This window comes from Cyanobium sp. Aljojuca 7D2 (assembly GCF_024346415.1).
GTDB lineage: Bacteria > Cyanobacteriota > Cyanobacteriia > PCC-6307 > Cyanobiaceae > Cyanobium_A.
Genome location: NZ_JAGQCX010000011.1, coordinates 1 through 53,683 on the forward strand (window position 1 = coordinate 1; position 53,683 = coordinate 53,683).

The 53,683-nt window shown below is 65.7% G+C and carries 63 protein-coding genes, 1 tRNA gene and 1 pseudogene (1 of these 65 cut by a window edge); 18 read left to right on the top strand and 47 right to left on the bottom strand.

The window, feature by feature from the left end; all coding sequences use genetic code 11:
- Positions 1-83: 83 nt before the first annotated feature.
- From KBY57_RS11370 to KBY57_RS11490, 25 genes and pseudogenes are all read right to left on the bottom strand, one after another.
- On the bottom strand, positions 84-386 hold the full coding sequence (locus KBY57_RS11370; RefSeq protein ID WP_254995997.1) for an SDR family NAD(P)-dependent oxidoreductase: 303 nt from the start codon (positions 384-386) through the stop codon (positions 84-86).
- Between the two features lie 5 nt (positions 387-391).
- A complete protein-coding gene (locus tag KBY57_RS11375) occupies positions 392-1,258 on the bottom strand; it encodes an NAD-dependent epimerase/dehydratase family protein (RefSeq protein ID WP_254995998.1) in 867 nt (288 codons plus the stop codon).
- A complete protein-coding gene (gene rfbH / locus KBY57_RS11380) occupies positions 1,258-2,745 on the bottom strand; it encodes a lipopolysaccharide biosynthesis protein RfbH (RefSeq protein ID WP_254995999.1) in 1,488 nt (495 codons plus the stop codon). The genes KBY57_RS11375 and rfbH overlap by 1 nt, the downstream gene beginning before the upstream one ends.
- Positions 2,742-2,906 carry a hypothetical protein gene (locus tag KBY57_RS11385; protein ID WP_254996000.1) on the bottom strand — a complete coding sequence of 55 codons (165 nt, stop codon included), beginning with the start codon at positions 2,904-2,906 and terminating at the stop codon, positions 2,742-2,744. Before KBY57_RS11385 ends, rfbH begins: the two co-directional genes overlap by 4 nt.
- 5 nt (positions 2,907-2,911) lie before the next feature.
- A complete protein-coding gene (rfbG, locus tag KBY57_RS11390) occupies positions 2,912-3,988 on the bottom strand; it encodes a CDP-glucose 4,6-dehydratase (protein ID WP_254996001.1) in 1,077 nt (358 codons plus the stop codon).
- A gap of 36 nt (positions 3,989-4,024) precedes the next feature.
- Positions 4,025-5,098 carry a glycosyltransferase family 2 protein gene (locus KBY57_RS11395; RefSeq protein ID WP_254996002.1) on the bottom strand — a complete coding sequence of 358 codons (1,074 nt, stop codon included), beginning with the start codon at positions 5,096-5,098 and terminating at the stop codon, positions 4,025-4,027.
- A gap of 35 nt (positions 5,099-5,133) precedes the next feature.
- On the bottom strand, positions 5,134-5,904 hold the full coding sequence (gene rfbF / locus KBY57_RS11400; protein ID WP_254996003.1) for a glucose-1-phosphate cytidylyltransferase: 771 nt from the start codon (positions 5,902-5,904) through the stop codon (positions 5,134-5,136).
- Positions 5,901-7,739 (bottom strand): ABC transporter ATP-binding protein, encoded by a 1,839-nt coding sequence (locus KBY57_RS11405; protein WP_254996004.1) that lies wholly within the window; start codon positions 7,737-7,739, stop codon positions 5,901-5,903. The genes rfbF and KBY57_RS11405 overlap by 4 nt, the downstream gene beginning before the upstream one ends.
- Before the next feature lie 390 nt (positions 7,740-8,129).
- A pseudogene (locus KBY57_RS11410) lies at positions 8,130-9,375 on the bottom strand (nucleotide sugar dehydrogenase).
- A complete protein-coding gene (locus KBY57_RS11415) occupies positions 9,372-10,343 on the bottom strand; it encodes a UDP-glucuronic acid decarboxylase family protein (protein ID WP_254996005.1) in 972 nt (323 codons plus the stop codon). The pseudogene KBY57_RS11410 and the gene KBY57_RS11415 overlap by 4 nt, the downstream one beginning before the upstream one ends.
- Positions 10,343-11,392, bottom strand: a complete 1,050-nt coding sequence (gene galE / locus KBY57_RS11420) for a UDP-glucose 4-epimerase GalE (protein WP_254996077.1) — start codon at positions 11,390-11,392, stop codon at positions 10,343-10,345. Before galE ends, KBY57_RS11415 begins: the two co-directional genes overlap by 1 nt.
- A gap of 286 nt (positions 11,393-11,678) precedes the next feature.
- Positions 11,679-12,143, bottom strand: a complete 465-nt coding sequence (locus KBY57_RS11425; protein ID WP_254996006.1) for a hypothetical protein — start codon at positions 12,141-12,143, stop codon at positions 11,679-11,681.
- A 115-nt stretch (positions 12,144-12,258) separates the two neighbouring features.
- Entirely contained in the window at positions 12,259-12,603 is a 345-nt protein-coding gene (locus tag KBY57_RS11430) for a hypothetical protein (protein WP_254996007.1), read from the bottom strand.
- Positions 12,604-12,886: 283 nt separating this feature from the next.
- Positions 12,887-14,119: a hypothetical protein gene (locus KBY57_RS11435; protein ID WP_254996008.1), complete on the bottom strand. Its 1,233-nt coding sequence runs from the start codon at positions 14,117-14,119 to the stop codon at positions 12,887-12,889.
- Entirely contained in the window at positions 14,116-15,015 is a 900-nt protein-coding gene (locus KBY57_RS11440; RefSeq protein WP_254996009.1) for a hypothetical protein, read from the bottom strand. Before KBY57_RS11440 ends, KBY57_RS11435 begins: the two co-directional genes overlap by 4 nt.
- A 10-nt stretch (positions 15,016-15,025) precedes the next feature.
- Positions 15,026-15,451 carry a hypothetical protein gene (locus KBY57_RS11445; protein ID WP_254996010.1) on the bottom strand — a complete coding sequence of 142 codons (426 nt, stop codon included), beginning with the start codon at positions 15,449-15,451 and terminating at the stop codon, positions 15,026-15,028.
- Between the two features lie 18 nt (positions 15,452-15,469).
- Entirely contained in the window at positions 15,470-16,588 is a 1,119-nt protein-coding gene (locus KBY57_RS14215; RefSeq protein WP_261356819.1) for a hypothetical protein, read from the bottom strand.
- Positions 16,589-16,786: 198 nt separating this feature from the next.
- Positions 16,787-17,173 (bottom strand): hypothetical protein, encoded by a 387-nt coding sequence (locus KBY57_RS11455; protein WP_254996011.1) that lies wholly within the window; start codon positions 17,171-17,173, stop codon positions 16,787-16,789.
- A gap of 112 nt (positions 17,174-17,285) precedes the next feature.
- Complete coding sequence (locus tag KBY57_RS11460) at positions 17,286-17,984, bottom strand: hypothetical protein (RefSeq protein WP_254996012.1); 699 nt, start codon at positions 17,982-17,984, stop codon at positions 17,286-17,288.
- Between the two features lie 7 nt (positions 17,985-17,991).
- Positions 17,992-18,768 (bottom strand): hypothetical protein, encoded by a 777-nt coding sequence (locus KBY57_RS11465; protein WP_254996013.1) that lies wholly within the window; start codon positions 18,766-18,768, stop codon positions 17,992-17,994.
- An 18-nt stretch (positions 18,769-18,786) separates the two neighbouring features.
- Positions 18,787-19,188 carry a hypothetical protein gene (locus KBY57_RS11470; protein WP_254996014.1) on the bottom strand — a complete coding sequence of 134 codons (402 nt, stop codon included), beginning with the start codon at positions 19,186-19,188 and terminating at the stop codon, positions 18,787-18,789.
- A 2-nt stretch (positions 19,189-19,190) separates the two neighbouring features.
- Positions 19,191-19,628, bottom strand: a complete 438-nt coding sequence (locus KBY57_RS11475) for a hypothetical protein (RefSeq protein WP_254996015.1) — start codon at positions 19,626-19,628, stop codon at positions 19,191-19,193.
- A gap of 35 nt (positions 19,629-19,663) precedes the next feature.
- Positions 19,664-20,581 (bottom strand): major capsid protein, encoded by a 918-nt coding sequence (locus tag KBY57_RS11480; protein ID WP_254996016.1) that lies wholly within the window; start codon positions 20,579-20,581, stop codon positions 19,664-19,666.
- An 80-nt stretch (positions 20,582-20,661) separates the two neighbouring features.
- The gene (locus KBY57_RS11485) at positions 20,662-21,066 is read right to left on the bottom strand and encodes a type II toxin-antitoxin system VapC family toxin (protein ID WP_254996017.1); all 405 of its coding nucleotides are present in this window, start codon (positions 21,064-21,066) and stop codon (positions 20,662-20,664) included.
- A 3-nt stretch (positions 21,067-21,069) separates the two neighbouring features.
- Positions 21,070-21,306, bottom strand: a complete 237-nt coding sequence (locus KBY57_RS11490; protein WP_254996018.1) for a hypothetical protein — start codon at positions 21,304-21,306, stop codon at positions 21,070-21,072.
- A gap of 727 nt (positions 21,307-22,033) precedes the next feature.
- Here KBY57_RS11490 and KBY57_RS11495 point away from each other — a divergent pair.
- A complete protein-coding gene (locus KBY57_RS11495; RefSeq protein ID WP_254996019.1) occupies positions 22,034-22,267 on the top strand; it encodes a hypothetical protein in 234 nt (77 codons plus the stop codon).
- A gap of 128 nt (positions 22,268-22,395) precedes the next feature.
- The gene (locus tag KBY57_RS11500) at positions 22,396-22,770 is read left to right on the top strand and encodes a DoxX family protein (RefSeq protein WP_254996020.1); all 375 of its coding nucleotides are present in this window, start codon (positions 22,396-22,398) and stop codon (positions 22,768-22,770) included.
- Positions 22,771-23,032: 262 nt separating this feature from the next.
- On the opposite strand, the gene KBY57_RS11505 is transcribed toward KBY57_RS11500, so the two are convergent.
- Both KBY57_RS11505 and KBY57_RS11510 read right to left on the bottom strand, forming a co-directional pair.
- Positions 23,033-23,419: a hypothetical protein gene (locus tag KBY57_RS11505; protein ID WP_254996021.1), complete on the bottom strand. Its 387-nt coding sequence runs from the start codon at positions 23,417-23,419 to the stop codon at positions 23,033-23,035.
- Between the two features lie 16 nt (positions 23,420-23,435).
- A complete protein-coding gene (locus KBY57_RS11510; protein WP_254996022.1) occupies positions 23,436-24,305 on the bottom strand; it encodes a hypothetical protein in 870 nt (289 codons plus the stop codon).
- Between the two features lie 142 nt (positions 24,306-24,447).
- Here KBY57_RS11510 and KBY57_RS11515 point away from each other — a divergent pair, with 142 nt between their 5' ends.
- On the top strand, positions 24,448-24,579 hold the full coding sequence (locus tag KBY57_RS11515) for a hypothetical protein (protein ID WP_254996023.1): 132 nt from the start codon (positions 24,448-24,450) through the stop codon (positions 24,577-24,579).
- A gap of 19 nt (positions 24,580-24,598) precedes the next feature.
- On the opposite strand, the gene KBY57_RS14310 is transcribed toward KBY57_RS11515, so the two are convergent.
- The 3 genes from KBY57_RS14310 to KBY57_RS11530 are packed head-to-tail and all read right to left on the bottom strand — an operon-like array spanning position 24,599 to position 27,603.
- Positions 24,599-25,522, bottom strand: coding sequence for a helix-turn-helix domain-containing protein (locus tag KBY57_RS14310; protein WP_254996024.1), 924 nt, complete (start codon positions 25,520-25,522; stop codon positions 24,599-24,601).
- Between the two features lie 3 nt (positions 25,523-25,525).
- Entirely contained in the window at positions 25,526-26,044 is a 519-nt protein-coding gene (locus KBY57_RS11525) for a hypothetical protein (RefSeq protein WP_254996025.1), read from the bottom strand.
- Positions 26,041-27,603: a DUF4055 domain-containing protein gene (locus tag KBY57_RS11530; RefSeq protein WP_254996026.1), complete on the bottom strand. Its 1,563-nt coding sequence runs from the start codon at positions 27,601-27,603 to the stop codon at positions 26,041-26,043. The genes KBY57_RS11525 and KBY57_RS11530 overlap by 4 nt, the downstream gene beginning before the upstream one ends.
- Before the next feature lie 235 nt (positions 27,604-27,838).
- On the opposite strand from KBY57_RS11530, the gene KBY57_RS11535 reads away from it, so the two are divergent.
- The 3 genes from KBY57_RS11535 (at position 27,839) to KBY57_RS11545 (ending at position 30,661) form a co-directional block, all read left to right on the top strand.
- Positions 27,839-28,687 (top strand): S1C family serine protease, encoded by an 849-nt coding sequence (locus KBY57_RS11535; protein ID WP_254996027.1) that lies wholly within the window; start codon positions 27,839-27,841, stop codon positions 28,685-28,687.
- A 174-nt stretch (positions 28,688-28,861) separates the two neighbouring features.
- Positions 28,862-29,809, top strand: coding sequence for an FRG domain-containing protein (locus KBY57_RS11540; RefSeq protein ID WP_254996028.1), 948 nt, complete (start codon positions 28,862-28,864; stop codon positions 29,807-29,809).
- A gap of 96 nt (positions 29,810-29,905) precedes the next feature.
- Positions 29,906-30,661 carry a UPF0489 family protein gene (locus tag KBY57_RS11545; RefSeq protein ID WP_254996029.1) on the top strand — a complete coding sequence of 252 codons (756 nt, stop codon included), beginning with the start codon at positions 29,906-29,908 and terminating at the stop codon, positions 30,659-30,661.
- A gap of 73 nt (positions 30,662-30,734) precedes the next feature.
- Here the strand turns inward: KBY57_RS11545 and KBY57_RS11550 are convergent, their stop codons facing one another.
- The 8 genes from KBY57_RS11550 to KBY57_RS11585 form a co-directional block, all read right to left on the bottom strand.
- Complete coding sequence (locus KBY57_RS11550) at positions 30,735-31,358, bottom strand: sigma-70 family RNA polymerase sigma factor (RefSeq protein WP_254996030.1); 624 nt, start codon at positions 31,356-31,358, stop codon at positions 30,735-30,737.
- Between the two features lie 3 nt (positions 31,359-31,361).
- Positions 31,362-34,106 (bottom strand): LAGLIDADG family homing endonuclease, encoded by a 2,745-nt coding sequence (locus KBY57_RS11555; protein ID WP_254996031.1) that lies wholly within the window; start codon positions 34,104-34,106, stop codon positions 31,362-31,364.
- Positions 34,106-34,645, bottom strand: a complete 540-nt coding sequence (locus KBY57_RS11560; protein ID WP_254996032.1) for a hypothetical protein — start codon at positions 34,643-34,645, stop codon at positions 34,106-34,108. The genes KBY57_RS11555 and KBY57_RS11560 overlap by 1 nt, the downstream gene beginning before the upstream one ends.
- Positions 34,642-35,001, bottom strand: coding sequence for a hypothetical protein (locus KBY57_RS11565; protein ID WP_254996033.1), 360 nt, complete (start codon positions 34,999-35,001; stop codon positions 34,642-34,644). The genes KBY57_RS11560 and KBY57_RS11565 overlap by 4 nt, the downstream gene beginning before the upstream one ends.
- Before the next feature lie 3 nt (positions 35,002-35,004).
- A complete protein-coding gene (locus KBY57_RS11570) occupies positions 35,005-35,352 on the bottom strand; it encodes a hypothetical protein (RefSeq protein ID WP_254996034.1) in 348 nt (115 codons plus the stop codon).
- Positions 35,353-35,447: 95 nt separating this feature from the next.
- Positions 35,448-36,101, bottom strand: a complete 654-nt coding sequence (locus tag KBY57_RS11575) for a hypothetical protein (RefSeq protein ID WP_254996035.1) — start codon at positions 36,099-36,101, stop codon at positions 35,448-35,450.
- Between the two features lie 460 nt (positions 36,102-36,561).
- The gene (locus tag KBY57_RS11580; RefSeq protein ID WP_254996036.1) at positions 36,562-39,078 is read right to left on the bottom strand and encodes an AAA family ATPase; all 2,517 of its coding nucleotides are present in this window, start codon (positions 39,076-39,078) and stop codon (positions 36,562-36,564) included.
- Positions 39,065-39,241, bottom strand: a complete 177-nt coding sequence (locus KBY57_RS11585) for a hypothetical protein (protein WP_254996037.1) — start codon at positions 39,239-39,241, stop codon at positions 39,065-39,067. Before KBY57_RS11585 ends, KBY57_RS11580 begins: the two co-directional genes overlap by 14 nt.
- 88 nt (positions 39,242-39,329) lie before the next feature.
- Between KBY57_RS11585 and KBY57_RS11590 the strand changes: the two genes are divergently transcribed.
- From KBY57_RS11590 to KBY57_RS11630, 9 genes are all read left to right on the top strand, one after another.
- Entirely contained in the window at positions 39,330-39,680 is a 351-nt protein-coding gene (locus KBY57_RS11590) for a DUF2786 domain-containing protein (RefSeq protein ID WP_254996038.1), read from the top strand.
- Positions 39,681-39,712: 32 nt separating this feature from the next.
- Positions 39,713-40,180 carry a hypothetical protein gene (locus KBY57_RS11595; RefSeq protein WP_254996039.1) on the top strand — a complete coding sequence of 156 codons (468 nt, stop codon included), beginning with the start codon at positions 39,713-39,715 and terminating at the stop codon, positions 40,178-40,180.
- Between the two features lie 74 nt (positions 40,181-40,254).
- Positions 40,255-40,938: a helix-turn-helix domain-containing protein gene (locus KBY57_RS11600; protein WP_254996040.1), complete on the top strand. Its 684-nt coding sequence runs from the start codon at positions 40,255-40,257 to the stop codon at positions 40,936-40,938.
- 117 nt (positions 40,939-41,055) lie between these two features.
- On the top strand, positions 41,056-41,826 hold the full coding sequence (locus KBY57_RS11605) for a hypothetical protein (RefSeq protein ID WP_254996041.1): 771 nt from the start codon (positions 41,056-41,058) through the stop codon (positions 41,824-41,826).
- Complete coding sequence (locus KBY57_RS11610) at positions 41,823-42,062, top strand: hypothetical protein (protein ID WP_254996042.1); 240 nt, start codon at positions 41,823-41,825, stop codon at positions 42,060-42,062. The genes KBY57_RS11605 and KBY57_RS11610 overlap by 4 nt, the downstream gene beginning before the upstream one ends.
- Complete coding sequence (locus KBY57_RS11615) at positions 42,052-42,705, top strand: hypothetical protein (protein ID WP_254996043.1); 654 nt, start codon at positions 42,052-42,054, stop codon at positions 42,703-42,705. The genes KBY57_RS11610 and KBY57_RS11615 overlap by 11 nt, the downstream gene beginning before the upstream one ends.
- The gene (locus KBY57_RS11620; RefSeq protein ID WP_254996044.1) at positions 42,705-42,989 is read left to right on the top strand and encodes a hypothetical protein; all 285 of its coding nucleotides are present in this window, start codon (positions 42,705-42,707) and stop codon (positions 42,987-42,989) included. The genes KBY57_RS11615 and KBY57_RS11620 overlap by 1 nt, the downstream gene beginning before the upstream one ends.
- A complete protein-coding gene (locus KBY57_RS11625; protein ID WP_254996045.1) occupies positions 42,986-43,750 on the top strand; it encodes a Bro-N domain-containing protein in 765 nt (254 codons plus the stop codon). Before KBY57_RS11620 ends, KBY57_RS11625 begins: the two co-directional genes overlap by 4 nt.
- A 50-nt stretch (positions 43,751-43,800) precedes the next feature.
- Positions 43,801-44,007 (top strand): helix-turn-helix transcriptional regulator, encoded by a 207-nt coding sequence (locus tag KBY57_RS11630; RefSeq protein ID WP_254996046.1) that lies wholly within the window; start codon positions 43,801-43,803, stop codon positions 44,005-44,007.
- Here the strand turns inward: KBY57_RS11630 and KBY57_RS11635 are convergent.
- The 9 genes from KBY57_RS11635 to hisF form a co-directional block, all read right to left on the bottom strand.
- Positions 43,980-45,260 carry a tyrosine-type recombinase/integrase gene (locus tag KBY57_RS11635; RefSeq protein WP_254996047.1) on the bottom strand — a complete coding sequence of 427 codons (1,281 nt, stop codon included), beginning with the start codon at positions 45,258-45,260 and terminating at the stop codon, positions 43,980-43,982. The two genes, KBY57_RS11630 and KBY57_RS11635, sit on opposite strands and share 28 nt — an antisense overlap.
- 223 nt (positions 45,261-45,483) lie before the next feature.
- Positions 45,484-45,568 (bottom strand) — tRNA-Ser (locus KBY57_RS11640).
- Between the two features lie 35 nt (positions 45,569-45,603).
- A complete protein-coding gene (locus tag KBY57_RS11645; protein ID WP_254996048.1) occupies positions 45,604-47,577 on the bottom strand; it encodes a ComEC/Rec2 family competence protein in 1,974 nt (657 codons plus the stop codon).
- Between the two features lie 58 nt (positions 47,578-47,635).
- On the bottom strand, positions 47,636-47,830 hold the full coding sequence (locus KBY57_RS11650; RefSeq protein ID WP_254996049.1) for a hypothetical protein: 195 nt from the start codon (positions 47,828-47,830) through the stop codon (positions 47,636-47,638).
- Positions 47,827-48,753, bottom strand: coding sequence for a glycine--tRNA ligase subunit alpha (glyQ, locus tag KBY57_RS11655; RefSeq protein WP_254996050.1), 927 nt, complete (start codon positions 48,751-48,753; stop codon positions 47,827-47,829). The genes KBY57_RS11650 and glyQ overlap by 4 nt, the downstream gene beginning before the upstream one ends.
- A gap of 94 nt (positions 48,754-48,847) precedes the next feature.
- Entirely contained in the window at positions 48,848-49,615 is a 768-nt protein-coding gene (locus KBY57_RS11660) for an EAL domain-containing protein (protein WP_254996051.1), read from the bottom strand.
- A gap of 58 nt (positions 49,616-49,673) precedes the next feature.
- Positions 49,674-50,378: a bifunctional demethylmenaquinone methyltransferase/2-methoxy-6-polyprenyl-1,4-benzoquinol methylase UbiE gene (gene ubiE, locus KBY57_RS11665; RefSeq protein WP_254996052.1), complete on the bottom strand. Its 705-nt coding sequence runs from the start codon at positions 50,376-50,378 to the stop codon at positions 49,674-49,676.
- Positions 50,365-50,673: a hypothetical protein gene (locus KBY57_RS11670; RefSeq protein WP_254996053.1), complete on the bottom strand. Its 309-nt coding sequence runs from the start codon at positions 50,671-50,673 to the stop codon at positions 50,365-50,367. The genes ubiE and KBY57_RS11670 overlap by 14 nt, the downstream gene beginning before the upstream one ends.
- Before the next feature lie 127 nt (positions 50,674-50,800).
- Positions 50,801-51,589, bottom strand: coding sequence for an imidazole glycerol phosphate synthase subunit HisF (gene hisF / locus KBY57_RS11675; protein WP_254996054.1), 789 nt, complete (start codon positions 51,587-51,589; stop codon positions 50,801-50,803).
- A 68-nt stretch (positions 51,590-51,657) separates the two neighbouring features.
- On the opposite strand from hisF, the gene KBY57_RS11680 reads away from it, so the two are divergent.
- The 3 genes in view from KBY57_RS11680 to KBY57_RS11690 are tightly spaced (at most 25 nt apart) and all read left to right on the top strand, a layout consistent with a single transcriptional unit that may run on beyond the window.
- The gene (locus tag KBY57_RS11680) at positions 51,658-51,873 is read left to right on the top strand and encodes a DUF2862 domain-containing protein (RefSeq protein ID WP_254996055.1); all 216 of its coding nucleotides are present in this window, start codon (positions 51,658-51,660) and stop codon (positions 51,871-51,873) included.
- 25 nt (positions 51,874-51,898) lie between these two features.
- Positions 51,899-52,879, top strand: a complete 981-nt coding sequence (gene chlG / locus KBY57_RS11685; RefSeq protein WP_254996056.1) for a chlorophyll synthase ChlG — start codon at positions 51,899-51,901, stop codon at positions 52,877-52,879.
- A 1-nt stretch (position 52,880) separates the two neighbouring features.
- Positions 52,881-53,683 carry the start of a transglycosylase domain-containing protein gene (locus KBY57_RS11690; RefSeq protein WP_254996078.1) on the top strand. 1,276 nt of this gene lie beyond the right edge of the window, so only the first 803 of its 2,079 coding nucleotides appear in the window; it begins with the start codon at positions 52,881-52,883; its stop codon lies off the right edge, out of view.

Below are 53,683 nucleotides of genomic sequence, written 5' to 3' on the forward strand. Positions count from 1 at the left end.
GCGCTGCAACGGTTTTCAATCGATCCGTGCTGGTCTGATGGCTGTGGCACACGACATCAGCCGAATGCTCGACTGGGTTGGCATCAGCCTTGCGGAAACGGGATGAATGGACTTTCAGTCAGCCCTGCCTGCCCACCCACATGGCAGATGTAGTCGAATGGGGCATGGCGACGGAACACAGCCAGCACCGCCTCAGCATCTGCAAGGTCGGCTTGAATGAAGTGGAATCGCCCTTTAGCGGCCTGCGATTCAAGCCAGGCCAGGTTCGCCGCAGATCCCTTCCGGAAAAGCGCATCAACAACGACCACCTGTGCGCCTTCCTTCAAGTAGGAAGCAGCAAGGTTGGATCCGAGAAAACCACAGCCACCAGTGATCAGAACTTTCATCGGATTCAGCAATGGGTAGAGGCTGGAATCTGCAGACCGCGCAGATCGGGCACGTAGCGCTCAATCTGATCAGCACGATCCGGCAGGCTGCCGGGAAGCAATCTACCGATAGCACCCAGCCGGTCCCATTCGGCCTGTGCGAATGCAAGAAGGCTGGTTGCCTGACCGGAGCCGACATTCACCACCAGCGGCACGCCGGCAGCAACATCGGGACGGATGCAAGCTGCCAGCAGGTGGTTGGCTACCACCTCGACAGAAACAAAATCGCTCACCTGCCGGCCTGAGGTCATTAGAAAATCCTTTCCTGAAAGGGCTGCGCTGCGGAGGGAAGGCCAGAAGTTGCCCTCAAACTGCCCCTCGCCGTAGGCGGTGAAGATACGGCCATAGAACAACTCCGAACCGCTAGCAATGGCGAAAGCTTGAAGCAGCTGAAATCCAGCCGCCTTACTAGCTCCGTAAGGGCTTAGGGGCTCTAGGGGAGCGTCGGGAGGAATAGGGTCATAGCGACGGGCAGCATTGCCGTACTCGTGGCTGCTGCCGGCTACAACGTACCTTCGTACTCCCGCCTCAGTCCCCAGCTCCATTAGCCGCAGGCTCCCTTCGGCGTTGGCTCGCACAAGCTCTCTCCAACTAGCCGGCTTTGGGTTCACCCCCGCAGAAGCCAGATGCACCAACGCGTCAACGCCATGGAACTGCGAGACCTGCAAATTGGCAAGATCTCCCTCGCACCAGTGGGGCTCGCTTGGTAAGGGGATGACTGGATGCGAGTGATGTGACCTGCGCAGCGCCACTACCTCGTGACCAGCCGCTAAGGATGCCGCCAATACATAGGACCCGATGAAGCCAGTGCCACCGGTGATAAACAGGCGCATCAGAGCTTACAGAACTTCTGAATCACCCCAATCTCCGCCTGAAGCATCGGCCCAGTGAGCCCTGGGTACGTGCCCAGAAACAGGGTGTTGTTCATGCTCACATCGGAATCGGCCAGATCACCCACCAGCCGCATGGATTCTGGTCGGTCGTGGCGCAGCTGCACAAAGGCCGGCTGGCGCACCAGGTTGCCTCCAAACAGCATGCGGTTGCCGATGCCATGGGCATCGAGCTCACGGGCCAGATCTGTGCGGCTGAAGGGTGCCCCTGCCTTCACCGCCAACTTGAAGCCAAACCAGCTGCACTCGCTGCGGCAGCCCGTGCCATCCCAGCTGAAGCCTGTCTCTGGATCCCAGCCTGTGGCATGGGTTGGCAGGGCAAACTCCAGCACATCCTCGTGGGCCGCCAGCCCCCGGCGCAGGGTCTCCCAATTCTGCTTGCGGGCTTCGATGAACTCAGGCAGGCGCTGGAGCTGCACCCGGCCGATGGCCGCTTGGGGATCGAGGGGCTTGAGGTTGAAGCCCAGATGGCTGTAGGTGTACTTGTGGTCGTAGCCCTCGGGCAGCTCGCCAAGTTGCCAGCCAAAGCGCTTGTTGCAGGTGTTGTCGATGCCGCTGGGGCACCAGCAGTCGCGGCCCCAGTCGCGGAAGCTTTCGGCGATCACCTTCAGCTTCTGGTCGCGCACAATATTCACCGCGCCGCCCTCGCCCATAGTCAGGTGATGGGGCGGGTAAAAGCTCTGGGTGCTGATGTCCCCCCAGGTGCCGGTCCAGCGGATCACGCGATCGGGGCCTTCATCAAGGCCGGGGCTGTTCTCTGTGAAACCCAGGCTCTCGGCTAGCTCGCGGGGCATCGAGTAGCTGCACCCCAAAGCATCGCAGTTGTCTTCCACCAGCCACAGCTTGTATTTGCGGCAGAAGGCCAGGGTGGTGGCCAGATCGAAGGGATTGCCCAGGGCGTGGGCCATCATCACGGCCTTGGTTTTGCCCGGGCTGTAGGCCGCCTCCAGCTGGTCGCAGCGGGCATTGCCGGTGATCGGGTTGGCGTCGATGAACACCGGCACCGCCCCCACCTGCACGATCGGCGCCACGGTGGTGGGGAAGCCCGCCGCCACCGTGATCACCTCATCGCCCGGCTGGATGCGCCGCTCGGCCGGCAGCTTGGGGGAGGTGAGCGCAGAGATGGCGATAAGATTGGCGCTGGAGCCCGAGTTCACCAACAGGCTGTGGCGCACGCCGAGGAAGGCAGCGAGCTCCTTCTGAAACGCCTCGCCCTCTGAGCCGAGGGTGAGCCAGAAGTCGAGCGTGCTGCTCACCGCTGCTTCCACCTCGTCTTCTGTGAACACGCGGCCGGCGTAGGGGATGGTGGTGCCCTGCCGCCAGGGCTGCCGAGCGGGATCAGCAGCTGGGCGGAAGTTGGCGTGCACCTGGCGGGCGTATTCGCGAGTGAGGCGCAGGATTTCCTGCTTCAGGGCAACTGGATCGTTCATGAACAGTGCTTGTCTATCGCGAAGAAATCAAAGATGGTTTCGGCATCCACATCCTCATCGCCACGGATGAATGACGGCATCTGCAGGTTGAGCCATTCGAGACGCTCGGAGAGTTCTTCGTCTTCAAATGTAGGGGTGTAAGGTTGCTGATCAGAGTTCATAAGTCTCAAGGGGTGTAGGCCTCCAGATCCGCCAGGCAGCACTCCAGGGCACTGGCCCCTTCGTGCACGGCGCGGTACCAGCCCACGGTTCGATCAATGGTGGTGGCGTAGTCCCAGCGGGGCTGCCAGCCGAGCCAGTGATGGGCCTTATCGATCTGCAGGTGCAGCAGGCCGGCCTCGTGGGGTGCACTCGAATCGCTCTGGTCGATCCATTGCCCCGGCCAGTGGCTGAGGATCGTGTCGATCAGCTCACGAACTGGGCGGTTGCTTTCCAGCTGCGGGCCAAAATTGAAGGCTTCGCAGGGCGGGGCGGGATCCGTAAGCAGCGCTTCCGCCAGGCGCAGGTAGCCGCCCAAAGGTTCGAGCACGTGCTGCCAGGGGCGCGTGGCCATTGGGTTGCGTACCGCGATCGGCTCGCCCTGGGCCAGGGCCCGCATCGCATCCGGCACGATGCGATCGGCAGCCCAATCGCCGCCGCCGATCACATTGCCGGCGCGGGCGGTGGCGATTCGCAGATGGGGCGTCTGGTGTGGGGCGCTGCCGCAGAAGCTCGAGCGCCAGCTTGCGATAGCGATCTCCGCTGCGGCCTTGCTGGCGCTGTAGGGGTCGTGGCCACCGAGCCGGTCGGGTTCGCGGTAGCCATAGGCCCACTCCTGGTTTTCGTACACCTTGTCGGTGGTGACCATCACCACCGCACAGGGATGCTGCAGAGGCTTCAAAGCCTCCAGCAGGTTGAGGGAGCCCTGCACGTTGGTGGCCCAGGTGCCGAGGGGGTCGGTGTAGCTGCGGCGCACGAGGGGCTGGGCGGCCAGGTGCAGCACCAGCTCGGGCTGGCACTGCTGCACGCACTGGCAAAGGGCCTCGCGATCGGCAAGATCGCCGATGTGATGGTGCCAGCACGCACCTGGCGGCTTCTGGGTGCTGAGCTGGCGAAAGAGATTGGGTTCTGGCTCGGGATGCAGGGCGTAGCCCCACACTTGGGCGCCGAGCTGCTGGAGCCATAGCAACAGCCAGCTGCCCTTGAAGCCGGTGTGGCCGGTAAGAAGTACGCGGCGGCGGTGCCAAAAACTTGTTTGATTCATTCGGCTGATAAAATCGACGGCAAAAGTTTTGCCCGCTTAATTTCGGCGCTCATGCGATTCCCGTAGTCCATCGTAAACGTATTTAAAGATACTCTTCACCCCGGGAATCATTGCCAGCCCTCCAAGGAGTCGCACCACCCATTGGTCTGTCCAATAGGGCGATGAGTAGGAACGAAGAAAAGCAATAGGATCCTTGCCCCGCACGCGATAATCATCGCGATAGGCGATGAGCTTGAAGCATGAAGCAATGCGCAACTTCAGCAAACCTTTTCTGCCCTTGCGTAGCAGCCACCAAGCCCTTCGGCGGCAAACTTCAGCATGGACAAGTCTTTCGAAATTGGTATATTCAGTAAGCCTTGCAACGCACATATTGACAGTGTAGTAACTACGGTCGCCCCTGTCCGTGGCGGCTACAACATGAAAGTTGAGGTCTGCAGTTTTCCGATGGGCCGATTCGTGCAGGAGTGCCAAAACGAAGGTGTAAAGATCGGTGGCTTGGTAAATCGAGTCGTGATAGTTCTGGTTCCAGAATCGAGGCCTGATAAAAAGCGTGCTAATAAACGCAAGAGCATGAATATTCCCTTTCGCTGTGATGTCAAGGCCATTGTCGTAGATGGAAACTGGTTCAGCAGCCCTGGTGGCAGCATCTGGGCGGCTTACGCCAACCAGACGACCATCTGCATTGAGCTTGGCAGTCAGCCCCCTGGCAAACACAACCTCGTGAGGCAATGCTTGCAGCGTTTTAATCAGTCTCGGCAGGCAATGGAGAAGGATGTGGTCGTCGTCGCCGAATACCCAGACCCACTCGGCGGAAGAGGTTGCAATGCATTTCGCGATATTCCTTATCAATCCTATGTTCTCTTCGTTCTGTTGAGCTGTTAGCAGCCCGCGATCTACAAAGTGGCCAATAACGGATGATGTTGTATCTGTGGAACAGTTGTCAATTACCCGAAGCGAGATAAACTCGCTTTGGGAGTGTACAGACGCGCTTAACTCCCTCAGAGTAGAATGCAGTATCGAAGCGCGGTTGTACGTGGGGACAACGATCTCAAGAAAACGACTGGATGTCATAACGTGTGGATCGAGAGACTTGATATCAAAAGACGACAATCAAATAAACACGTATCTCTGGCTAATCCATCGAGTCACCATACCTTCCAGGGTGCCTTTTGATTGCTCCATAGATCCTCCAAAAGCTGCCGATCGCGCAACGTGTCCATTGGCTGCCAGAAGCCGCAGTGGTGATAAGCCGTGAGCTGCCCATCAGCAGCGAGGCCCTTGAGGGGTTCCTGCTCCCAGATCGTTTCGTCATCAGCGATCCGATCAATCACCTCCGGCTCCAGCACAAAAAAACCGCCGTTGATCCAGCCGCCATCGCCCTGGGGCTTCTCCTGGAAACCACTCACCCCATGGGCATCACTAAACTGCAAGGCGCCGTAGCGACCCGGTGGCTGCACCGCGGTCACGGTTGCCAACCGACCCTGGGCCCGGTGGTGGGCAACCAGGGCGGTGACGTCAACATCCGCCACACCGTCACCATAGGTGAAGCAGAAGCTGTCATCCCCCACATAGTCACGAACCCGCCGCAGGCGCCCTCCGGTGAGGGTGCTATCGCCAGTATCCACCAACGTGACCTCCCACGGCTCAGCTTTTTTGTGGTGCACTTCCATAGAGTTTAGCTTCATGTGAAAGGTCACATCACTCATGTGCAGGAAATAGTTGGCAAAATACTCCTTGATCACATAGCCCTTGTAGCCGCAGCAGATCACGAATTCATTAATGCCATGGGCGCTGTAGATCTTGAGAATATGCCAAAGGATCGGCTTGCCGCCGATCTCCACCATTGGCTTGGGCTTGAGGTGGGTTTCCTCGCTGATGCGGGTGCCGAGGCCACCGGCCAGGATCACGGCTTTCATGCTTGTAGCGGTTTCGGTTGGTTCACAAAGGCTCGGAAACTTGCACTGCTGGCGGTCAGCTCGTGATAAGAGCCAATTGCGCGGATCCGTCCCTGCTCCAGCAGCACGATCCGATCGCAACGCTCAACCGTGCTCAGCCGGTGGGCGATCAGGATCACCGTGATCGCCCGATCCAGCGCCTCCACCGCCGCCATCACCTCCGCTTCCGTGCGGTTGTCGAGGGCGCTGGTGGCCTCATCCAGCACCAGCAGCTCCGCCTGCTTGTAGAGCGCCCGGGCAATGCCGATCCGCTGCCGCTGGCCGCCGCTCAGGCGCACCCCCCGCTCACCCACTACCGTGTCATACCCCAGCGGGCTGCTCTCGATCAGCTCAGCAATCCGCGCCTGTTCAGCTGCGCGGCGCACCCGCTGGGGATCAATCCGCTCGGCTGGCACCCCGAAGGCGATGTTGGCCACAAAGCTGGCATCGCTCAGATAAATCTGCTGGGGCACTTGGGCCACCCGCCGCTGCCAGGCCTCCACCAGCCCAGGCCGGCCGTGCAGGTCTTCTCCATGCACCAGCACCCGACCGCCACTGGGCTGCAGCAACCCCAGCAGCAGATCGCTGCAGGTGCTCTTGCCGCTGCCGGTGCTGCCCACAAAGGCGATCCGTTCACCCGGCTGGATCGCCAGCTCCAGGCCCTGCAGCACCCAGGGGCCCTCTTCGCTGTAACGGAAGCTGATCTGCTCCAACTCAACCAGAGGCATGGACGCTGCTGCAGGGCGGCGAGGGATCGGATCTGCTGCCGTCGCAGCAGCGGTTGCCAAGTCTCCAGGCTGCAGAAACGGCTCAATATTGAGCAGCGAGGCCTGGTTCGCCTGCAGGCTGCTCAGGGCACCAAAGCATTGCTGCAGCGGCTGCAGCAGCCGATAGGCCCCCAGGGCCAGGGTGCCGAGCAGCGGCAGCTGGCGCTCAATTCCCTGGCCGCTCAGCGCCAAGACCAGCGACAGCCCCACGATCAGCAGCACCGCAAAGCCTTCGATCAGGTAACGGGGCACCTGGGCCTTGGTGTTGATCGCCGCGATCGCCAACCGGTAGTTCGTATTCCGGCTGGCATAGGCCTGCTCGAAAAAGGGTTGGCTCCGCTCGAGCACCACATCGCGGATGCCGCCCAGCGCCTCCTGGGCCGCCTGCAGGCTGCTCTGGTAATTGGCGGTGAGGCGCTGGCCATCGGCCCGCAGGTTGCCCCGCGTGAAGCGGAACACCAAAAGGTAGAACCCCGCCAGCAGAGCCCCTACCACCGCCATCACGGCCGGGGCAAGCGCAATCAGTGAGCCGCCCAGCAGCACCACGATCGCCAGGTTCACCACCACCAGCAGCAGCGCCTGGATGCTTGCGCTCACCTGATCCACATCCTTGGTGAGATAGCCCAGCACCGTGCTGCTGTTCTGGCTCAGGTGCCAGGCGAACGGCCGCCGTAGCACCGCCGCAAACACCTGTTGCCCCAGATCAGCCGTGATCAGCGCCGTCAGCCGCAGCTGGGTTCGGATCGTGATCACCCGCAGCAACGAGCTTGCCACCACCACCGCCATGAACGCAAGCCCCAGGCTGAGCAGCAGGTGCGGCTCCGGCAGGTTGCGCAGCGGTGCAGCAAGCGGGCCCAAAGCCTTGAGGCCCTCCTGGGGATTGGCCAGCAGGCGCAGGAAGGGGAGCAGGGCCCCCAGGTTGGCCACCTCCCCAGCGGCAGCCAGCAGGCTGAGAAGCTGCAGGCCCAGCAGCTGGCGACGGCGGCGGGGGCTCAGGGCGTTCCAGAGCGGCCGTAGTCGGAGCAGTTTGGATCGAAAGGAAGCAACCAAACCGGTGATGGTCAGAGGATCAAATGAACAGCATCAGTGCGTCGCGTCGCAATAGCGCTGATACGAATGGGCGAAGCGCTCCATCCCCAGCTCCAGCGGCGTGGATGGCCGGAAGCCCACCCAGGCCTCCAGGGGCCATACACCCTGAAGAAGCGCGGCCCCGTGGCCGGAAGCCCTCCAGCCACGCACCATGCCGATGAGGTTGCTCAGAACGTACTCCGATGGGTTTCGAACGCGCGGCCCCCCGCCTTGGGCGGCAGCATGCACCACGAGGCTTGTTCGCGCATGAGTGAACAGGTCGCCCATAGCGACGCCATCCGCGATCTCGAGCTGATGCGCGGCGGTGGGATCCCAGCAAAGGAGACACCAGATCTGGTGCCCATGAGGCCGTCAGCTGCGGAGCGTTGCCGATCCCTCGCCCACGGTCCACACCTGCAGCCCCGCCGCCCGTGCTGCCGCCGCATCGGCCTTGGCCCGCGCATCAAACAGCCAGGCCGGCTGCCGCATCACCGCGACAACCTCAGGCCAGTTGATCGCCGCAAACGCCTGCCACTCGGTGAGCAGCAGCAGGGCATCGGCGCCACTGGCCGCCTGCTGCACATCCGCCACCGGCTGCCAGCGGCCATCCCCGGCCGGCTGGCCCAGGTCGAGCGCCATCTGCGGTTCGCTCACCTTCGGGTCAAGGATCTGCAGGATCGCCCCCTCCTCCAGCAGATCCCGGCAGATGCGGATCGCCGGCGATTCGCGCGTGTCATTCGTATCGGCCTTGAAGGCAAAGCCCAGCACGCCGATCCGCTTGCCGCTCACCGTGCCGAACAACCGCTGCACCACCAGCCGGGCAATGCGGTGCTGCTGCCAGCTGTTGAGCGTCACCACCTGCTCCCAGTAGGCCGCCACCTCCTCCAGTCCGTAGTGGCGGCAGAGATACACCAGATTCAGGATGTCCTTCTGGAAGCAGCTGCCGCCGAAACCCGGCCCCGCCTGCAGAAACTTCGGCCCAATGCGGCTGTCCGACCCGATCGCCTTGGCCACCTCGCGCACATCCGCCCCGGTGGCCTCGCAGAATGCCGCAATGCCGTTGATCGAGCTGATCCGCTGGGCCAAAAACGCATTGGCGGTGAGCTTGCTCAGCTCGCTGCTCCACAGATTCGTGGTGAGGATGCGCTCGGCCGGCACCCACTGGCCGTAGATCGCCGCCAGGGCCCGAATCGCCTCTTGATCCTCTCCGCCGATCAACACCCGGTCGGGGGCCTCCAGATCAGCGATCGCCGTGCCCTCCGCCAGGAATTCGGGATTGGAGAGCACCGAGAACGTGCGGGCCGGCTGATCGCCGCCTGAGCCAGCGCAATCCACCGACCCCAGGATCTGCTGGATCACCTCGGCGGTGCGCACAGGCAGGGTGCTCTTCTCCACCACGATCGTGTGCCCGCGGTTGGTGGGCACGCCCCACCACCGCATCCAGCCCCGGCTCATACACCGGCAGCTGGGCCAGATCGGGATCATTCCAGGCCGCCATCCGCTGGGCATTCAGGTCCACCACCGTCACCTGCACGTCCGGGCAGCGGTCGGCGATCACCGCCATCGTGGGCCCGCCCACGTAGCCGGCACCGATGCAGCAGATGGAGGTGGCCTTCATGCCGGCACCTCCTGGGGCTCCTGGGTGGAGCCGATCAGCTCGCGGAACCAGGCGATGGTGGACTCAAGACCCTGCTCCAGAGGCACCGTGGGCTCCCAGCCCAGCTCACGCCTGGCCAGATCGATCACCGGCTGGCGTTGCAGGGGATCATCCGCCGGCAGGGGTCTGCACACCAGCTCCAGATCGGGGTTGATGCGCGCGCGCACCAGCTCCGCCAGCTGGCGGATCGTGAACTCTCCGGGGTTGCCGATGTTGATCGGACCGGTGTGCTGCCCGTTCATCAGCCGGATCATGCCCTCGATCAGGTCATCCACGTAGCAGAAGGAGCGGGTCTGGCTGCCGTCGCCATAGAGCGTGAGCGGCTCACCGCGCAGGGCCTGCACGATGAAATTGCTCACCACGCGGCCGTCATCGGGCAGCATGCGCGGCCCGTAGGTGTTGAAGATGCGCATCACCCGGATCTCGGTGCCGTGCATGCGCTGATAGTCGAAACAGAGGGTTTCGGCGACGCGCTTGCCCTCGTCGTAGCAGCTGCGGATGCCGATCGTGTTCACGCAGCCGCGGTAGCTCTCGGGCTGGGGATGCACCTCCGGATCGCCATACACCTCGCTCGTGCTGGCCAGCAGCAGCCGCGCCCCCATCCGCCGCGCCAGACCGAGCATGTTGTACGTGCCCAGAAAGCTGGTTTTGGCGGTCTTGATCGAGTTGTGCTGGTAGTGCACCGGCGAAGCGGGGCAGGCCAGGTGCCAGATCCGGTCCACCTCCAGGCGGATCGGGTCGGTCACGTCGTGGCGGATCAGCTCAAAGCGCGGATGGCCGATCCACTGGGCAATGTTGGCCTTGCGGCCGGTGAAGTAGTTGTCGAGGCAGATCACCTCCTCGCCGGCCGCCATCAGCCGGTCCACCAGGTGCGAACCCAGGAAGCCGGCGCCGCCGGTGACCAGATTGCGGGTGATGGAGTTGGGCATCAGTGGGGAATCAGGGTTTGGTGCCAGGCCCAGGCGTGGCTGAGGATCGTGCTGAGTTCGGGGTAGCGCGGCTGCCAGCCCAACTCGCGGCGGGCGCGCTCCGCTGAAGCCACCAGCACCGGTGGGTCGCCGGGGCGACGCGGGGCCACGTGGGCCAGCAGACCCCGGCGGGTGATGGCCTTGGCGGTGTCGATCACCTGCTGCACCGAGTAGCCGGTGCCGTTGCCCAGGTTGAACACATGGCTGCCGCCTTCGGCCAGCAGCTTGCGCAGGCCGAGCACGTGGGCGTCGGCCAGGTCGCTCACGTGGATGTAGTCGCGGATGCAGGTGCCATCGGCGGTGGGATAGTCATCCCCGAAGATCTGCAGGTACGGGCTGCGGCCGCTCAGGGCGTCGAGCACCAGCGGGATCAGGTGGGTTTCGGGCGTGTGGTCTTCGCCAAGGTCGCCGACTGGATCTGCGCCGGCGGCATTGAAGTAGCGGAAGATCACGCTGGGCAGCCCGTAGGCGGCGCCGAAGTCGGCGATCAGCTGCTCCACCATCCACTTGCTGCGCCCGTAAGGGTTGATTGGCCGCTGCGGGCAGGTTTCGGCGATCGGGATCTGCTCCGGATCCGGGATGCCATAGGTGGCGCAGGTGCTGGAGAACACCAGCGGCAAGGGCTGTCCGCCGCGGCGCCGGCCCTCGGCCAGCAGCGCCTCCAGCAGGATCAGCGAATCCCCCAGGTTGTTGCGGTAATACCTGGCCGGATCGGCCACGCTCTCGCCCACATAGGCGTAGGCGGCGAAGTGCAGCACCGCCTCGATCGCCTCACCAGGTCGTCCAGGCGCGCCGCCGGTGGCCGGGTGCTCACCGCTGAGCAGCTGATCGAGCAGGGCCCGATCGCCCAGCTGCCCCACCACCAGCGGCACCTGCAGCACCTGCTCCACCACAGGGCGATGGCCGTACACAAGGTTGTCGAGCACCACCACCCGCAGGCCCTGGCGCTGCAGCGCCCGCACGGTGTGGCTGCCGATGTAGCCGGCACCGCCGGTCACAAGGATGGTCATGGCTGTGCTCCCTCGCCCACGCGCCGTCGGGCAGCGGTCGGCGATCTCCGCCATCGTGGGGCCGCCCACGTAGCCCGCGCCGTAGCCGAAGGCTTCTCGCGAAGCGAGTTGCAGCAGATGGAGCGCACCTGGGTGGGTGTTGGTGGCAGTCCGGAGCGTGTTGAGGAGGCGTGCATCAGCGAGGCGGGCGTCGCGGCGGCGGGCTGCGATCCGCACCCCAGCCAGCACAGATGGTGCACAGGACACCTGATGTCCAGGAAGTCCGCGGCAGCAGCTGCAGCGCTGATCAGCCCTCCTTGGGCCGGAACCCCTCTTGGTTCTGTGTGACCGGGATCAGCACCGCGGCAGTCCCCAGTTGCTGGCGCACGCTGGCCGGCAATTCCATCCCCTGGCAGTCTCCATCGCCCCGATCCACCACATGCCAGGTGCGGTGCGTGGCGCACAGCGGACAGAACAGCGTCTCCAGCCATTGATCGGCCAACACCTGGACGCCAAAACCGGCAGCCCACTCCTCGGCCTGCGGTCGCCCTGGCGGTGCTGCAAACAACCCGCCAGCGGCATTGCGCACCAGGTGACGTTTCACCGAGCAGCTGATCAGCCGCTGCTCGCTGTGCACCGGGCAGTGGATCCGGCGCAGCCGCTTGCGGCCGCGGTGTGTGCGCTGCCGGCGCGGCCTCGTGGCGGCCTCGCTCTCGTGGTGGTCTTGGTTGTGCTGATCCTGGCTGTGCTGAGCCTGGTCGTGCTGATCCATGGCAAATCAGGCAGGGCGTTGCTCAAGTCAGAGCTGGCTGCCTCAGGCGTGGGGCCCTAGCAGCGGCCACGGCTGATCGAGGTCCGGTCTGGGCGGAGGGGCAGCGCCGAGCGGCTCAGGGCTGGATCTGCCTCAGCTGCCGTTGCACGTCCTCCAGCTGAGCCTTCACACCATCGGGGAGGGGGTGGATACTGAGGGCGCCGCTGTCGGCGCGGCGCACCTGCCAGAACAACGTCGCCCTGCACTCCGCACAGAAAAACTGCTCGATCCAGGCGTCCTCCACGGCCATCAGTTGATGCCGCCGCAGCCAGACACCAAAACGCTCCCGTTCCACAGGCCCGGCCCGCAGGCTGCCATCGGCGGCAGCAGCCAGGTAACGCTTGGGGGAACAACTCAACAACAGCGCCTCCGGATGCAGTGGACAGCGCAGATCCCGTCGTGGCCTCCGGCGTCGCGTCATCGCTTCAGCCAGCACTCAAGCCTCAGTTGGGCACACCATGCCCGCGGAAGGCGCCGGGGCGGTTGGGGAGCTACGCATCCTGTGCGTAGGCACACCACACCTGCGGTGGCGCTGCACTGGCTGGACCGGGAGGTCAACCTGCCGAGAGCGGCCTGACGGAGACGGAACGTCAATCTCATCTAGGCGGGGCATCTGTGGCCCTGGCCTCATTTAATACCGAGTTCACTGATCCGGCAACGGTGCACCAGGGTTTATGCGGAAGATGCATGGAGTGGGCCCGGCTTCAGGTGCGGCGCGGCCACAGCAGCCCAGTTGCGGGTCGCGTCGGTCCACCTCCCGTTTCCCCATCGCCTCCGCTGCCACCTCCCCCACCACCGGAGCCGGAAAACAGCGGTCCCTGCTGCGGGTGCTGACGGGCGCCCACCGCGCTCATCGGCGGGAAGTGGCGGATGAAGTCCGCCGAACCGGTGATCAGCTGCATCCCACCCGGGGGCAGGCTGCTGATGAAGTGCAGCTCGTTGCATTCCCGCCAGTGGCTCAGGGCCAAGGGTGAGCTCCAGGGGCTGGCCTGGTTGTGGCTGGTGCCGTCTGGCAGCCACAGCCACACGTCCCGGTCGCTGGAGCGCTGGCCCAGCTGCAGCATCACCCCGTCCGGTCGGGTGACCTTGCCGAAATGGGTGCTGGCACCGCGGATGCTGGTGGAGCCGATGAACAGCGGCGCCGGCAGCTGGATCAGCGGCGGTGGGGCATCAAACAGGCCCTGGTTCTGAAGGGTGAATTCGTAGTGGCCTAGGGCAATGCCGCTGCGCAGCTGGTGGCCGTTGGCGTAGATGCTGGCGCCGATCGCCGAGGGGAGGCCGCCAAAACTGTTGCCCGAATAACCGTGCAGCACCACCTGCCCGTAGAACTGCTTGCTGGTGCGGGGGAAGACGGCGATTGAGCACCAGCCCGTGGTGCCAGGGCTCTTGTAGAGGGCATGGCAGCTGTCGCGATGCAGCTCGTCGTTGCCGCCATGGGTCTTGAGGGCCCAGCAGAAGAACTCCTGGCCGGGGGTGGTGTCGCGTGCGATCAGCAGGATCGCGCCGACGCTGGTGGCCCCGGCGAGGGTGCTGTCGACATAGGCCAGTCCGGTGCTGTTGCCGGTGGAGTTGTTGTAGGAGCCGTAGCCGCCGTTGCTTGTGGTGTCTGAGAAGGTGCTGGCCTTGGCGCTGCCAAACACCGCACTACTGCTCGATTGGCTCTCCCCTTGGGCGGTGGTGCTTTCGGTGAGGAGCCAGAGGTGGCCGGCTTCGACGGGATGGCCCAGCTGCCAGGTGTAGCCCCAGCGGTTGGCGGTGGCATCGGCATGGGAGCGAACCACGCTCAGCGGTGTGGTGGCATTGCCCGGGAGATCGTTGACGGCAGCTGCAAAGGAGCGGAAGGCCCCGTCGAGCTGCATGCCGACCCCAGCCGGATCCTTGCTGGTCCACTTCCAGCTGCCGGGAGCAAAGGACTGGCAGAACACCTGATAGGTCATGGCCCCGTGCCTCCCTGGGGTGCAGGTGCGTCCTTGGTGCGCAGCAGCAGGCCATGGCCGCCGATCGCCAACCACTCGCTGCCATCGGGCGCCTTGAAGTAGCTCATCGCCGCACTGCTCAGATTCACCACCGCGAAGTCGGGGGGAAGAAGCAGGGGTTCCCAGAACTGGGCCGGTTCGTTGGCGACCTCGTAGTAGCTCCAGTCGGTGGTGGCGATCACCAGCTCGGCGGGCCGGCTGATCCGCACCACGGTGAGCAGCCCATCGCGCAGCAGGCCGCGGGAGCCGGAGGGCTGGCCGGAGCGCACGTTCCAGCTCACCGCCCGCAGCGCATCGGAGGTGGTGGAGGGGGGTGAGGCAGCCAGGATCCAGTTTCCGGACACCTGGTCGCGGGCAATCAGCAGCGGCATCGCCTGGCGGTTGGTGTAGCGGTGCTGGCTGTAGGCAAAGACGAAGTATTCAGCCCCTGGCGTCAGCGACCAGGCCACCTGCGCGTTGAACGGCAGGGGGGTGGTGCTCCAGGTGCCGCTGCTGGTGCCCACATCCCCGGCTGGAAGCACCCAACCCTGTTGGGTGTCGCCGCCTAGGAAGGGCTCGGTGTTGCCGATGCCCGGGCGGATCACCAAGGCGGTGCCGGTTAGGAACACCTCGAGGATCAGCACCGCCGGATTGCCGCCGGGTGTGAGCTGCGAGAGGGTCGCCTCGATGCGCCAGCCGCAGGGATCGGTGGCGGTGGCCTCGGGATTGGGGGCGGTGACGATGCGCAGCTGGTGCTGGCTCACCTGGGCGTTGGCCGCGGCGATCCAGTTCTGCAGGTAGCCATTCACCTCCGTGGCGACAGAAGGCCAGGTGGTGTCGGTGCCGAGGCGGCTGATGTCGATCAGGGTGCGGCTCATGGGCTGGTCCTCATGGCGCCAGCACCACCGCGGTCACGGTCACAGCGATGGCGGCCTGGGAGGTGCCGGTGTTGCGCACCAGCGCCCGCAGGGGCGGTTGGGGTGTGGTGGTTGTCATCTCACTGGTGAAGTAGGTGCCACCCGGTGGAGCTGTGATCGAGAGGGCCTCGGCGGTGGTGGCCAGATCCAGCAGCACGCCGCTCCCCGGTGCCGGGTCACGGGTGACGGGACGGCTGCCATCGGCCTCCCGGGCAGTGGCCGAGCTGTAGAGGCTCACCCAGGCGGGTGCATCGGTGCTGACGGCCAGGACATGGCCGAGGCGGCCCAGGCCCTGCAGGTCGAGCAGGGCGCTGGCCCCCGGCAGCAGGGGCGTGGTGGTGGCGCTCACGCTCACCTGCTGGCCGGGGAGCTGGGTGCGCGGGAGCCAGTTGGCCATGCCCTTGCCCTCTGGTGGTTACGGCAGCACCTCGATGCGGCGGATCGCCCGCACCTGCGTCGCGAAGTCGTTCGTCTTGCTCTGGGCGAACTGATCGCCCAGGTAGGTCATGCGCTGGTAGGCGGTGCCACTGGCCACCTGGGTCGAGGTCCAGTGGAAGAAGGGATCGTCGCCGTAGGACTCATCGAAGTGCTTGAGCGTCTCGGCGCCATTGGCGCGGAAGGCGAGCACCGAGGTCAGCGCCGGGTTGCTGTCGGTGTAGTTGCCGCCCGCCGGCACCGCATAGGGGTTGGCGCCATAGCCCGCCCCTGAATAGGTGCCGGCGATCGTTGCCTCCGGCTTGAAGGAGCGGTAGAGGATGTCCCACTCCTGGGTGGCGGGCAGATACCAGTCGTCGTAGCCGCCGATGTTGAGCGAGCGGCAGAACTGCGCCGCCGGGTGGCTGGCGTTGTTCATCGCCTCGCTGTTCGCCCAGCCGTCAAACACGCTGGTAGTGCCGGCGCTGGAGGTGTTGGCCGTCTTCCAGGCCAGGTTGAGGGCCGAGCCAGATGCCTTGGGCGAAATGATCAGCGCATGGGTGGCGACGCCATTGGCGGTGTGGCTGATCAGGCCGGCGTAGTAGCCGCCCTGGAAGGAGCTGCCGATGGCCGGCAGGTCCGCCACCCGGATCGGGCCCAGCTGATAGACGGTGCCGGTGAGCAGATCGAGGTAGAGGTCGCCATCAACGGCACCGGGGATGGTGGAGGGCGGTGCACCCGTGCCGGTGAACCAGCCCGTGCCGCGCGGGCCCATCAAGCCATCGACACCAGCAGGGCCTTGGATGCCTTGCGGACCTTGGGGTCCGGCCGGTCCTTGCGGACCTGCGGCGCCAGCAGGGCCCGCCACACCAGCAGGCCCTTGGGGCCCCTGGATCGAGCCGCCGTCCACCCAGCTGCTGGTCTCGCTGTCCCATACCCGCAGCGAGTCATCGGCCTGGACGATGTAGGCATCGCCCTGATCCGGGTTGGCCGGCAGGTTGGCGATGGCCGCCACCGAGCCTTTGAAGTTGATGCCGATGCCGGCCGGGCCCTGGATGCCCTGAGCACCGGCAGGACCAGCAGGGCCAGAGGGGCCAGCCGGGCCTTCCGGTCCTTGCAAGCCGGCGGGGCCTTGAGCGCCCTGGGGACCAGCAGGACCCTGGGGGCCCTGCACACCAGGTGAACCCTGCGGGCCGGCGGGTCCCTCAGGACCGCGGATTGAACCGGTGGAACTCCAGGAACCCATGGCAGCCAGGCAGCGCTGTTCTGCCGGCTATTGCCATGGCGATGGCGCCCGCGATCCGCACTCGGCGAGATCTCAGCTGAACACCACCACCACCGACAGAGCAGCCGGACTGCCGCTGACAGAGGTGATCTCCAGCCACAACCAGTGATCGCCCGGCAGCTGGGGATTGAGCAGGTTGGTGGTGGTGGCGCCAGTGGTGGTGCTGCTCACCGTCATCGGCGTGCTGGTCACCGCGGTGCCTGCAGCCGAGACATCGGCGCCATGGCGCAGCGAGAAACTGACGCTCGGGCTGCTGCCGCCAGTGAGCACGGCATCGACGCGGCTGATGGTCAGGGCTTGCGGTGCCCGCAGCAGGATGCGCCGGTCATTGGTCTGGGGGCTGGCCAGCCAGGCCAGCTGTGGCGCCATCGGCCCGGCCGGTCCGAGCAACGAGGCCAACTGACGCCAGGAGAGGGGCATGGAGAAGAGGGCGCGGCGTCACTGGCTCTTGCCAGCGCGTCCCCAAGTACGCGATGTGGCCAGGGCCAACTCCAAACGAACTCCTAATCGACGCCAACTGCTGGAGTTGCGCTCAGCGCTGCTCCAGCAGTTGGCCGAGTCGCTGGGAAATCAGCTGCAGCTGCTTCTGCTGGCGGAGCTGCTGCTCACCACCGCTCTCGGTTGGCCCTGTGTCGTAAAGGGCCAGCAGCAACCCCTGCGTGCGCCCTGTGGTGCTGCAACCCACCGGGCAGAGCAGCAGCATGCCCTTACCTGTCGTCATAGAACGCACCGCCAGCGGCAGCGCGCTGGGGGCGTCGCTGGCGCACAGGCCGAGAGCCGCGTGGCCGAGGGCATCGGCGATCTCCACGCCGAGCAGGGGTTGCTGCCCAGGCGTCAAAGCCAGCTGGCCATGGCGCCCATCGGCCGCCAGCACGGTCACACTGCCGCCGCCTTCCCACTGCAGCAGCGCCAGGGTGTGGAGGCCATCGCCGCCGCTCTCGATCGCGGTGCGCAACAGCGACTGCACCTGGCCCTGCCGCGCACGCACCTGTTCCTGCAGGGTGGCGGTGGTGGTGGTGCTCATCCGCTTGGCCAGATCCGGCTGCAGGGTGATCAGCAGCCAGGCGGTGTAGAGCACTAGGCCCAGCAGCACGATGCGCGAGAGGCGGTAGAGCAGCTGCCAGGGATTGCGGGCATCGAGCACCTCGCCCACGGCCTTCTGCAGCGCATCGCTGGCCGAGCGGGTGAACACCTCCACCCGCTCGGCCAGGCCTTTGTTGGAATCGGGCACAGGTCGATCAGGCGCTGAGTTCGTAGACCTGCCCGCTCAACCGATCCAGATAGAAGTCCCCCACCGCCGGTGGCGGCTCCAGGGTGGAGGGCGGCGGGCCATCGCCGGAATACCAGCGGGTGGCTCTGCTGCCGACACCTGATTCCTGCACCACCGCCAATGCCGGCTCACCGCTGCTGGGGTCCGGCATGAAGCCCAATCCGCCATTGGGGTGCAGGCGCAGGCGCCAGACCACAGCGTGGCGGCCGTCGTAGGGCTCACCGGTGATGCCGCCGCTGGGGATCAGTGGCTGGATCACGCCTGCGGTGCCGCCACCGCCATCGCGATTGTTCAGGAGTTGCTGGGGCGGCACCGGACAGCCCACCAGAGCGATCCGCAGGGTGGCGATCAGCATCCCCAGCTGCACCTGCACGGTCACATCGGCCCGCTGGGCATAGACGTGCCGCAGACGCGGGGCTTGCCTAGAGACCGCCGGCCAGGGGACGACGTTGCTGCTGCCATCGCCCCACGTCACGGAGATCGGCGTGGGGATGCTCTGGCGCGGGTTGATCAGCAGCTCGATCGCGGCTGAGCCGATCGGTTCGTTCCAGCGACTGTCGGCTGGCAGCCAGAACAGCTCGAGGTCATCCGCAGGGATGGGGCCCTTGCGGTAGCCCAGTTCGGCCCAGCGGCTGAACTCCATCGGCAGCACCCATTGCTCCACCCCCGGACAGCCCACTGGTGGAAGCAGTCGCACCCGTTGGCCGCCCACGGTGCGTGGTTGCTGGGGCATTGGGTAGGGCATGGCCAGCAGGTGGTGGGATCAGATCAGCGGGTCGTCCAGGAGACCTTCTGGCAGGGCGCTGAGCGGCGCATCCTGTTCCGCCGGTGCACTCGGCTGGGGGAGAGGAGCAGCGTCGGCCGCGGCCTCCGGATTCAGCTCTTCCCTGGACTTGCGAACCCGCTTGCCGCGGGCTGATGCAGTTCTTGCATCGCCTGTTGCCTCGTGCTCCGGCTCAGATAGCAGAGCAGCGGTCGTTGGTCCGCTGTCCTCCTCCGTAGTGCGGGTGCCTCTTGTGGCCTCAGGTGCTTTCGCCCCGGCCACGCGCCAACCGATTGCCAGCCAGCCGGGCAGATGCACCGGCCAGACATGGCGCTCCTCCTGCCCCTTGCTGATGCGCAGCATCCCTGCCGTCTGGGGGCCTGCTCCGTGCAGCGCTGCCATGGTCAGGCGGGCAGGGTGGCGGTCAGACCGACCACCATTCCCTCGGGCGTGGAGGGGGTGACGACGGCCTTGGCAAAGCAGAGCGCCGGCAGGTCGGCGTTATCCACATCAGCGGTGTCCAGCAGGATGTCGTGGCCGCTGATGTAGGCCTCCACCCGGCCGCCCTCCGCTGGCACCGCAACGGTCGCTACCGGCACGAAAGTGCCCATGGTGCCGTCGCGGAGCTCGGGGGCCAGGTGCAGCACCACCGTCACCGCAGCGCTGTGGCCCGGATGGGAAGCGAGCAGTGAGAAGCGGGATGCGGCATCGAGCTTGGTGTTGAGTTTCACCACCTCACCACTGGTGAACACCTTCTCGGTGTCGCGGGTGGCGGAGCGGTTGGTCCAGCCCACCAGCACGGTGGCGGCATCCAACAGGGAGTTGGCTTTGAGGCGAGTCATCGGTCGATCTCCATTGAGGGGGTGCGGAGTGGCGGTCAGGAAATGGGGGCGATGCTGTGCAGCCGGCCGGCGGCGCGGGGGTGCATGACGCCAAAGCCCACGTACCAATCGATCCGCGTGCGGAACACCGGGGCATCAGGCACCTCACCCAGATCCCGCACCGAGATGCCGTAGCGGCCCTGGAATGGGCCCTGCAGACCGGTGACGGCCTGATCCCCAAAGGTGCAGCAGTAGATCGAGCTGGTGCCGCCGGCTTCCCCGTAGCCGAGGACTTCGAGGCCCTGGGCGTCGCGGTCGACGGTGAGGATCTGGCACTCCTGGTAGTGATGCACCATCACCCCCAGGTTGTTGGTGCTCACGTTGTAGACGCCCTGGCCAACGGTCTGACGGGCAAGAGCGTTGAGCTGGCGGCGCATCGCCTTGCTCATCACCAGATACTTCCTGCCGCCGTAGGAGTTCACCGAGTCGATCAGCTCGTCGAGCTTGTCGAAATCGAGCGCCCCGCCGCCGTTGTTCAGCGCCATCTCACTGCCAGGGGAGAGGCGCTTGGCCAGGCCGTCAAAGCCCCGGCCCTGGCTGGCGGTGGCATCGCCGTTGATCAGTGCCGCCTCCAGGGTGAGCCGCATGGAGCGGACCTTCATCTCGGTCTGAGCAGCCCTGGCCTCAGGCCCCTGTAGATCGACGATCGAACGGTCCACATCCACATCGCCACCAAACAGGTGGACGGCTTCTGACTGGGGATCGACGACGCCGTAGCTCTGCTTGTAGCCCTCGTTCACGGCCCGGAAGCCCACCGAGGGGAGCTCCTTCTCGACGGAATAGAAGAGGCCGCCGCCGGCGATGTTCATGAACGGCAGCCAGCTGAGCAGTTCGCCCTCAGCGAAGGTCTTGATCACCGCCAGGTGCTCCAGGCGGGTCTCGTACTTGGCTGCCTCGATCAGGGTGAGGCCCATCGGTGCTGCACTCCCGGGGCCCGGCCCCAGATCACGTCACCGGCTATTGCCAACGTCGCCGAGAGGTCAGGCCGTTGGGCTCAGGGCTGCTCCGCCGCCAGTCGCAGCACCTCGATCGGCGACTGGGCGAGCTGGAAGGCGCGGTCGTTGGTGAGGAGTGCATCGCAGCCCCAATGCACCGCGGCGGCCAGATGGATCGCATCGGCTGTCTGCAGGCGGGTGGAGGCCCGCAGCTCCGCCGCCCGCTCCATCACCTCTGGATGGAGCGGCACCACGGTGCAATCCGAGAAGAAGCTTCGGAAGGCAAGCAGGCGGATCTGATCAGCCAAGCGCAAGGGACCCACCAGGCATTCCATGCGCACCAGATCGCTGATCACCCAGTCCGCATCGGCGTAATGCTCCAGCTGCTGCAGGGTGTGACGCCGCAGACCCTCAGCCCCATCAAGCGCATAGATCAGCACACACGAATCGAGGTAGAGCCGCATGCCTCACCGCCAGCCGGCCCGTTCGTGCTCCAGTGCGGTGTCGATCTGCTCCTGGCTGAGGCCCTGAGCTGTGGGAATGGCGGCCTGCAGGTCCAGCAGCTTGGCCAGCAGCCTGCGGCCTGTCGGCGTGGACTCGTCAGCCGGGGTGATCGCCACGGTCACACGACCGGTCGGTGTTCCAGCCGGCAGCTGAAGGGTCCGGTCCTCCTTGATCTCTGCTGTGAAGGAGAAGCTGCCCATCGCCAGTGCGTGGATGCGCCCACGTTAGGAACGGAAGCTGCATCCGGCTGCTGGCTGGCGCGCCGAGGGGAAGCAGCGGAGCGGATCCATGGCCACCGGTTCTCGATGGGGCTCCGCTCCGGCCCCCCTCATGGTCGGGGGGCGCCTCAAGGGTGATACGAGCCCGCCGGTGTGGACGTTGGCTCCGCTGCGCTCCGCATCTGTGTGGTGGACGGGCCCTTGACCCGCCCCCCGCCGGCAGAGGGGTCCTACGCGGTGCCCTCCCATGGCTTCTCTGTCCCGCAAAGTCCAGCTGCAGCAGTTCTCCTGGCAGGTGCTGGAAGATCTGGCGTTCTCGAGGGGGGCGCTGGCCACGGCTTGCTCAGCTGGCGGCCCAGGTGCTTTTCGAGCAGCAGGCAGCCGCTCCGGCCATGCCGGTTGATCCAGAGATGGAGGCGCTGCTGCCCTATTGAGGGCTGCCAGCCGGCGGGGCTCCCTCGGGGGCCTGCCGTTCTGCTGGTCGCAGCCGCCGGCAGACACCGCACCAGAACCAGCGGACCTGGCAGGCCACCGATCCACCGGGACGAACGATGCCACTGGCAGAGGTTCAGCACGCGCCGGGCCCGGAGCCTCACGATCGGCGAGGGCCTGAGCACCGCTGCCCCAGCCGTCTCGCCCTGGCAAGGATCAGGCCGGGCGCCTCTGCGAGGCGTCCTTGCCAGGTCGCTACAGCCGGGGCTTGACGCGGGTGTCCCTCGCCTTCCTCGTGATGGCCTCCTTTTCTCCCCGCTGCGAAATCCGCCAGCTGGCGGTGTTCGTCTATCCCGGCGGGATCAAGGCCGCCGATGCAGAGCGCATCACGGTCTTCTATGGCCGCCGCGGCAAGCCGGTCAAAAAGCCCCGCTTGATTCCGGCGCAGCTGGCCCATCAGCTGGCTCGCAAGCTGCAGGCGCGGCGCCTCGGCACCGTGGCGGTGCTCTGAGCCGCCAGGGGCTGCGGCCCCTGCCCCGGTGGGCCTGCCGGCCCCCGGGGCTTTTGCTGCCCGACATGCGAGCAACGACCGGACCCTGGCCACCGGCCACACAATGCCCGCAGAAGACCGCACTCCCCATGAGCCAGCAGAGCCACCAGCCCTCGTTGCTGAACCGCATCGCCCGGGTCCTGCTGTGTCTGGTGTTTGTGAATGCCGTGATCGGCAAGCTGACGGGCTTTGCCGGTGTGGCAGGCGCCATCGCCGCCAAGGGACTGCCGCTGTCGCCGCTGCTGCTGGTGGCGGCCATGGCCCTGATGGCGGTGGGCTCAGCACTGGTGATCAGTGGCTGGAAAGCCCGACTCGGGGCGGTGCTGCTGCTGCTGTTCCTGGTGCCCACCACCCTGCTGTTCCACGGCGATGTGGCGGACAGCGGCGAACGGATTCAGCTGTTCAAGAACCTGGCGATCATGGGCGGCTTGCTGCTGGTGGCCGACCAGGACAGCAGGGGCTGAGGGGGGATTTCCCAGAACCTGAAAAATTTCCGAGGCACCCTGCGCCGTGTCCGGAAACAGGGGGAATACCCCCAGATTTGCAGACTTCTACAGCGATCTGCAGGGATCTCCAGGGAGTTGCAGGGAGCTGATTTTGAAACGCGAATTATGAGGAGAATTCGCGATTTTTTTCACGTCAGTTTCTCCCCTTTTGATCTGTTGATCGTTTGTCCGGCGCTGTTTTCCGGGCGCCGGGCAGCTGCAGGGTTGATCGGCTCGCGCGTCAGTGGCGGCGGGGTGGATTCGTTGAGCGCTGCTGTGCTCGCTCGGCTGCATCCATCCGGCGAGCCAGGCCAGCGGCCCACCGGCGGCCGGGGTCACCGCCCCAGCCATCCCAAGCTTGGCGACCCTTGCCGTATTGGCCCCAGGTTGAGCCCTGCTTGTCCACCTCATGGCGAGCGAAGTAGCTCACCATTCGATCGATCGTCTGCGGTGAGAGCTCCTGGCGGTTGAGCAGTTGCCGCGCCCGGGCCAGCCCCACCGGCGTCATGCCCCGGTTGGAAGGGGGCTGTTGGGCCCGGCGCTCCAGCGCACGACGGGCAGCAGCGGCCACAGGGGCCGGCGGCCGGAAGGAGAGACCCCGATAGAAGCTGCTCGGCCGCCGTGCCATTGGAGTGTGTTCGAACTCAGCGACGAGCACCGCGGCCGTTGACCGCGAAGGACGCCCGGTAGAGCTCCGAGGCCGACATCGCCTGGGGGTTGATCGGCTCGCCGTTGCTGCCGATGCCCGACACCGTCAGCCCACCAGCGGCCTGCATGCCGGCCGGCCCCCGCTGTTGAAAGAGGAAGCCGTAAACGGGATGCACGCGCATCTGATCGAGGAACTCGGTGGTCGTCATCGGCCGGCCGTCGTCCCCCAGCAGCGGCTTGCCCTGGGAGTCCAGCGGTTCGAGCACGTCCTTGCCGTCGCTGCCGGTGGTGAGGCGGAAGCAGGTGCCCAGCTGCCCCTTGAAGATGTCAAAGAACGTCCCCCGCGCGTCACCGCCGGTGCGGCCTTCGGCCTGGGAGAAAGCCCGCTCCAGCAGACGGTCCTTGCGCAGCTGCAGGATCTGCTGCTTGGCCTCATCTCGTTCGGCGGCAACGGCGGCCACCTTCTGGGCAGAGGCCTCCTCCATCTGCCGCTCACGCAGCTCCATCTGTTGCTCGAGGATCTGCTTCTGGCGCTCGGCCTCCTGCAGGCGGGCGTACTCCTCGGGGTTGATCTCGGAGAAGCGGTTCAGCTGCTGCCGCAGCGTGCGGATTTCTTTCTCGAGCTGATTGCTCTTGCGGCGTTCGGCCCGCAGAGGGTCGGAACTGCGGTGTTCATCACCGCCAGGTTCAGCAGCTGCAGGAGATGCCGGAGCCTGCGCTTGCGGATCGCCCGCAGGGGTGTCGCCAGTGCCCTGACCATCGGCACCACTGTCGGTGCTCTGGCCGGTGGCGGCGTAATTGTCGTCAGCGCTCTGGCCGCTGGCGGCGGCGGAGCTGGAGGTGGAAGAAGCAGTGGCAGTGGCCATGACCCATCGCGGCTGTCGTGGATGAACGCCCCATCCGGGCTGCGTTCACCAGCTATTGCCATCGATCTGTGAGGAGACGGCAGTGCAATGAGGTTGAGAGCCGCCGAGCTGTCTACGGTCAGGCTCAGATGCCACCACCCCTGTGAAGCGCTTCCTCTCGATCGCGTTGCTCACTGCTGCGGTGCTGGGCGGCAGCGGCGTCATGGCCTGCGAGAAGCACCTCAACGGCCACCAGAACAGCAGCGACACCAACACCGAGGGGACCAAGAAGTAAGCGATAAGAGCGGCCCCGCTCAGCCCCGCGAGAGCTCCAGCTGCCTGGCCAGCCACAGCTCCACGTCCTCGTAGGTGTAGCGGACGAGGTTGCCCAGCTTCACGAAGGGCGGCCCGTAACCGCTGGAGTTCCAGCTGTAGATGGTCGAAATCGACACGCCCAGGTAAGCCGCCAGGGTTTCTGGCGTGTAGAAGCCGCTCGGCAAGCTTGTGGTGCTGCTGTCGGCATTGGCCGCGGCGCGTCGTTTGGGGATGAACAGCCAGCTCCCCAAGGGCAACTGGTCCGATGGTCTAGCGGTGATGGTGGGGTTGAGGCTGCGCAACGTGGTCACGGTGGTGCCGTGGCGCTCGGCGAGCACGTTGAGGCTGTCGCCACTGCCAACGACCACGACGCGGTTGGGCTTGAGCGCCGCCTGAATCCGTTCGCCCAGCAGCGGCTGGGTGAGCGAGCCGATGCCACCGGCGCCATAGAGGCCGCCGAACTCGGTGACCGAGAAGGCCGCGAACTGGCCGCGGCTTGCGGACGGAAGCACCCCTGCCGAGGTGAGCTCGCCCAAGGGCCCCAGCCACACCGCCCCGAAGCAGGGAGTCAGCAGCGCCGGGGTGGTGGCCGAGACCGGTCGGATGCCGCTGGTGCTCCAGCTGATGTCCGTGGATAACCAGTCCCAGGGCTGGGTCGGTGTCAGCGGCAGCACGGCGCCGCGGGTGAGGTAGCCCTCGTAGGTGAAGTCGCCGGTGTCGAGGCCCGGAGCGTTCTCCTTGCTGGAGATGCCCCGCAGCCGCTTGATGAACCCCTCAAACAGAAAGCGGCCGGTGCGCTCGGAATCCAGCACCCCCGGCAGCGCATTGGAGAACAGCAGGATGCGGGCGTTGGCGTAGGGCTGCAGCGCCGAGGGGGGCAACGCCCCAGGCGACAGAGCCCCAGGAGCGGGTGTGCTCGTCACGGCTCAGCCCCGCTCCAATGCGGCGGTGAACCCACTGCCGTTGCCGCTGAGCTGGGGATCGCGGCTCCAGTTCGCCAGGGTGGGAAGCATCAGCAGCAACGCCTGGGCATGACTGCCCCGCTGGCGGCGCAGCGCCTGCTCGATCGAGAGGCCCACCCCAAAACGGGTGACTGTTTCCTCCCGCAGCAGCTCGGTGTCGAACTCGATCACGTCCGCCTTCTTGACCGGCAGCGTGCCGTCCTCTGGCAGGGCATCGGCGGCTACGGCCTTGCGGCGGGTCTCGATCGGCGCCTGCAGCTGATCAGGGGTCAGCCCCGCCAGCTCGGTATCGATGGCGGCGATGGCATCCAGCTCCCGCCGGGCGGTGGGGATGGCATCCGGGTAGAGCTGTTCGAGATCCGCCATCGCGTCGTTGATGGCGCGGATCGCGGGCAGGCGGGCCGGGATCGAGAGGGCAACGCGGATCCCCTCCAGATCAGCAGCACGCCAGCGATAGGGCGAGTCGGTGGGTGTCTGGCTCATGCGGCTGCAGACGCGGCTGTCTCCTCTTGCCGCAGAGGCAGTGGCGCCGAGTCCTCCCCGACCCTGGTCGCAGGGCTGTCGTCGAGCGTCGGGCTGCTGATCGCATTGGCGGTCGCCAGGGCCAGTTGATGGCGCAGCTCATCCCGACTGATGACGCCTTTGTCATAGAGCTCGATCCATTCCTTCACCTGGGGTTGCGGTTGGATCGGCGGGGTGAGCGGGCTCACCGTCACCTGCAGGCCGGCGCCGGAATCGAGCGACTCACCGGTCAGGGCGCACCAGTGCTGCAGCAGGGTCGAGAACAGCGAGGCCTTCTGGATCGCCATCGCCTGCAGCAGCGCGTAGCTCTGGGAAGCGGTCAGGCTGATCTCCATCTCGGTGCGGGCGGCGCCGCGGTTCTGAGAGGGGATCAGCGCATCGCGGCGCATGGTGTCATCGAGGATCTGCAGCCAGGCCCGGTGCTCAGCCAGCGAGCGGGCCCGGATCTCCACGAACTCAAAGGAGGCGTCCGAGGGGAGGTCCATACAGGTGTTGGGGCCCAGCACCACGGGTCCGGCCTGGCTGTTGCCCATGGCATCGACCATCCCCTTGCGCACGCCCACCGGCAGGGCTGTGCGGGATAGGAGCTCCTCGTATTCGCTCTTGCAGCGGAAGTGGTTGAGGTACTGGTGCGCCAGGCCAAGGTGCGGCAGGTCGCCCTCGCCAAAGGCAGAACCATCGGAGGTGTACCAGCAGGCCGGCAGGCGGCTGATCCCCTCGTAGGTGGTCACCACCGGCTCATCGCAGCGCCAGCCGCTGCTGGCCTGGGGGTCAGTGCAGACCGGGTGGTGGGCCAGCTGCAGGCCGGTGATCGCTTCCCCAGCAGTGAGGAGCTGCAGGCTGCGGTAGTGCCAGCGGTCTGGGGCGTCGGCATCACCCAGCAGGGCCTGGATCTGCTCGGTGACAGCTTCTTCAGTTCCGGGGGCCTCGGAGTTGATCGGTCGGTTCACCGGCTCGCGCCAGATGATCCGGCCCGGCAAGCCGTAAGAGACGGGGAGCTCCCAGTTCAGGCAGTTGGCCCTGGGCAGCAGTTGGAGCCGCGGAAGCGACAGGCGATCACCGCGCCGCAGCGCCTCCTGCCGGTCGCCCTCGCTGGGCCAGCTGTGCTCGGGCGGTAGCACCAGCACCAGGGCCGCGCCATCGCGCAGCACCAGCAGATCCGCCGCCGCCAGGAAAACGCCCAGGTCGGTGCCCCGACCATCCACGTCAGTGAGCACTGAGCTCAGGCTGGCGGGGAGGCTGATCCAGCTTCCCCGGCTGAGCATCCCGGCATAGGTGCGCAGGGCGTCTCGGAAGAAGCCCGAGGGCCGAGCGGCATCGAGGCGCTTTCGGTAGGCGGTGTCCGGTTCCCGTTCGCCCTTGGGCAGGTAGCGCTCTTTGCGACTGCTGCCGTCAGGGGCGGCGAGCAGGGCCCAGCAGTCGGCGGTGATCTGGATGGAGTCCCGCAGGGCGGTCAGGATGGGGTTTGGGGCCCAGGGGGCGTGGAAAGAAGCAGCTTGCTGCTTGGCGGCTGAGAGCACTCGTTCTGGGCTTGGCTACTTGCTCTTGCCTGCGAGGTTTTAGAGAGCTGCCGAGACTGTGTAACTCAGTGGATAGTTGGTTCTCGGACCCGCAAACCATGGCTAAGACTGAAGGACCTCGGTGAGAAGTCCATGCGTGCGTCGGGATCTCAGGATCTACCCTCGATTCCATCGACATGGTTCTTGGATAGGAGTCGGGTGAGCTCCGTGGTTCTCGGAACCGTTTAAGAATGAGTTGGGCGTCGCTACCGCGCGGGAAAAGCTGCGTCGCGTGTGCTGGCCTTCTTCATCGAAACACTTTCCTTTTACTGGATCGGGATCGACTATGGCCCAGGAATCAAGCGTTCTTCAATTGTCCCGGAGCTCCAGCGTAAGACTAATCAGCCAAGCAGCTCAGTCCTCTGGAAGTGGATTTTTCGTCGCCGATGAATTCGTGCTCACTTGTTTCCATGTCGTTGCTTCAATAGTCGTGGAGGACAAGAGCATCAAGTGGAGCCTTCATCCCGACTTACAGGTCGTCACTCCATCCGGCGAGACAATCGCCGCAAATGTAGTATCGATTCCTGCGCAGACCGACGCAAGTCCGCTGATGCAAGATTTCGCTTTGGTCAAACTACAAGCCAAGCCTTCAAATAGCTATTCCATTTTAACTCTAGCGTCGGAGAAAGAAGCGCCGACCGTCGGTGATGACGTTGTGTTTTCCGGGTATCCGCTGGCAACTCCAGGGATGGCAACGCACCGTGGAATGGTTTCTGGGTACGACGAGTCGCTTTCTATAGTTTTCGTGCAAGCTCCGGTGAACAAGGGCAACTCTGGCGGAGCTTTGTTGAATGCTCAGGGGCACGTCATTGGCATCGTTAGCATGCGAGAAGGTGGCATATCGCAGGGACTACAGCAACTGCAAGTTTACATCGACCAAACGTCTTCTCATGGCAGCGTGCAACTCATGGGCGTTGATCCGCTCCAGGCAACAAAAGCGATCATCCAAACGCTTGACCAATACATCAGCACGGGCATTGGATACGCAAGATCGATCAAGTGTTTTCGCGAATACATGGTCAATAATAAGGTGACGCTTAAGTGAGTTGGCGACGCTCAGCCCTCCGGTGTAGGGGACGCTCCGCGATAAAGCCGCGCAGCGCTCCTGACCTTGAACGTTAGAGGGCCAACCTTCATAATGTTCGGCTGCAGGCAAAAAACGCGGAGGGCGACTGCAGGATGTCGCTATTGATAAAACTTTCCCATTCGATGGCCCGCAATGAATCCAAACGACTTCTGGAAGCCATTTGAAGTGGAGATCGCTTCTTTCGAAGATCTTCAGAAGATCCTCGGACAAGTTATGGAGAAAGCCGTAGCCAATAATCGAACATTTGCATGGCGTGGCCAAAGCAATGCAAGCTGGGGTTTACACGCTTCTCTGCCTAGACGTTTGCGCTTAACCCTTGGTAGGACTGTATTGGAGGATGACCTCAGCAAGCGGGAGGGTCAAATTCTCGCCGAGGTACATCGTTGGGGCCTGCACGCATCTCATGAAACAGGTCGGTTATCAATTCTTAGTCAGCTGGCCATGCTGCAACATTACGGCGCGCCAACACGCCTTTTAGATATTACGTTCAATGCCTGGGTGGGTACTTGGTTCGCTGTCGAAGAGAAATGGGACAACGGTCAAACTAAGTATGACGACGTTGATGCTCGGTTATTTGCCGTGGACGTAACAGACCGCCTTATCAATGAACAAGATCATCGAAGGGCTTGGGAAGATGAGCTTACGAGGCCATGGACATCAGATAATCCCGAGCTAGTTGGCCGTAAGGAATGGACAACGACCGTATTCGCATGGAAGCCGCCTAGCCTCGATGGTCGAATTGCGGCACAAAATGGCGGATTTCTTTTCGGCGGAGTCCCAATGACTGAGAAACCAGACAATAAGCGATTTCAGTTGCCAAAAACTTCGACAGGAACCGAGAAGTGGACTATAGACGAGGTCCGCCAAGCCACTTGCATAGCGATTCGGCCTAATGAGTTCAGCACAGCAAAGGGTGCAAAGTCCAGCACAGGGGCACTCTACAGCTTTAGAATAAAGGCCATTGCCAAGGCGAAGATCCGAGACCGATTAGAACGCCTATTCGGATATCGGCACTCAACAATTTATCCAGACTATACGGGTTTTGCAAGCTATGGGACGCCAGAGCTGAAATCCTGGTAACGCCATCTTTCAAGCCCACTAGAGTGGACAAGTCGCCATCATCTCTATGCTTCGTTACCGCAAACTCCTTGTCAGCCTCTCAGGAGCAGGATTTAGATGACGCCATTACGCATTCTTGATGTCGACATTGACCTATTCGTTAATGAACCTGCTTATTGGTGTCAGGCTGGCGAGAGGCTTTCAAGCGATACATACTGGACTTGGAGCGAATCAGAAGTAAGAATATTCCTCGAGGGGGCCTGCGGGCTGAGAAGAACTCATAGGATTCCTGGCAGGATTGTTGATAATCATCACGAAGTTTTTTATATATGGCGTAATCTGATCGAGTCGGGAGAAGCAGAGGCTCCATTCGAAGTTGTTCACCCAGATTCACATGCAGACCTAGGGCTTGGTGATCCTGGGTGGGCATATCTTATGGGTGAACTACTTCACTTGCCAATTGAAGAAAGAACGAATCCAAAGGTCGGCTGGGAGTACATGAATGCCGGAAACTATCTGGCATTTGCCGCGGCTTGTGGCTGGCTGAGCAAGCTGACATATGTGCACCATCCGCAAGGCGGCAATGATGCTATGCATTTCCACTTTAAAGATTTTGATGTTGCCTCAAACGAAATAGAATTGAAGCGTTGTCCCCCAGAACGCCTAAGGAGGCTCCTCGTTTCAGAGCCTTCCTATGTAAATTTTGGCGTGGAGCAAAGAGGGCCGACATTGCCCTTTCATAAAATCAGTTGCTTAGATTACCGCGCTGAACAATCCTTTGACTACGTATTTTTCGCAAGATCACCAGAGTTCACACCTGTTGAATCTGATTTGCTATTGCCAATCTTCCAAGAGTACATGCAAAACATCTGACAGCATCGTTCACTTAACTCAGTTAATAAGCCTGCCATCAGAAGTAGTCGATTCGGGCGGGGGATGACAAGCGTCACTCACTCCCCATCTCAAATGCCACTACACGCTGATTGCAGCTCAACACAATCTCCCCCCACCGCTCCTCGCTAATCCCCAGCCGCTCGGGTAGTTCCCTGAAAGGTGTGCCCAGCCTGAGCAGCTTCTGCCCCCTGGCATGCAACTCCCGCCAAGAGGCCGGCACCTTGATCAGAAAACCCTTGTCCCTGAGGTAGTGATACACCTCCCCGTTGGCATAAGTGCGGGCATAAGGCCTGAATGGCCCCCGCTCCGGCACATAACGGCGGGCGGCCTGGAGGATGCCAAGCATGGCGATCTGCTCCAGGTCGTCCTTGGGATGGCCGGTGCGGCGGGAGATGTTGCCGGCCACGGTCTTGGCGATGTCGCGGTGCTGCAGTGCCAGGGCATTGGCCGCAGCGTGGGGGTTCACTGGCCTGTGTCGCCGAGGCTTGGCCGGGAAAGCGATCACCAACTGAACCGCCTGCTGGCAGGACGCGGGCCGCGCACGCTGGGGGCAGCGCGGACGCCGCGCCACGCAGCTGGCCACCACAGGCGGCCGCAACGGCAGGGCCAGCTGGCCTGCTGCCGCTGCAACGCGACAGGCCGGGGTGCGTAGTGGCCGGGCGATGGCGACCGTCATCGCTCAGCGGCTGAACACCATCGGCACCGGCGAGCTGCCGGAGCCCCGGCCGCGCCAGAACTGGGCCTCGATCCAGAGCACGCCCTGGCAGAAGGCATCCACCTGGTCGTCGACACCGCCGCGGGGCGAGAAGGCCAGCAGTTCTTCCACAAGGGAGTCGGCCTTGCGGGCAAAGCGCACCTGGCCCGCCTCCACCAGCGGCGCAACGGCATGAGCCCTCGACGCCTTGCTGCCCTTGGGCGGGATGGCGATCAGCCCCGGCACCTGACGCTTGAGCAGCTGGCAGACGGCCGGACCGTTGGCCGCGTCTTCGATCAGCACCGCGTTGGGGCGCAGCCCCTGGCGCTCCAGGGAGGCAAGTGAAGCCAGCAGGAACTTGATCACCCCCGGCAGATCAAGCCGCTGCCGATGGGCCCATAGCGCCTCGACCTGCAGCTCCGCCCACGGGTCAGGGGCACCAGCAGGGGAGTGAGTGGCATTCACACCCCTGGGTATTCCCTGAGCCCCGGCGGCGTTGGCGGCCAACGCCAGGCCCTGCCGGCGCGCCTCGGCTGTCGGGTGGCGCTGCGGCTCCAGCAGGCCCAGCAGGGCAAAACCACAGGCGTCGTTGTCCTTGCCGTCCTTGAAGCTCAGGTCGCAGCTCAATACCAGCGGCGCGTAACGGCGGAGCTGGCCGGGAGCGACCGGCAGCGGCGGCTGAATCCAGCCCTTGCGGAACAGCAAGCCCTCAGCGGGGCTGGGCCGCTGTTGGTAGAGGGCGTTCCACCAGTAGGAGCCCAGGCGGGTGCGGATGCGCTGCAGCACCGCCAGCGGTACCCGCTCCGGGCAAAGCGGTTCGCCTGGCTGGCGCCAGTCCGCGACTTTCTTGCAGGTATGCGGAATCTGCATAGAGATCGCCTCCGGCTCAGCGATGGCCGGCAGGTTGAGCACGGTCCAGTGCTCCGGGTTCTCCTGGCTCTCCTGCTCCAGCAGCCAGGCGGTCATGTCGTGGTGGTCCCAGCGGGTCTGCACCACCACCTGGGCCGCTGGGAGCAGAGCTCCCTCGGCTGTGAGGCCGGGTTCGGCGCGGGTGAACCAGACGCTCTTGAGCCAGTCGATCAGCCGCTCGCGCTGCAGCGCCGACTTGGCGTCCTCGGGGCCCTTGTAGGGGTCGTCAATGATCCCGAGGTTGTAGCCCTTGCCGGTGAACGGCCCCCTCACGCCGGCAGCGATGCAGCCGCCCCGCTGGGGCGTCAGCCAGTTGCCCACGGCGGCCGAGTCCTTGGAGAGGGCGTGGCCGGTGATCCGGTAGTAGTGCCGGGCTTCTCGGCTGTGGGCATAGGCCAGCTCGCCGGAGTAGCTGGCGATGGCGCAGAAGAGTTCGGGGTGCCGGCTCACCCAGTAGGCCGGGAACAGGCGTGACACCAGCTGGCTGTTGTGGGTGACGGTGAGCTGACGGCCCACCACGTACAGGCCATCAGGGCGGTCAACCTGAATGCAGCGGCCCCGGCGCGTTGAGCGGAGGTCAGCCTCCACCCGCGCGATCGCCATCCGCCGCTGCCGGACCAGGCGGTGGATCGCTTTGCGCTGCAGCCGGGTCGGGATCGGCATGGTGGGCTGAAACCCCACCGTGATCACCGCATGGCGACCGATCACGCCACTGCTGCTGGTCGCCGCCGGTGTTTCCATCCGGTAGGGGCGAAAGCCCAGGCCCTCCGCCAGGTCCAACACACCATCGGCCAGCTCGGCGCTGGTCGTGACAAAGCGCACCCGGCCTTTGGGGTCCACGTGACCATCGCTGTCGATCAGACCCGCCAGCAGCTCAAGCCGCTGCTCCATGCCGCTGCGCAGGTAGCGCTCAGGGATGTGCTTGCGGCGGAGCACACCAGCAGCCTGCAGATCACAGCGCAGGGGAGAGGGAATACCTCGCCTGGTGAGCAGTCCCGCCAGAGCCGTGCGTTGCACCCGTTCATAGCCCGCGCCGCGATGGCGGTGGACCGCAGAGACCGCATAACCGGCGCGGATCATCGCCACGACAGGTTCGCGGTCCCTGCAGTCGTGGGTGACACAAGGTGCACCAGTGGTGCCGTTGCCCAGCCAGTAGCCCAGGGCGTAAGGGTCCAAGGGCAGCTCCTGGCTCGGGTAGTGCAGTGGGGCCGCATGGGGCAGCTGGAATAGGAAGCGGCTGCCGCGTTGTCCAAGCACGCCGCTGTGGAGTTCCTGGCTGGCCAGCTCCGCTGTGGTCAGGGTCTGCCAACGGCGACTCCTGCGGCTCCAGACGGTCCACTCATGCTGCGGGTGGCACCAGATCTCCTCACCGCGGCTGGTGGTCACCTTCATCGTCATGGTGGTCTCGCCTGACATGGCGAGCACACGGATGGGCTTGCCATCGGGACTGAACACCTGATCACCGGGCCTGAGATCTCCGTGACGTCGCCAGCCCATTGGTGTCGGCACGGGAGTGTCGTGACTACAGGCCTTCCCGTGGCGCGGCGGACAGCAGACGATCAGGCGGGTGAGCTGGCCGTCGGCCACCTGCTGGAGCAGGTCGATCAGGAGCTCTGAGAGCCGGTGGAACTGGAAGGCGGGAAAGGCGCTGTGGATGAAGTCGCGAAACAGCAGGCCTTGGCGGGTCGTTGTCGGCCGGTCAGGATCAGGCACACCGAGCAGGCCCCAGTCGGCCCAGAGGTCGGTGGCGGGATCCAGCAGAAGGCCGCCGTCCTGACCTGACGAGGCAGGCGGTCGAAGGGTGGCAGCGATACGCCCCATCAGGTCTTCGCCTCGGGGGGCTTGATCGGAGCGCGCAGCAGCCCGCCGATCTCGGCGATCACGCGGAAGGCGCCGACGGCGGCATTGAATTGGCCCGCATCCATCGCCCGGCGGGCGCAGTCGTTGAGGGCAAAGATCTGCTCGGCCTGGTGGCGGCGGCGGTCGGAGATCAGCTCCTCCACCATCCGCTGCCGCGCCAGCGCCAGGTATTTGCTGACGGTCTTGATGTTGGTGATTCCCCAGTTCTGGGCTGCTTTTTCCCTCATCTGCGCCAATGGCAGCCGCTGGGCGACCCACAGCTGCGCCTCGGCAATGCGCGTCTCCACCTCCATGTGGGTAGCGCGAGGTTTGTGGCTCTGGCTGCGACGACCGCGAGGCGGATTGCCCTTGCCCACCGGTCGGCTGGCATCCACAGCAACTCTTGGCCAGAGGGGCGCGCCATCGGCGTCCTGCAGGGACGGCGCCTGGCGGAGCTCCTCCAGCACAGCCTGATCGGCATCCACCTCCAGATGGGTCGCGGCGGTGGACTGCTTGCTCACAGCAGGCCCTCCCGCAGGATCAGCCGCACGTAGGCGGCCCACTGCTCGGGGGTGAGCACCACCCGCCAGGTGCCGCCGCGAAAGCGCACCAACGTCGCCGCGAACGCCGCAGCGGCGTGCTCGGCCTGCAGGGCGGCCTCGTCTGGCTTGAGGCGGGCTGCGGCGGCGGTGTTGGCCCAGCTGGCCACCTGGATCACATGGGCCGGCACGCCATCGAGATCGCCGGTGTCACCCCCGGCCGTGGTGGTGCGGCCGGCGCCGAGCTTTCGGCGCACCGTCAGGCCCAGAAGGTCGCTGAGCAGCTGGGCCGCTTCTCGCTCGGCCGCATCCCCCTTGCGCTTCTGGGGATTGGCCATCGTTCAGCTCCGGCCCGGCTTGATCGTCCAGAAAGCCTTGCCGTGTTTGGCGGTGGCGGTGCCGGTGGCGACCGCCAGCCGCTGGGCCTCCTTGAGCGCCTGCTCCTGCTGTTGCAGTGGCTCGGGATAGGCATAGCTGGTGCGCCCAGCCGACCAGGAGAAGCTGCAGCCGTTGTGGGAGAAGGAGGCATCCAGCTCGCCGGCCTCCAGGGCACCGTTGAGCTGCTCCAGCAGCGGCGAGAGCTCGGCTTCGAGTGCTTTTTGCTGCAGCTTCAGGGCCGTGATGCGATCGAGCAGCGCATCCAGAACGGCGCCGGCCAGGGGAGCAGAGCTGGCGGTGGTGGCAGCCATCAACAGAGCCAGCAAAGGAGCGAAGGGCGCAGGCAAGCGACCCGCAACAAACTATAGCGGCTCGATAGTCCGAATAAATCGGCTCGGATAGTGGATCACCACGGCCGGAAGCGGCTCACGTAGCCCGCCCACGCCGCTGCCCAGGCCGCCAGGCACTCCTCGCGGGAGTACAGCGGCGAGAAGCGCGTCTCGCCCGGCCGGGCCCAGATCGTCTGGCCGGCGTCGTAGTGCACGCCCCAGGTCGACTCCAGGGCCATGTAGCCGCCCAGCTGGGCGCGGGTGCAGTAGCTGCCGGACCCGGGGCGCGAGAGGGTCTTGAGGTCGGCGAGCACCCGCAGGCCGCTGGCCTGCTGGATGAAGCCGGTGTCGTAGGTGCCGGCCAGGTTGCGTACCAGGCAGCAGGTGGGCCGCTCTGAGGCGATCACTGTCACCTGCTGCCAGTGGGGGTGGGCCAGCAGCGGCTCGATCCAGTCCCGGTAGTCCGAGGCCCGCAGCTCCTCAATCAGCTGGGCCGCCTGCTCCCGCTTCTGGGGCTGCGGATGGAAGCGGGCCTTGAGCAGCGCCTCCAGCGCCAGGTGCACGGTGTGGCCCCGCGGCTCCCAGAGGTGGCGAGTGGCCTCGATGCGCGCCATCGCCCAGTCGCTCTTGGCTGAGCCGACCACGCCGGTGACCGACACCGCAAACAGGTGCTCCCCCAGCCAGTAGCGGTGCTCCGGGTCAGTGCGCCGCAGGCCCGGGATGGGTGGCAACCAGTCGCTGGGGAGAGCGACAGCAGAGTTACTGGTTGGGGTGAAAGGACGCCTGATCACCAAAACCTCACGTGATACACCAAATTGGTTGGATTCTTTGGACCCCGTTGCAGCGCAGGGGATCTGGGCAGAAGATCAAACGTGAGATTTTTTGGATACTTTGGATTCTTTGATCCCCAGGGACTTTCCGTTCCAGGGAGGGACGAGCCGCAAAGAATCCCAAGAATCCAGATCGGATCCACCCTGGGTGGGGCGCCAAAGCGCTTGCGCCGATGCGGAAGCCAAAGAATCCCATGAATCCAAGCCCTTCTCCATCGGTTGTGGATCAGTTGCCCGTGAGCAGCGTCAAAGCGGAGATGGCCAGCAAAGAATCCAAAGAGTCCCGAGAGAGTCCGTTGTGCCGGGTGCGTCAGATCAATTGCGCCGCAGGGAGATCCAAAGAATCGCAAGGATCCACCCCCTATAGATCGAACTCACGCGCCAGCCACTCCGCGCCGGCATCGCTGAGCCCATAACGGAGGTAGTAGCTCGCGCCGCTGGTACCCACCCTGGTGGCTGTAACCAATCCGTCCAGGCTGCCGAGGAAACGGCCCATGGCCTTGTAGGTGGTCAGCGCGTCCCCCTCCAGGTCCCGCTTGAGCCGCGCCTCCGTCGGCGCCATGCCGATGGCTTGCAGCAGCTCCAGCAGGCCTACCCCGGCCAGGCCATTGGTGTGCAGGACCTGGAGGTAGCGCAGAGCTTCCTTCTGCTTCTCGCTGGCCTTGCGCACCCGCTGGCCGGCGCGATCGAGATCACTCTCCTGCTCCTGCTGTTCCTGCAGAGCGTCATAGGTGCCGAGGCTTGAGAAGGCTCCGCTGCTGCCATCGAGCGCCACCACCAGATCAGCCGGCGGGCCTGAGCGGGCCTCGCGCACCAGGCGTCGCTGGGGCGAATCCTTGATCAGCCGGTTGCCCTTGGCCAGGTAGTGCAGCGTGAGGATCGTGTTGGCCGCACCGGCGATGGCGTTGTGGCCCGAGAGGGCCTCGGTGCCGGTGGTGTCGTTGGCCTTGTTGCAGTGGTGAATCAGCAGCAGCGTGCCGCCGGCATCGGTGATCTGGTGCTTGAGGTCGTAGATCAGCGAGCCCATCTCCGGGTCGTTCTCGCCAAAGCAGCAGCTGCGGGTGATCGAGCGCAACGAGTCGAGGATCACCACCGCGCCAGGGTGTTCGGCCAGGCAGGCCAGCAGGGCATCGAGGTTGGCCTCGGTGACGCGGAACCTGCGTGACCAGAGCAGCAGCGGGTGATCCCAGATCCCCAGCTGCTGCAGCATCTGGGCTGTATCGCCGTCGCCCTGGTCATCGGTCACAAGGATTACCGACCTTGGCAACTCCGGCGCCCCGAAACCAAGAAAGTCCTCAGCGCAGAGCAGGCAGCGGGCGAGGGCGTGCACCAGCCTGGTCTTGCCCACCTTGGCCCGGCCGCCCACGATCGTCAGGTCCTGCTTTGGGATGCAGAGCGGGATTTCCCACTGCACCGCCGGTGGGGGCATGGCAGCCCGTTCGTCTTCTGTAAGGGCGTGAAAGCGGTTGCCGTTGCGCATGTCGAGGGCCTCGAGGGTGAGCTGGCTGATTTCCTGCAGCCGCAGGGCGGTCTTGAGTTGCAGAGCGGCGTGGGCCTCGCGCACGCGGGCGTAGCGCCAAAGGCTGTTGCGCTCCCGAGCCACCAGGGAGCGAATGCAGTGCTCCAGCGCCTGCAGCCGCCGTGGGATCGGCAGGTGCACCTTTCCCCAGCGCACTTGGCTGTCGGGCCGAGGCGAGAAGCGCTGCGGACCAGCTCCAGGCGCAGATCCCTTGGTGCCCCTGGGGTTGCTGCTGGTGCGGTCGCTGCTCTTGCCACCGGGATGGCGACCGCTGGCGTCGCCCTGGCTGCGCTGGCTGCCTGCAGCCTGAGCCCCTGGGGGCCAGGGGGTGTGGGCAGGCTCCGGCGGCAACCAGCCGCGCTGACGGGCGTGGAACCAGAAGGTGGCGGCGCTGATCTGCTCGCCGCCGGAGCTGGCCACCTGGCGGATATCCCAGCCGCAACTGGTGGAGGGGCTGTGGGCCTCCATCAGGGCGATCGCCAGCTCACGGTCGTGGCCGGCCTGCTCGCAGGCCTGGATCAGGCCCCAGAGGATGTTGCGGTAGTCGGCGTAGGTGTTGCTGCCGGCCACCCGGCGGGGGATGGCAGCCAGGGCAGTGCGGATCTGATCGAGCGGCCGCGGCGGCCCGAAGTCCTCGTCGCCCAGTTCGGGCAGCGGAATGCCATCGGCTGAACCCTCACTGGGCTGCTCCAGCGGAACCTCTTGTTGCGGTGCTGTGCCTGCAACGGGCTCGGCGAACTCATCGGGCAGCAGCGCCAGGGCGATGTCATCCGGCGAGTAGCGCTGTCCGCTCACATGCACCAGCTCCACCAGAGCGGTGGGCTCACCGCTGGCGTCGACATACCAGCAGCCCGGCAGGCGCATCACCCGCGAGGCGTCCTTGCAGTGGGGATCGCCGCCGGCGTAGGCAATCAGCTCCGCCTGCAGCGGTTCCCACTCCTGCGGCGGGATCGGCAGCTCCAGCAGCCAGTAGCAATGGGCGGATTTGCCGCCGCTGAGCACGATCAGCGACGGCTCCGGCAGGCCCAGCTGCCGCCAGGCATTCAGCTGCCAATCGATCGGCCGGTCGTCCCACTCCACGAAGAACGCCCGGCAGGCCGTGATCTCGCTCTTGCGGTCGCCGCCGTCGTTGATCACCAGGTAGACGCCGCGGCCCTCGCGCTGCCACTGCTCAGCTGCCTCCAGATCAAATGGGCCTTTGCGAGCCCCGATCCGTCCCTTGGCGGGGTTGGCGCGGTGAGGAAAGGCGCGCAGCCGAGCGCAGGCAGGGTCTTTGCCCAGCAGGGAGAGGAACTGCTGGGCGGCAGCGCGGTCGATGTAGGCCTGCGCCGGGGCAGCGACCGGTTCAGCGCTGGCCATCGAGCCCCTGGCGCTTACGGGGCTTGCTGGCCAGCTGGTCGCGTTCCATGGCCTCGGCCACGATCAGGCGGATCACCGAGGAGCGCGAGAGCACGCCACCGCGGGTGCGCGCATCCAGCCAGTCGCGCTGCTCAAGCGTGAACTGCACGGAGAGCGGGGTCATCATCGAGGGCATGGCGACCTCGGTATGTCGAATTGGCTCATTTAGCCTGGCACAGGCTCGCTAAGCTGATCAAGCTCATGAGTGGGTCATGGTCGACAGCGCGGCGGCGGCGGATCGGGCGGCGGAGAAGGTCCGCAAGCTGGTGGCGATGAGCGCCTCACCGCACCTGGAGGAGGCGCGCACCAGCGCCTTTCTGGCCTGTCGCCTGATTCGCGAGCACGGGCTGCAGGTTGCGCCCCACTGTCTTGCTGCCCAGCCCATGCCGGCGCAACCCCACAGGCCGGCCGGTGGGCAGACGCCAGGCGAAACCTCCGGATTTCGGCGGATTCGTGTGCGCCATCCCGGCCATTGCCGATGTTGCGGGAGCCCGATCGCCCCTGGGGAGTGGGCGCTCTGGTGCCGTGGCAATGGGTTGCGTCACCCGCTCTGCTCCCCCTGAGCCGTTGCTGCGCCGCCGAGATCCAGCAGGCCTTGCTGGCCGTTCTGGCGGGGGAGGCCTTCCTGGCAGATAAGCCCTGGAGTGAGATCTGGTGGGGGCGGATGCAGCTCGATCTGGCCAGCGGCTGGCAGCTGCAGATCAACATCGACCGTGATCGGCTTGGGGCGCTGCTCTGGGCTCGATCCCCCGATGGGCGCGACTGGGAGTACGGCTGCCAGCGCGACGACTGGACTCTTGGCCCGGACAGCCGCATCGTCGAGCCCGTGGCGTTGCTGGAGCCGGAGCAACGCGAGCAGCTGGAGCGACTTCTGCGCGACGCCATCTGCTGGCCAGCACCGCTGGTCACCTGCGGTTGGGTGGTGCCGATGGGCAATGTGAAACCGTCGCCCTACGCCCGGCGGGGAGGGCGGCGCCAAGTCCATCGCCCCGTCACCAGCGCTGGTCGAGGGAAGTCAGGCCGACCATCCAAGACAGGGTCGCCAGTGCCCACACCGCTCTGAAACGGATACGCCACCCTTTCATGTTCATGAATGGGATGCCTTAGCCTTTCGCTAATGGCCAGATCCCAGTCCTGATGAGCTCTGAGTACCGGTACATCGAGGCCAAGCAGCTCGAGGCCGGCCAGCAGTTCGGCCGAATGCTCAGGCGTTGGCGGGAGCTCAACAACTGGACGCAGTACACCGCCTACAAGTGGGCCAAGGAGGCCGGCTTTGAGGTGATGGCCCCCAGCACTCTGAGCGTGTTCGAGAACGGCAAGGCACCCAAGCCGCGGCCGGAGAGCTTCTTTGCCCTGGCCGAAGTCAATCGCCGCCTGGCCGCCAGGGATTTCAGTGGCGTGCGCACCCGGGCCCTCAAGGATCTGATCAGCCAGGCCAGCCCCTTGATGGATGACGAGGGGCAGGTGTGGGGACCGGCGGAGTTCTGGAGCTGCCACCTGGGCCTGCTGCCGGTGCCGACCGCCTATCAGGCGCCTGCCGTGCCGGCCCAGCCAGAGGTCGATGCCGCAGAGGCGGCAAAGCTGAGCGAGCAGTGGCGCGGCCAGCTGGTGCAGACGGCCAAGCAGCACGGCATCGGCGTGATGGAGGCCCTGACCTCGGCTGCCAAGGCAGCGCCAGCCAAGCAACGGCAAGCCTTTCAGGCGATGCTGGCCGGCTTTGAGCCCTACTCCTCCGAGCAGCTGCAGGGAATGTGGGACGGGGAGGCGTGGCTGCCGCAGCGCTGGCTGCAGGACTGGGAGAGCAAGGCAGGCGGAGACTGAGCCGCCGCAATCATGCAGATTCGGCATAGCCGATGATTCCGCATCATTGGGCACAAGTTCGGATTAGCGAGCCGCTAATATCAGAGGTAAGCGGGCGCCGGTCCCGCAGTGCCTTCGATGACCACCACCCCTTGCGGGCGGATGGAGCCGACGCCAGGTCCCACCTCCGCCTTTGATCTCAACCAGGCCCTATTGCAGAGCCGTGAGCAGGCCCGTGCCCAGTGGGCGGAGGGCTTAGCCCAGTTCCAGTCCCAGATGGCCGCCATCGCCGAAACCTCCATGCAGGAGGTGGTTCAGGCGGCTGCGCCAGCCTTTGCCCTGGGCTTCTCGTTCAGCGCCCAGAAGCTGATCAATGAGGAGCATGAAGTGCTGCGGGTGACGCTGCGGCACCGCGGCGGCGCCGAGGAGTTCAGCGAAGCCCAGGCACCCCAGGAGGGCAGTGCGGCCTGGTATGCGCTGACCGCTTCCCTGTTGGCGGGCCTGCTGGGCATTCCCGTGGGCGGATCTCCTCGGACTATCGAGCCGAAGCAATCGCAGTCATTGGATTCAGGCTCCGCCGGCGTGACATCTACAAGCGCCACCACAGCGGCCTCCGCCCCTGCTGCTGACGACCCTGACTCCACAGACGACGAGTGGGACACCGCCGCTCCCGATGCCCCGGAATCCAGCGACCCCGGCCTGGAGCCGCTGACTGCAGACGAGATCGCCACCCTGCACAAGTTCCTCGGGGCCATGCCTCAGGAAGCGCGCAAGCGGTTCACGGTCGAGTTCCGCCACCACTTCAAGGTGCCCAGGGAGGTGCGGATGATCAGGGACCGCATCACCCAGCGGCGTCACAAGGACTTCATCGACCTGTTTGAGCGCGAACTGGCGGGGGTGAAGTCGTGAGCGTGTGCCGCCGCGCCTACGCCAGGCCCCAGCCCCGGGTTCAGCACGGCCGCCACTACCTCTGCGTCTGCGTGCACAGCGACGTCTACCGCCAGGTGCGGCAGCTGTCGGCGGAGCACCAGCTGAGCCTCTCCGGCGCCGCCCATCACCTGTTGCGGCTGGGCGCTGGCCTCGAACCCCTGCTTCCCCTGACCTCTTCCCCCTCCACCCTGAACAGCAAGTCCCATGGCGATTGAACTCAACGACGGCAGCCGCATCGCGGCGCCGGTGATCCGTCAGCAACGCCTCGGCGAGGTGGCCTACCTGGCGATCGTGCGGCCCGAGCAGCGCGACCGGCTGCGCAAGAACCTCACCAGCGGCGCAATGGAGCCGATCCCCAACGGCACCGACCGTCAGGGCCGGCCCAAGGTGAAGCAGGAAATGGTCGTGCATGCGATCGCCATGCCGGGCACGACGATGGAGGCCCGCATCGGCGATGAGGGCGGTGTGCCGGCACCGGGGGATCGGGTGCGCTTGATCCTCAAGGCCAAGGGCTTTGGCGAGTGGATCGAAGCACGCCGCCAGCACCGCCGCGGCCGGCTGAACGTGGGCGATGTGCTGGTGCTGGAGACCCGCTGGGCCCAGCAGTACGACCAGGACGGCAACCCCAAGGGCCCCAAGATCGAAGACCAGGCGGCCGCCGACGCGGTGCCCCGCAACGTGACCATCGGCTTCTACGGGCCGCTGAGCATCCGCGAGGGCACGGATCCGGCCTGGATCGAAGCGGCGGAGCAGGCCTACCGCTCCGATGAGGCGGCGGCCCGTCAGCAGCAGGCGATCCCACTGGCCGATAGCGACGACTACGGCGATGAGTTCGCCGATGAGGAGGTGCCGTTCTGATGGCACACCCCCAACACCCCGGCCGCACGCCGCGGCCCTTGGCCCAGCCGCAGTTGCCGGCCTTCTGCCGCACGCGCCGGCCGATCACCACCACCGTGCGGTTGAGCAGCCTGCGGCAACTGCAGTGGCTGCTGTGGTTGGTGCTGGCCCTGCAGCTGAGCACGGTTCTGTTGGTCTTGGCGGGTCCAGTGCCGGAACGGGTGGCTGCGGCCGCTGGGTCATTCACCCCTGCAGGTATCGCGTCGCGGCATGACATCCCTGTCCCCTCACCGTTCAAGCCATGACCAACACGTCCGCTCTGGTGCCCTACCTGTTCGAGGGGCACCGCATTCGGGTGAGCACCGATCAGCAGGGCGAGGCCTGGATCGTCGTCGCCGATGCCTGCGCCGCGCTGGCGGAGAACCCGATGGTCTGGGCGATGGCGAACCGGCGCGAGGAGGAGCATTGCCTCCATTCAGAAGAGGGTCCCGGCGCCGGTGGTTTCACCCTGGCGTTGATCAACGAGGCCGCGCTGCTGCGCCGGCTGCTGAACAGCGACAACCCCAGCGCACCGCGCATGCGGCGCTGGCTGACCCATGAGCTGCTGCCCGCCCTGCAGCGCCGCCAAGAGGGCAACGGGGAGCTGCCGCGACCCAGCATCGACGCGATCCGCAGGCAGACCGCAGCCGAAGTGCTGCGCGGGGCTGACGAGATCATCCACCTCACCGGCGTGTCCCATGCCGAGGCCCTGCTCAGCGTCTTGGAGCAGATCCAGGCCAACAGCGCTCCCGCCGGTGTTGAGGTGCAGGAATGCTTCCCTACCCGCCCACGGGTGGCCTGGCTGACGGCCGATCAGCTGGCCGAGCAGCTGGATCGCTCGCTCCGCCACACCAACCAGCGGCTCGCTGCCGCTGGATTGCAGCAGCGCAATGAGGACGACGACTGGCAGCTCACAGAAGCCGGCCGCGACTGGGGCGTCGCTCTGCCGCTCTGCAGTCGGGGAGAGCGCCGCCAGCAGATCCTCTGGGATCCGGCAGTGGTGGCCTTGCTGCAGCAGGCCAACTGAAAAGGCACCAACCCATCCAAGACACAAATCTGAGGACCAGACCATCAGCCATGACATCCGCAACCGATCGACTGCTGCGGCTCCCGGAGGTGATCCACCGGGTCGGCCTTTCACGCACCACCATTTACAGCCTGATCTCCACAGGCGAGTTCCCCAGACAGATCGTGATTGGACCGCGGGCGGTGGCCTGGTCCCAGCAGGAGCTGGAGGACTGGATCACCTCGAAGCGTCAGGCCGCCTGCGGCGCTGACGGTTGAGCAGCCATCACTGCGCTCAGCTCTGAGACCGGCACCAGACCGGCAGCGACGGCCACCACATCGAGCAGATCGGCCCAGCGCTGCAACATCTCGGAGCGCTCCTCGAGGTACTCGGCCCAGTCGTAGGCGCGGCTGACGCTGTTGCCATCGGCATGGGCCAGCTGCTTTTCGGTGACCACCCGGGGGATCTTGAGCTGCTCGATGCAGTTGGTCTGCCCGAAGCCCCTGAAGCCATGGGGTGTCTGGCGCCCCTGGAAGCCCATGCGCCGCAGCAGCATCGAGAGGCAGCCATTGCTCATCACCCGCAGCTCGCCGCTGCCGCGGTGGTTGGGGGTGTGAAAGACCAGATCGGTGTGGCCCGTGATCGGCCGCTGCAGGTCGAACAACAGCCGCGCCTGTGATGAGAGAGGCACGATGTGGCGAACGCGGGTCTTCATGCGTTCAGCAGGGATGATCCACTGACCCGCTTGGGTATCCACTTCGCTCCAACGGGCTTCCCGCAGTTCACTGGGCCGCACCAGGGTGAGCATCATCAGGCGCAGAGCGATGAGGCTGCTGCGCTCGGCCAGCCGCTGCCGCTCAAACTGATCGATCACCGTCAGGAGCTCGGGTAGCTCCACCCAGCTGATGCGGTGGTAGTGGGTGACGCGGGTGGCGGCGATGACCTTGCGGGCTTTGACGGCGGGATTGTCCTGCCGAAGTTCAAGGTCAACGGCATGCTCGATCACGCGGCGGGTGACGTCGTTGCAGCGGCGGGCCTGTTCATTGGCGCCCCTGGCAAGGATGGGCGCGAGCAGACGGGTTTCAATGTCGCTGCGGGTGATCGCCTCGATATCGAGTGGACCCAGTGCAGGTATGACGAAGTGATCAAGCTTCTCCCGCATGTCTCTGCAATAGCGGGGGCTCCAGCTGGCGCTGTGATGGTCAAACCAGGCCTGGGCGATCTGGACGAAAGGTCGGCTGCTGCTTTCGGCCTGCTTGCGCTGCTGCGTTGGGGCCTGGGTGCGTGGATCGATGCCCGCTTTGATCCAGCTGTTCAGCTCAAGGGCCTGCTTGCGGGCATCGGCGAGCCGCACGGCCGGGTAGGCGCCGATGGTGAAGGTGCGGCGTGCTCCCTGCCAGCGGTAGTCCTTGCGCCAGGTCTTGGAGCCGGAGCGCGCCACCCAGAGGTAGAGGCCGTCACGATCGTGGTGCTTGGTGCCCGGCCGTTCCGGGTCGGGCCGCAGGGCCTGGATCGCCTTGTCACTGAGCATGGCGGACAGCGCCGAAACGCTGGCGCGGGAGGGGATGTCGGCGGCTGGGCAAGCCAGGTGACGGTATAGGCCCGGACCCGGCTGGCTATACCGTCAAAAATACCGTCATCCGCAGCGGCTGTAGCGGGTTTTCCCCGGGACTCCCCGGACAACCCAAAAGCTCAGATCGCCTGCCCCGCAGGGGTTTTGGGATTTCTGCGGATCCCTTCGGATCCTGTCAAAACGGAGAGGGTGGGATTCGAACCCACGGAAGGTTTCCCTTCAAACGATTTCGAGTCGTTCGCTTTCGACCACTCAGCCACCTCTCCAACAGCCCGCAGGCTTGACGCACTTTAAGGATCGATCAGCCCCGAGCGGCCTGCAGGGATCCACTGGGGCCGCTGGCCGCCCAGCTTCCGGGCCAGCCCGGTGGGGCGCCTCCGCTAAGCCACACCCGCTCGGCACCGAGGGCCTGGAGCTGGGAACGCTCACGGGGTGCGGGGCGGAAGCCGAGCCACACGCCATCAAGACGTGCCGGATCACCGGTGTCGACACGTCCCTGCCAGGCCCAGAGCGCCTGTCGATCGGGCAAGAGCAACCAGCTCCAGCGGCCCACCTGCAGCTGCATCGCCCGGCTTTCGATCGCCACCGGGGCGGCACTCAGCCCCCGGCTGGCCAGGCGCTGGCCGGGCTGAAGCGGCACACTGCCGTCGGCGCTGGCCAGCACCAGGCCGGCTTGCCCCTGCCAGCAGGCCGGTTGCTCGGGGGCCAGGGGATCGAGCAGGAGAGCCCAGTCGTAGCGCTGCACCCCCAGCCCACGGGCCAGCTGGCTGGCCACACTGCAGCTGAAGCCATCGGCCGAGTTGCTCACCAGTGCCGCCCGGCCGCGATGCCGCGCCACCAGCAGATCCAGCCGACCCTGGTGCACCAGCAGCAGCTGGTCGGCACCCAGCAGGCTGAGATGAACCGCCACCACCAGGGTCAGCAGCCCCACGCCCAGCAGCCGCGAGCGCCGGGTCAGGCCCGGCACCGCCAGAGCGATCACGGCCAAGGCCAGCAGCAGCACCAGCCACAGCGCCGGCCGCCCCAGCTGCCACTGGGCCATGGGCAGGGCCGCAAAGGCCTTCACCACCAGCACCAATAGCCGACACAGCCAGTCGATGGGCACGGTGGCCAGGGGCAGCAACGGCGGCAGCAGCACCGCCAAACAAGCGAGCGCCATCGCTCCCAGGGTGAGGGGCGTCAGCAGCGGCGCCACCGCCAGGTTGGCGGGCACGGCATAGAGCGGCACCACACCGAAATGCAGCAGCTGCAGCGGCAGGGTGTAGAGCGAAGCCGCCAGGGGCACCGCGGTGGCAACCGCCAACCAGCCCGGCAGCCAGCGGCGCATCCCCAACTCCAGGGGCCGGGCCGAGATCACCAGGGCAGCAGTGGCCACCACGCTCAGCTGAAAACCCACATCCAGCAGCCAGTCGGGCCGGGCCAGCAGCAGCACCAAAGCACTGGCCGCCAGGATCCCCAAGGGCCTGCTGCGGTGGCCGCTCTCCACCACTCCCAGCGCCAGCGCCCCCATCAACACCGCGCGCAGCACCGAAGGCTGGGGCCCCGCCAGCAGCACGAACAACCCCATCGCCGCCGCGGCCAAGCCCAACCGGCCCAAGCGCGGCAGCCGGGAGCCCAGCGGCAGCACCACCCCCAGCAACACCGATAGGTGAAAGCCCGAGGCGGCCAGGGCATGGGAGAGGCCCGAGGCCCGGAAGGCTTCGCGCAGCTCCACCGGCAGCGGCACCACCGCACTGCCCAGCACCAGGGCGGCGAGGACGCCACCGCGGTCGGGGCCAGCCTGCTGGATCAGGGCCCGGGCCATGCGGCGGCGCAGATCCGCCACCGGCGTGGCGGGGCGCTGCAGCACGCTGAAATCCTGCACCTGCAGCTGGCTGAAAGCCCCCTGGCGGGCCAAACGCTCAGCAGGGGCAGACAGCAGCGGATGCGGCGAGCTCTGGGGTTGGCGCAAGCGGCCCTGCACCTGCAGGCGCCACCCCTCCTGGAGCGGCGGGCACTCCTTGAAACGCAGTTCGGTGCGGCCCACGGGCAACTGCAGCAGGGCCCGGCAGGCGCCGGCGCCACCGCTGGGGATCGGGCCACCGCTGGGCACCGGATCACCCAGCAGGGTGCCCCGCAGCTCCAGCTCCACCGGTGTGTACGCCGCTGCCTGCAGCCGCAGCACCGGATCGCCAGCTACCGGGGCTAGCGGCGCAAACGCCGCAATCACCACCCGCAACACCAACAGGGCCAGCACCAGCCCCCAGAGCAGCGGTTTCAGCGGACACTTGGCCAACGGTTTACCCCTGCCTGCAACCCGCTCAGGGTTCCCACGGAGCTCCCAGAAGACCGACCTAAAAACGCGGAATCTTCAGCAGCAGATCACAAACCTCCCGGCTCGGCATCTGCTGGCCCAGCAGCGGCGCCACCAGGGCGGCCACGGGTCGCAGGCGGCACGGCCACACCGCCCGCTCACTGAGGCGTCCCAACTGGAAGCTGCCGCCGGCGAGCACGGCCACCAGCAGGGTGCGCTGCAGCAGACGCCTCACGGCGCTGGAGCAGCAGCAGCAGCGCCTTGGGCCACCATCTCGGGCTGGCGTTTGGCCGAATCCAGCAGCGGGAAACCCAGGGCCTCGCGCTCCGCCAACCAGGCCTCCGCCACTTGGCGGGCCAGGGTGCGGATGCGGCCGATGGTGGCGGTGCGCTCGGTGACGGAGATCACGCCGCGGGCCTCCAGCAGGTTGAAGGTGTGGCTGCACTTGAGCACGAAATCCAGCGCCGGAGCCGGCAGCTGCTTGGCCACCAGATCCGCCGCCTCGGCCTCATAGATGGCAAACAGCTGCTTGAGCCGCTCGGGGTTGGAGGCTTCGAAGTTGTAGGTGCACTGGCCCTTCTCAAACGGCAGCCAGATGTCGCCGTAGGAGCGATTGCCATCCCAGGAGAGATCCCAGATGCTCTCCACATCCTGCAGATACATGGCCAGGCGCTCGAGGCCGTAGGTGATCTCAATCGACACCGGCCGGCAGTCGAGGCCGCCGCACTGCTGGAAATAGGTGAACTGGGTCACCTCCATGCCATCGAGCCACACCTCCCAGCCCACGCCCCAGGCGCCGAGGGTGGGCGATTCCCAGTTGTCTTCGACGAAGCGGATATCGTGATCCTTGGCGCGGATGCCAAGCGCCTCGAGGGAGGCGAGGTAGGTCTCCTGAATGCTGTCGGGGCTGGGCTTGATCAGCACCTGGTACTGGAAATAGTGCTGCGCCCGGTTGGGGTTGTCGCCGTAGCGGCCGTCGGTGGGGCGGCGGCAGGGCTCGGGATAGGCCACCGCCCAGGGCTCGGGGCCGATCGCCCGCAGCACCGTATGGGGGCTCATCGTGCCGGCGCCCTTTTCGGTGTCGTAGGGCTGCAGGATCAGGCAGCCGCGCTCGGCCCAGAAGCCGTTGAGGGTCTGGATGATGTCCTGGAAGTTCACGGGCTGGCAGCAACTGGATTCGAGGATCGACCCGCAGGCCGTGAGCCTCTGATGATCCCAGAAGGGCTGGCGGTGTGGCAGGAGGCGTCCAAGCTCAGGGGGCGTTGAGCAGGCGGTCGAACGATGCCGGCACCGCTTCTCCGGCAAGGGCAAGGCTCTCAAACAGCTCCACGGGGAGCGCTTCGCTCCACAGCCATCCCTGGCCCTGGTTGACCCCATGGTTGCGGAGGAAGCTGGCTTCCGCTTCCGTTTCCACGCCCTCCGCGCAAACCTCCACCCCGATGGCGTGGCAGCCCGACACCACCCACTTCACAAACCGCTGACGGAAGCCATCCACATCAACGCCCGCGACGATCGAGCGATCCAGCTTGAGCTTGCTGAAGTGCAGATTCAGCATGTGGGAGAGGGGTGCATCGCCGGTGCCGAAATCATCAACAGCGATCGTGTGCAGGTCTGCGAGCTCGTGGATGAATGACAACGCATGCTGATCCGCCACACCAGACTCGGTCACCTCCACCACCAGCCGTCGGCCGATGCGACGACGCAGGCTGTCGAGATCACCAAGCTCCCGGGAGATGGGCCTGAAAAACATCAACCCGGAGCCGATGAACTGACAGGACAGGTTGACCGATAACCAAAGGTGGGGCGGCATGCGGTCGAGGGCCCGCAAGGCAACAATAAAAGAGTCCTGCGTCACCGCAATGTTCAGATCCGGATCCACCTCCAGGGCCTGAATGTCTGCTGCCGTTGGCTGAGCATTGTTGGGACGCCACAGCACTTCGCCGCCGCAAACACGCCCTGAGGTCAGATCAACGATGGGCTGGATGTGAAACGTTGCCAAAGCCCTCAAACGATGGCCCACAACAATCGAGCCTGTTGGCGAAGACTAATCAACCCTGACAGCCGCAAGTCGCTGGGTTTCAAGCCACCAGCTCCAGTAGCCCCATCAGGCCGCCAGCGAGGGGGCGATGACGCGCCGCACTGAAGCCCGCCTGCCGAGCCAGGGCCTCCTGCTCCAGCCCGGTGGGAAACCGCTGCAGGCTGTCTTCGAGGTAGGCGTAGTGCTCCGGAATGCCGAACTGCTCGGCGGTGGGCACCACCAGACGGCGCAGATACAAACGCTGAAAACGCGCCGCCACTCCACTGGGCCGGTTGAAATCGAGCACCGCCGCCCGGCCGCCGTCGCGCAGCAACCGCCGCAGCTCCCGCAGGCCAGCGCCCGGATCGGCGAGGTTGCGCAGGCCGTAGGCGATCACGGCCCCATCGCAACTGGCGCTCGCCAAGCCGGTGGCCAGGGCGTCGCCCTGTTGCCAGCGCAGCGGCAGCCAGGGCTGGGCCGCGCCGCGCCGGGCCGCCACCGCCAGGGGAGCCGCTGCCGCATCGATTCCGAGCACGGAGCCCCCCGGCCGCACCCGGGCCCCCAGCACCAACGCCAGATCACCGGTGCCGCAGCAAAGATCGATCAGCTGCTGGCCGGGGCGGGGGTGCAACCAGGCGATCGCCTGGCGCTTCCAGAGCCGATGCAGGCCGAAGCTGAGCAGATCGTTGAGCTGGTCGTAGCGGGGAGCAATCTGTTCAAACAGCTCCTGCACCGCCGCCGGATCACCCGGCTTAAAGCTGACCATCCCAGGGCAGCACGATGGAATCGAGACTGATCCCGGCTTCCACCTCCGGAACGGGCAGCAAACCGCGGGCCTCCAGCCGCCCAGGACTGGTGAAGGTGAGCACCATCACCGTGGCCAGGCCAACGGCGGCTGAGCACACCATGCAGCCGGCCAGCATCAACGAAAATTCCTGGCGGTCGTTGGCGGCTTGCATCAGCTGCAAGGCCCAGGCCACCAATGCCACCACGGCCCCCACCATGCCGAGGGCGATTGCGGTGGACGCGGAATCAGGGAGAACGGGCAGGGCGGAGAACAACGTGATGCCTGGAGTGGAGTGGTGCCGGAAGCGATGTGGTGCCAGAAACGGAGTAGTGCCGGAATGGTGGGCTGGGACTGGCCTTAATGCCATTACGTTACAAGCGTTAACACGCCAACGTGGGTGCTCACGCCAGCGGCCGGATCGGCAAACCCCTTTGCAGCAGTTCGTTTTTGATCGCCTCGACGGTGAGCACGCCGTCGTGGAGCAGGGAGGCCAACAGGGCCGCGGAGGCATGCCCGCCCTCGGGGCCCGGATCGAGGGCCTCGGCCAGGTGGGCGATGCAGCCAGCCCCGCCTGAGGCGATCACCGGCACCTCCACCGCATCGGCCACCGCCCGGGTGAGGTCGAGGGCGTAGCCGGCCTGGGTGCCGTCGCCATCCATCGAGGTGAGCAGGATCTCGCCAGCGCCGAGCGCCACCACCTGCCGGGCCCAGGCCACCGCATCGAGGCCGGTGTTCTCGCGACCGCCCTTCACATACACATCCCAACCGGCCCCGGAGCCCTCGCCGCTGCGGGCCCGGGCGTCGATGGCCACCACGATGCACTGACAGCCGAAGCGCTCGGCGCCGCGGGCCACCAGCTCCGGGTCGCGCACCGCCGAGGAGTTGAGGCTCACCTTGTCGGCGCCGGCGCGCAGCAGCTCGGTGATGCCCTCCACGCTGCTGATGCCGCCACCCACGGTGAAGGGAATGGTGACGGCCTCAGCGGTGCGCCGCACCAGCTCCACCAGGGTGCCGCGGCCCTGGTGGCTGGCCGCGATGTCGAGAAACACCAGCTCATCGGCCCCCGAGGCGCTGTAGCGGCAGGCGAGCTCCACCGGGTCGCCCGCATCCCGCAGGCCCACGAAATTCACCCCCTTCACCACCCGGCCATCGGCCACGTCCAGACAGGGAATGATCCGCTTGGCAACCATGGACGCGAGCTCCGTTGGGCACTGTGTGGCCACTGTTAAGGTTGCGCCACTTTCCAGTCGCGCCGGCCATGTCCCAGGCTGCCACCATCAACGTCGGGTCGAAGGTGCGAATCACCCGGGTGCGGGATCGCATCTCCACTGAGATGGTGGATTCCCTGAAGGCTGACGCCACCGGCACCGTGACGGGCTTCCGCACGGTGGACGGCAAAGGCATCGGCGTGGTGGTGGAGCTGAGTGGTGGTCAGACCGCCTGGTTCTTCGACGACGAAATCACCCTCGCCTGAGCTCCCCTCGCCGGAACAGCCCGCCTTGACCAACAGCCCCAACCCTGAAGCCTCCAGCGGCGCCGGCGCCCGCCAGCTGCTGGGCATGAAGGGTGCCAGCGGCACCAGCAGCATCTGGAAAATCCGGCTGCAACTGATGAAGCCGGTCACCTGGATCCCCCTGATCTGGGGTGTGTTGTGTGGCGCGGCGGCATCGGGCAATTTCCACTGGACCCTGCCGGAAGTGGGTGCCTCGATCGCCTGCATGCTGATGAGCGGGCCGCTGCTGGCCGGCTACACACAAACGATCAACGACTACTACGACCGCGAGATCGACGCGATCAACGAGCCCTACCGGCCGATCCCTTCAGGCGCGATTCCGCTGGGCCAGGTGAAGGCGCAGATCTGGATCCTGCTGCTAGCGGGTTTGGGCGTGGCCTATGGGCTCGACCTGTGGGCCGGCCACACCACCCCCGTGCTGCTGCTGCTGGCCCTGGGTGGCTCTTTTGTGAGCTTCATCTATTCGGCACCACCGCTGAAGCTCAAGCAAAACGGCTGGCTGGGCAACTACGCCCTCGGCGCCAGCTACATCGCCCTGCCCTGGTGGGCCGGCCAGGCGCTGTTTGGCCAGCTCACCTGGACCACCGCGATCCTCACCCTGGCCTACTCACTGGCGGGCCTGGGCATCGCCGTGGTGAACGACTTCAAGAGCGTGGAGGGCGACCGGGCCCTGGGGCTGCAATCCCTGCCGGTGGCCTTCGGCATCGAGAAGGCCAGCTGGATCAGCGCCGGCATGATCGATGTGTTTCAGCTGGCAATGGTGGCCGTGCTGATCGCCATCGGCCAGCATTTCGCCGCGGTGCTGCTGGTGCTGCTGATCATTCCCCAGATCACCTTCCAGGACATCTGGCTGCTGCGCGATCCGGTGGCCTTTGATGTGAAATACCAGGCCAGTGCCCAGCCCTTTTTGGTGCTCGGCATGCTGGTGACGGCTCTGGCCATCGGCCACAGCGCTCTCGTTGCCTGAGGTGAGCCGCACCGGCAAGCCCACGCGCCGCACCAACTTGGTGGGTGCCAGCGTGCTGGCGGCACTGATCGGCGGGGGCGTGGCCTGCGGCCAGGCGGCCCTGGTGGCCGGCTTCGACAGCCTGCTGCCCGATGCCCGTGGCATCAACCACTTCAACCGCCCCGGCACCCTGACGATCCTCTCGGCCGACGGCCAGGTGGTGCACAAAATCGGCCCGGTGACGCGCGAGAAGCTCACCCCCGAAACGATGCCCGCCCTGGTGGAGCAGGCGTTCATCGCCGCGGAAGACCGGCGCTTCTACAACCACGACGGCATCGACCCGGTGGGCATCGGCCGGGCTCTGATGCGCAACATCACCCAGCGCTCGGTGGAGGAGGGCGCCAGCACGATCACCCAGCAGCTGGCGCGCACCGTGTTTCTCAGCCAGGACCGCACCCTGGTGCGCAAGATCAAGGAAGCCGCCCTGGCGGGCAAGCTCGAGCGCCAGCTCAGCAAGCCGCAGATCCTCACCGAGTATCTGAATGTGGTGTATCTGGGCTCCAGCGCCTACGGCGTGGCGGATGCGGCCTGGGTGTACTTCTCCAAAACCCCCGACCAGCTCACCCTGCCTGAGGCGGCCCTGATCGCGGGCCTGCCGCCGGCCCCTTCGGTGTATTCGCCCCTGGTGAACCCGGAGCTGGCCCTCGAGCGCCGGGCGGTGGTGCTGCGCCGCATGCAGGAGGCGGGCTTCATCAGCGCCAGCGCGCAGCAACAGGCCGAGGCCACGCCGCTGCAGCTGAAGCCGGCCGAGCCCAAATACTGGGA

What these genes read in the sequence shown, in the direction of transcription:
- KBY57_RS11540 (WP_254996028.1), top strand. Translation starts at nt 28,862, where the DNA reads ATGAATCCAAACGACTTCTGGAAGCCATTTGAAGTGGAGATCGCTTCT.
- KBY57_RS11465 (WP_254996013.1), bottom strand. Translation starts at nt 18,768, where the DNA reads ATGCCCTACCCAATGCCCCAGCAACCACGCACCGTGGGCGGCCAACGG.
- KBY57_RS11370 (WP_254995997.1), bottom strand. Translation starts at nt 386, where the DNA reads ATGAAAGTTCTGATCACTGGTGGCTGTGGTTTTCTCGGATCCAACCTT.
- KBY57_RS11470 (WP_254996014.1), bottom strand. Translation starts at nt 19,188, where the DNA reads ATGGCAGCGCTGCACGGAGCAGGCCCCCAGACGGCAGGGATGCTGCGC.
- KBY57_RS11590 (WP_254996038.1), top strand. Translation starts at nt 39,330, where the DNA reads ATGGTCGACAGCGCGGCGGCGGCGGATCGGGCGGCGGAGAAGGTCCGC.
- galE (WP_254996077.1), bottom strand. Translation starts at nt 11,392, where the DNA reads ATGACCATCCTTGTGACCGGCGGTGCCGGCTACATCGGCAGCCACACC.
- KBY57_RS11580 (WP_254996036.1), bottom strand. Translation starts at nt 39,078, where the DNA reads ATGGCCAGCGCTGAACCGGTCGCTGCCCCGGCGCAGGCCTACATCGAC.
- KBY57_RS11485 (WP_254996017.1), bottom strand. Translation starts at nt 21,066, where the DNA reads ATGCGGCTCTACCTCGATTCGTGTGTGCTGATCTATGCGCTTGATGGG.
- KBY57_RS11480 (WP_254996016.1), bottom strand. Translation starts at nt 20,581, where the DNA reads ATGGGCCTCACCCTGATCGAGGCAGCCAAGTACGAGACCCGCCTGGAG.
- KBY57_RS11385 (WP_254996000.1), bottom strand. Translation starts at nt 2,906, where the DNA reads ATGAACTCTGATCAGCAACCTTACACCCCTACATTTGAAGACGAAGAA.
- KBY57_RS11475 (WP_254996015.1), bottom strand. Translation starts at nt 19,628, where the DNA reads ATGACTCGCCTCAAAGCCAACTCCCTGTTGGATGCCGCCACCGTGCTG.
- KBY57_RS11620 (WP_254996044.1), top strand. Translation starts at nt 42,705, where the DNA reads ATGGCACACCCCCAACACCCCGGCCGCACGCCGCGGCCCTTGGCCCAG.
- KBY57_RS11615 (WP_254996043.1), top strand. Translation starts at nt 42,052, where the DNA reads ATGGCGATTGAACTCAACGACGGCAGCCGCATCGCGGCGCCGGTGATC.
- KBY57_RS11415 (WP_254996005.1), bottom strand. Translation starts at nt 10,343, where the DNA reads ATGCCCAACTCCATCACCCGCAATCTGGTCACCGGCGGCGCCGGCTTC.
- KBY57_RS11440 (WP_254996009.1), bottom strand. Translation starts at nt 15,015, where the DNA reads ATGAGCCGCACCCTGATCGACATCAGCCGCCTCGGCACCGACACCACC.
- KBY57_RS11430 (WP_254996007.1), bottom strand. Translation starts at nt 12,603, where the DNA reads ATGACGCGACGCCGGAGGCCACGACGGGATCTGCGCTGTCCACTGCAT.
- KBY57_RS11565 (WP_254996033.1), bottom strand. Translation starts at nt 35,001, where the DNA reads ATGGCCAATCCCCAGAAGCGCAAGGGGGATGCGGCCGAGCGAGAAGCG.
- KBY57_RS11435 (WP_254996008.1), bottom strand. Translation starts at nt 14,119, where the DNA reads ATGACCTATCAGGTGTTCTGCCAGTCCTTTGCTCCCGGCAGCTGGAAG.
- KBY57_RS11550 (WP_254996030.1), bottom strand. Translation starts at nt 31,358, where the DNA reads ATGACGGTCGCCATCGCCCGGCCACTACGCACCCCGGCCTGTCGCGTT.
- KBY57_RS11555 (WP_254996031.1), bottom strand. Translation starts at nt 34,106, where the DNA reads ATGGGGCGTATCGCTGCCACCCTTCGACCGCCTGCCTCGTCAGGTCAG.
- KBY57_RS11545 (WP_254996029.1), top strand. Translation starts at nt 29,906, where the DNA reads ATGACGCCATTACGCATTCTTGATGTCGACATTGACCTATTCGTTAAT.
- rfbG (WP_254996001.1), bottom strand. Translation starts at nt 3,988, where the DNA reads ATGAATCAAACAAGTTTTTGGCACCGCCGCCGCGTACTTCTTACCGGC.
- KBY57_RS11680 (WP_254996055.1), top strand. Translation starts at nt 51,658, where the DNA reads ATGTCCCAGGCTGCCACCATCAACGTCGGGTCGAAGGTGCGAATCACC.
- KBY57_RS11625 (WP_254996045.1), top strand. Translation starts at nt 42,986, where the DNA reads ATGACCAACACGTCCGCTCTGGTGCCCTACCTGTTCGAGGGGCACCGC.
- rfbF (WP_254996003.1), bottom strand. Translation starts at nt 5,904, where the DNA reads ATGAAAGCCGTGATCCTGGCCGGTGGCCTCGGCACCCGCATCAGCGAG.
- ubiE (WP_254996052.1), bottom strand. Translation starts at nt 50,378, where the DNA reads ATGGTCAGCTTTAAGCCGGGTGATCCGGCGGCGGTGCAGGAGCTGTTT.
- KBY57_RS11505 (WP_254996021.1), bottom strand. Translation starts at nt 23,419, where the DNA reads ATGGCACGGCGGCCGAGCAGCTTCTATCGGGGTCTCTCCTTCCGGCCG.
- rfbH (WP_254995999.1), bottom strand. Translation starts at nt 2,745, where the DNA reads ATGAACGATCCAGTTGCCCTGAAGCAGGAAATCCTGCGCCTCACTCGC.
- KBY57_RS11525 (WP_254996025.1), bottom strand. Translation starts at nt 26,044, where the DNA reads ATGAGCCAGACACCCACCGACTCGCCCTATCGCTGGCGTGCTGCTGAT.
- KBY57_RS11455 (WP_254996011.1), bottom strand. Translation starts at nt 17,173, where the DNA reads ATGCCCCTCTCCTGGCGTCAGTTGGCCTCGTTGCTCGGACCGGCCGGG.
- hisF (WP_254996054.1), bottom strand. Translation starts at nt 51,589, where the DNA reads ATGGTTGCCAAGCGGATCATTCCCTGTCTGGACGTGGCCGATGGCCGG.
- KBY57_RS11445 (WP_254996010.1), bottom strand. Translation starts at nt 15,451, where the DNA reads ATGGCCAACTGGCTCCCGCGCACCCAGCTCCCCGGCCAGCAGGTGAGC.
- KBY57_RS11635 (WP_254996047.1), bottom strand. Translation starts at nt 45,260, where the DNA reads ATGCTCAGTGACAAGGCGATCCAGGCCCTGCGGCCCGACCCGGAACGG.
- KBY57_RS11605 (WP_254996041.1), top strand. Translation starts at nt 41,056, where the DNA reads ATGACCACCACCCCTTGCGGGCGGATGGAGCCGACGCCAGGTCCCACC.
- KBY57_RS11630 (WP_254996046.1), top strand. Translation starts at nt 43,801, where the DNA reads ATGACATCCGCAACCGATCGACTGCTGCGGCTCCCGGAGGTGATCCAC.
- KBY57_RS11600 (WP_254996040.1), top strand. Translation starts at nt 40,255, where the DNA reads ATGAGCTCTGAGTACCGGTACATCGAGGCCAAGCAGCTCGAGGCCGGC.
- KBY57_RS11570 (WP_254996034.1), bottom strand. Translation starts at nt 35,352, where the DNA reads ATGGCTGCCACCACCGCCAGCTCTGCTCCCCTGGCCGGCGCCGTTCTG.
- KBY57_RS11500 (WP_254996020.1), top strand. Translation starts at nt 22,396, where the DNA reads ATGAGCCAGCAGAGCCACCAGCCCTCGTTGCTGAACCGCATCGCCCGG.
- KBY57_RS11425 (WP_254996006.1), bottom strand. Translation starts at nt 12,143, where the DNA reads ATGGATCAGCACGACCAGGCTCAGCACAGCCAGGATCAGCACAACCAA.
- KBY57_RS11375 (WP_254995998.1), bottom strand. Translation starts at nt 1,258, where the DNA reads ATGCGCCTGTTTATCACCGGTGGCACTGGCTTCATCGGGTCCTATGTA.
- KBY57_RS11510 (WP_254996022.1), bottom strand. Translation starts at nt 24,305, where the DNA reads ATGGCCACTGCCACTGCTTCTTCCACCTCCAGCTCCGCCGCCGCCAGC.
- KBY57_RS11585 (WP_254996037.1), bottom strand. Translation starts at nt 39,241, where the DNA reads ATGACCCCGCTCTCCGTGCAGTTCACGCTTGAGCAGCGCGACTGGCTG.
- KBY57_RS11490 (WP_254996018.1), bottom strand. Translation starts at nt 21,306, where the DNA reads ATGGGCAGCTTCTCCTTCACAGCAGAGATCAAGGAGGACCGGACCCTT.